Origin of the sequence: Nitrospira sp. T9 (assembly GCF_052156535.1) — a bacterium.
Lineage (GTDB): Bacteria > Nitrospirota > Nitrospiria > Nitrospirales > UBA8639 > Nitrospira_E.
In genome coordinates this window covers 230,528-288,198 of the sequence record NZ_JBQKUP010000042.1, presented here as the reverse complement: position 1 = coordinate 288,198, position 57,671 = coordinate 230,528, and the positions used below count along the sequence as shown (strand labels likewise).

The following is a 57,671-nucleotide window of genomic DNA, read 5'->3' as shown; positions in this document are numbered from 1 at the left end:
CAGACATAATCTGCGGCAAGCATATCACGCCCTCCAGCGGACGGAATAAACACATCGAGCGTTTCCGAACCAGCGAATTCGACCACACTGATTTCGTCGGCTCCCGGCATGAAGGGTTCAATCGGCCATTCATGCTTTTCCACACTAAACATCCCGTTTTGCTCGCTGCTGGCACCGAACACATGGATCCTCACAGGATCTCCTGCATGTGCGTGGATAATCGGAGTAACCGGATCTTGTGGATTATCCACCTCACAGGGTTGGAACATGCGTCCAAGTGTACAACCGGCCTCTTCTCTATGAAGATAGGGTTCAGAGCGATAATTGACCCCTGTCAACCCGGCCACATTCTGAACATACGGCATAAAGCTGGTACCGATAATGTTGTCTTCATCTTGAAAGAGTAAAGCTACATCACGATAATTTCGGCGGTGTTCTTGGCCAGGAATGGTCTGATCAACAATCACATCCGCTTCCCAGCTATTTTTAAGGGAAATATCCGCACCGGTCTTTGGATCCCGGTATTGCGACCCTTTCGGCCCGATGATGACTGCCCCGAACAAGCCGTTTCGCGGGTTTAACATCACATTTCCCCAATCCCATACCAGAGATGAAATCTCCCCGTTAAAAGGATCAGCATAATAGGTATACGTCTTTGATTCACCTGGGGCAATCGTTTGATCCCCTGGATTATTTCCGACGTTGGCCCCCAAAGAATCTTGCGGATTAAAGGCCAATGAAATGGCCGAGAACGAAGCCCGGCTCTCTTTCATTTTATTTTTGAGATTCACTTTGATGCAATCTCCCACGTTTGCCCGAATAGTCAATGGCATCGGATGGTAATCCCCTGCCACTTTAGTGACTTCATCTTCAAGAACGTAGATTTTGCCCTCAGGGTTTCTCAGCTCGATGGTTCTTTCAAAGTCGATCTCAATGGATTCCTCAGCATTAGGATTAAAACTCATCCCTGGGAAGTCCATCGCGACCACGTTAAATGACTTTACCGGAGCCTCTTCGGGACATACAGGAAGAGGCTTTGGAATCTCATTTCGACCTGAATACCCTGCTGGGAGCGGTTTCAGATCCGCAGTCTCCTTATCCAACACACGTAAGATTCCCCATGCCCCCTCTGAGAATTTTGAAGACCGTCCATTAAAATGGATATAGTCTCCAGGCTGCAGACGAGGACCGCCTGCCTTTGGAACCACTAAATCATATCGCTCGGCAATACCAATATGCATGGAATTTTTCCTATTGGCATCCCCGGCATATCGCTCACTCAAAAATGTGTGTCCTGAAATGGTCCAGGTCATCGTTTCATTCATGAGGGTATGCAATAGACGGAATACCACGGTATCTCCCAGGTACGCCCGCAATAATGGCGTATCGGGATCGCCGTGTTCAGCGCTGCTGAATATTTTTGAAGCATCGGGATTCACAGCCAAACGTTGGGCAATGGGTTCTGCCCTGAAATTGAGGCCGCTTCCCGTCGTATGCGTCCCTCCGTTGAGGAAGGGCATTGGGGTCATGAGAATTTTTTCAGGCATCATAAATGACACCGTTTTCCCCGCCTCTAAGGCTACCTCGACCGGCTGCCCAGGCGGATTCCCAGCGGTCACTATGTTGACCGTATGCGGAACTGTATCATGCACTTGGATAACCATTTCCCGGAAGCTATTATCTACACCATAGCCGACCGGCTCCACTGTATGGATGTCCGCAATAGGACCACTCCTGACCAGTTTCCCGGTCTTTGGATCATGATAAGTTGATCCCACCGGTTCCACCACTAATGTGCCAAATCCACCATGTGGCCATGTGGTGGCCCCAAAGGCATGGTCATGCCAAAACACCGTTCCCACATCCGCATCCGCCCACAGTCGTGACCGCACAAATTCTACCGTCACAATATCCCCCACGGGATGATCATGCTGCAGTGGTCGAACAAAAGTAATAGTATCGCCTTTTATTGATTTGATGCGACGAATCTCGTTGCCTTTGACATTATCGGCACCGACCAGCAATTCCGTATTGACATGATATTGCTTAGCGTTTTTAACCTTAATACTGGAATCACCTTTTTTGGCCTTAGCTGTGAACACGCTATTCATGGGCACAGGCAGGCCCTTTTTCGTTTTCTTCTCCAGCATGGTAAACGGACGGACCGACTGTTCGTAGGAAAAACCGGTAATCACTCCATCCGATGCCTGGTTATCGAATTGAAGGAAATGAGGATGAATGTTGATTTTAGAAGATTGAAAATTTGTAAAGTCGTCATCCAACCATTCGCTGGTCAGGGTATAGTCTACACAGTCATAAATATTGGCACGAAACACCAACGGCAATTTTTTGTCGTTATTTTTTCGTACTTCCTCTTCCTCTTCATGGAGGACGTAAATCAATCCGTAGGGGTCAATGACAGGAGCTTCCTTACCCTGGGCCCCGGCCATTTCAATAGGGGTATTAATGAAATGAATGTTGTAATATTTTCGTCCGGCATTCTCCGGACACAAACTCCACCGGCCATTTTCTCCAGGCTTAGCTGGCTCGGAGGTTCGTAGACCATTTTCATCCTGATGAATCATTTCCAACCATGGGGCTGGATTGTGATTGGGTGGGAACATGACCCGTTTACCGAAATGTGGAGTCAAATGCGGCCATGATACCTTCCCCGTCCTTGGCTCAAAAAGAATTGGGCGCCGTTTTCCTGGGGTGGACGAATGGTATTTCGGGTTCTCGATTGTGCTTTCTTTCTCAGACATGGCTTTATTACCATCCCAGGCCCAATCCAAAACCGTCGCATCATAAGAAATAATTTGGCCCTTTTCGTCATCTTTATGACCGGGTTTCCCTTGGGCCGGTAACTGAATTTCCACCCATTCTTTAATATTCACGACCGCCGGATTCGATTTCCAATTGGTCTTTCCCTTTTCCACGATGGTGAATGTTTTCCCAAACCAATCAACGGTTTTACCAATCAATTGATCGGAAGTGACACCCACCTGCATCCGCCCTTTTCTATCAGGCAATTCCCTGAGGTTTGGCATGACATCCGTACGGTTGTCGTCTGTCTGCATGGTGTTATATACCCGCCAATACCCCCACATTCCTGCAACGTAATGATGAGCGACATGGCAGTGAAACAAGAAGTCACCCGCCAGTTGTTGGCATAGGCCAGATCCACATTCCGTCTCCAAATCCAACGCTTCTGATGGCCCAATCACTTCTACATCAACCCGGTCGGTCTTTGTCCTGATAACCGGATATTTAACCGGGCCATTTTTCGCGGCATGCCACATGGGCATTTGATCAATCGCCCTCGGGCTTCTTGGCCATCGGATCGTCCCGCCATGTGGATGGTGGGAATGGAATACCTCAGACCCTCCATGAACCAACCTGAACTTCGCAGGATCCCCAAGATAGGATCGGGGAATTGTCGTCGGTGCATCACCAAAGGTGTAAGAACTATATCCCATAGATTCGTCTTCAAACCCGAAGTATTCGTGCTGCACATGCATGTTGTTGATACCAAATGGCTCACTCCGGTAATTAAGAGCTCGAGCCCCAGGCCGATAGGCATCGGTGAGAGGATCCCGTTGGGGTAAGAAGTCACCATGTTTGTTTACCGGACGAAACGCTTCGTCACCCACCTCATGATAAATCAACACGAACTCACGAAAATCAGGTCCCGTTCCATTTTTGATTATGGCTTGCCACCCACTGGCCATCGGGGTTGGGTCTCCGTTTCCCAACGGATTCAAATATTCGGAACCATGCGGTTCAACCACGAATGTCCCCATAAGACCCATGACCGTCAATTCCCGATCATTACTAAATGTATGAAATTGGCGACCGCCCTCCTGGGTGTCCGGATGAATGTACCATTCCATCTCTACGACTTCCCCCTCTTCAGCGACCGTGTCGCGATTGGTTGTCGTAGCAGGCTGCCCAGTCTTGCTGATAACCATATTCGAACCATGGATGTGAAGACTGGCCTCTTCACCAAACTCAAGTTGGTTTCGGAGGGTGAATTTCACACAATCTCCTTGATTTCCTCTGATCACCAGAGGTTGAATCCATTGATCCTGAAGACCGTTCGTGACCGCGCCCGGGTCACCATGGCCATCCACCTCTCTCGCTTCAGCATTCTTGGCTTCCTCCTCCCGCACCTTATCGATATTTTCGGTCAGCACATACATATAGCCAGGATAGTAATCAAGCCATTGATTGAGAGTAATCTCGGCATTAATGGCCGAAATATCATATTCCCTGACAGGGGCAGTTGAAGGACAATTTCCACCACTCGCTGCAACAGGCTCCACATTTCGATCAGATGCCAAAAGTAAATCCTGGCCTCCAGCCCCATATTGGTGCATATTGGTCATCGTGTTGTAAAAACCGGTAGCTGTATGGTCAGCATGTTGAGCGCCAGACTCGTTTTCCATTCTCAGCATGATCCGATCATGTTGGCGTTCCACCATGGCCGCTCGGTTCGGTCGGCCTTCCTTGGTGTCCTCCATAATGGTCTGGCCCTTCAAACGCTCCGCCCATTCAGGTGACTCTTGATGAACCATCCCCGTGCTATGAATAACTTTGTCCTGATTTTCTTCAGCCAGGAGGATTCCCCCTGACAAAAAACTGGACCCCCCGACTAACAATCCAATGGAAAGTGTGGTGATCGCTTTCCTAGATTTCATGTGAAACATGGACCGGCCTCCTTAAGGTGAAATAAGCTGACAAACCGAAGACTTATTCTACAAATCAAACAGTCAAAAATATTCCATGAAAATGTTGGGAAGCGCAAAAGGTAATCCAATCGATTGAGGCTGTCAAGTCTGAAAGATATGAGTTTGATTTCATTGCATTTATCACAACTACCATAAAAAATGACATCCCAGAAATGGATGTGGGAAATAGGCCAATTGTCACCAATTAACAGCTATTAATTCACTTTAGCCTTTTTGAAATTGATTTAAAAAAGCTACGGCAGAGTGAGCCCTGCAACATAGGAGGAAAACTCTTTTTGAAGATCAGTGGAAATGGGGCCTGGCCTTCCATCCTGTATGAGTTGTTCATTCACCTGAATAACAGGCAAAACCTCAATTGTTGTGCCTACGAGAAAGACTTCGTCAGATTGCAGGAACTCTGAAATAGGAATTGGTCGAAATTGGACGTCCAAGCCTTTTGCCTGAGCTAACGTTGCCACCTGTTGCTGTGTCACACCAGCCAGGACTAAATGATTCCTTTCCGGAGTAATAAGCACGCCATTTTTCACCACAAAGATATTACTCGTAGCCCCCTCAGTCACCTGTCCGTCTCTCACAAAAATCCCCTCAAAGGCCTTGGCCTCACGGGCCTGTTGCTTGGCCAGAACATTCGGAAGCAAATTAAGGCTTTTAATATCACAGCGGTGCCATCGAGTATCAGGCAGGGTAATAACACTTACCCCCTGCTGAAAGACTTCAGTTGGCAATCCAACCATTTGGCGAAATGCCAAAAAGACGGTTGGTTCTCCATTAGAAGGAAAAGTATGCTCACGCGGAGCGACACCTCTGGTTACCTGAATATAGATTTTTCCTTCCTGATACCCACTCTGCTGAAGACCGGAAAGAAGGAGGCGCAGAAATTGGGGTGGTTCTAAAAAAAATTGGATCTGGGTTTCTCGGGCACTCCTAACCAGCCTATTGAAATGCTCATTCCAAAAAGCAGGAACCCCATGATAGGCACGAATCACTTCATAGATGCCATCCCCAAATAAGAATCCACGATCATCCGGAGAGACCTTAATCTCCTCCAATGGAGAAAAGAGCCCATTGAAATACCCAATATCCGGCATGCCCTAACTTCATTCAGGAAGACAGAGGGGAGACTATGACCTTGTAAATCCGTCGATCTTCTGCGGTAAACTTCCATGCCATCCTTTTACTAAACTCCAAATGATGGGTTCCGGGCTCCAACGCCCGAAATTCAAATGATCGCCGACCGGAATCTACCGCATTATTACTGACCGTTCGAAGAAACTCATCCCCCACTAATCCCAGCACTTTGGGGTCATAACTTGGCACCCATTGTTCCCCACGGGTCCGATCTTCCCATAAATGCACCATAAATGTGTCCGCCTGGAAAACCTGAATTGCTTTCGCCTGAACTTGATCTATATTCATGCACTCACCTTGCCTAAAACTTGGCTCATGTTCCGTCTGTTAAGTCCACTATTCTCCTGTTAACCAATCACGTTTTTTTAAACAAACAAACACATTTCCCTTATCAATCACCACATCATAGTTGACCACACAATAGCCTCCGCCATCTGGACCAAATCCCGAGCGAATGTCAAATTGCTGATGGTGCCACGGACAGGAAACCAGAAAACCCTTCAATCGGCCCTTTCCCAACGAGGCTCCTTGGTGTGGACAGATATCATTAATAGCAAAGCAACGATCATCTACACGAAAAATAGCCACGCTTTTCCCGTCGACTTTGAATACACGCCCCTTTCCTTTTGGAATATCCTCCAGCTTCCCAACATAAACAAATCCCTCTTTTGGACTCTGTGGTTCACATACCCTGCAGTCCATACCACGCTCAAAATCTGGATCATTCATAGCCGGTTCATCTCTATCTCTAAGAGACTAGCAATGTAAAGGTGACCTGTGCCCCTACCTGAACTTTGGCTTGGTCCACAAACCCAGCATTGGCTTCCACAATGTAGCGTGCATCCTGAGGCGGGGGCCCATACCAGGGGCATTGCCGTTCATTGCAAGGAAGGGCCTTTTCGACTATATGCACGACAATCTTGCTCTCATCAACCCAAATCACATCAACAGGAAATTGAAACTCTTTTGTCCAGACCCTGTGGAGACCGGAATTTTCAAATATATAAATCATTCCCTCACCCGGAGGGAGAACATTTCTAAACGCTAATCCAAATAAAAGCTTTTCCGGTGTATCAGCAACCTCCGCTTTCAACACCCCGCCGCTGGGAAAATTAATGTTAATGACTTGCGTCTGTTCCGGCGCATTAAACAATAGGGCACCGGAAATCAGAAACAACGCCATTACCAGAAGAAAGAGAATTCGCTTTTTACTTGGCACCCCTTTACCTTGCAGAAAAGATAACATTGTTCTAAATATATCCTTATTTTTCTAAAAAACCTTTTTGCCTCAAGCCCTGAGCATTTGCCCTAGAAGCGCTTTTCATTTTTTTGGAGATTTGCTCAAATAACACACCCACGATAAGATATCATGTAGGTTGATATGATTTCAGCCAAAATGAAGGAAGGCAAAGAGCCTTCGCACCATCTCCCCCAAGGAAAAATCTTACCTCATACATGGAGGCCTCGTATGCGCTACCTCCCAAATTTATTGCTCACGCTTACTCTAGTCCTCTTTTCCTCTACCAGCACCTCTGCATACCCATCGATTTCTGCGGCCATCGACCGGTTTGTCTCTACCCTCTACCCCAAGGGCAGCCATTACTTCTGGGTGATTAATAACACCACAACCGAGTCTCCGGAAGAAATGATTGTCGATCTCAACACCAGTGTCAGAAATTTACCGGATGATGAACCGACGGAGAGTCGGTTTTTATTATTGGTTGTCGAAGGAGAACTGCTTGCGGCTCAGAAAATCCCATTAAACGCTAACGTGGATTGTCAGAGTGACGAGGAAGTGTAGTTAATAAACGAATTCAGATATAAAAAAGCCCCATCCTCTAGAATAGGATGGGGCTTTTTTATACAAAATTGCTTCCAAGCAATAGCTACTTGGTCAGAATCAATAACTGTCCACCCAAATGGGCTGCATGTAATTGACACTTGTAGTTCAATAAATTGTTCGAGGTCACATACGTGAGATCACTCATGGGAATACCGATATATTTGGTTTCCCCAGGTGCCAAAACAAGCTTAATATGCATTGACGTTGGAGCGGCAAAAGCTGAATCAGCGGAAAGCTCAAAACCATGTTCTTTGTCCATATTGTTGGTTACTTTGAACAAAATAGGTCTTCCTGCTCTCCCACCTGTCGCAGAGGCCACAAGACTCAAGATGGATGTCGCGGGATACCAGACTTTCTTTCCACCAATTTCCATGGCATTGAACTCAAGATCAACGTCCAATTTTGTAAACGGCTGGCCCACGACTGACCCTGTTTCAAGGTCACCAATTTCCACACCACCGGACTGTAACGCAAATGCGCCTGTACTACCGACCGCAACGAAAACCGCACTTAAAAGGACGGATAGAAGCACTCTGTGCATCGCCTACCTCCTCATGAGAAGCTGTTGATAATGAAGGTTTTACCTAAGAACGCAAGCCAATTTTCTGATTTACATGGTTTAAGTTTCAACAAGAGGGTTGGTTATAGCATATGGCATTCTTCGACGCAAGAAGGTTTTTATCATTAGCAATTCCTGACGGATAAAAACAAAAAATGCTTTCTATAATCCTTAAAATTAAAGATTACTCAACCATTTTTCAATAATTTCCTTGTGATTATAAGCCTTTTCTTCCATGGTGTCTGAGTTTTTGAGACAGAAGATACTTTTTTAGATCATTTCCCTCTTAATCTCAATTGACTTTTTGTCCTCACCCAGAATCCGGCGCATGACTTTGCGTGCACTTGTAATTCATTTTTCGAACAGTGGGAATTGTGGGAACGAAAGATAATTTCAATTACATCAAAAACAGAAGGCCACAATTTCCAGTCTTACAGCACAACAGGACTAAAACCGATTCTCAAATTTCTCCATTCACCTTTTACAGTTAATAGCCCAATATGGATGAATGTCCACTCTACAAGTAAGCCCCAAAAGAAGCATCAACAATACAAAGGGATGAATAGCGTCTCCTTGACTTTCTCCTGCGACAAACCCCACTACATCGGCACCGATTATCCATGCACAAACATATTATGTTCCCGCTCCCATCCAATGGATGATTCAGGCCCATGTCCGGGTATGACGAGTGTACTTTCTTTGAGGGTGTATAAGCGTTCTCGAATCGATCGCTCAATTACCTGGCCATCTCCACCCCACAGGTCGGTTCTGCCAATTCCACCACGAAACAAGGTGTCCCCGGAAAACACCAGATTTTGCCTTTCAAAGAAAAAACATACCGACCCGGGAGTATGGCCAGGAGTATGGATCACGGTTCCTGAATAGGCACCCACACGCACATCTGATTCATCTTTAATCCAGCGGTCCGGCGGAGGGGCAGGCACATATGGGATGCTGAACATTCGGCATTGAATTTCCAGCATATCCCAAAGATCTTGATCCTGGGAATGCAAACACAGAGGTGCCCCCGTCGCTTGCTTAATATGACCGGAGGCTAAGAAATGGTCGAAATGAGCATGCGTATGCAAAATTGACGTGACGGTGAACCCCAGGGCATCAATTTCCCCGAGTATGCGCTCAGGATTTCCGCCTGGGTCCACCACAATGGCCTGCTTAGTTTCTTTGTCACCGATAATCGAACAATTACATGAAAGTGGAGGGACGGGGAAAGTTATCCGAATGAGCTGATTCATTGCGATCTCCTTAAGCGACACTGAAAAGGCAGTGGATTAAACTTGAAGCACACCTACTTTAGTGCAGATTTACACAATTTCCCATTGGAATTACAGACAATTCCCGTTCTTTAAAATACTCCTCAATATGGAAGTTTGAAATAAGAACAGTTTAAGCCTAAAATACCTAATAAAAGGTACCCATTTGATCCAACCACAACACAATCTTCCTTACACGGATATGCTGAGCCGGTGAAAACTCAAGCATTCCAGCTCTGCCCAACATCCCAGCAGAGGCCAGATATTCTCCCCTGCCCAAGAAGCAAAGCCCTATTTTTTGGCGCAGGGATGCTCATCTTTATGCTGACGGGTTGTCCCCAAAATAACTCCGGGCTTGAAGAAGAAAATATCCAGCTCAAAAAGCAGGCCATCAAACTGGAGTCGGTTATTCATTCCCTCCAAGAGGGAAACAAAGTTATGCAACAACAAATCGACTTGCTGAATCAAGAATCTAGAAAAACCGCAGAATCCTATGAATCTCAGCTACGAGATGCAGAAGTCACCCACCAGGAACAACTTCGAGACGCGCAGGCTCAAATGGCTGAATTGGCGAATAGCCCCAAAAAAGATGGAGCCAGGATTAAAACATTGGAACAGGAACACCGAAAGTTGGAAGGAGAAAACAAATGGCTCAGGAGCCAACGGGACCAGATGAGGAAGACACTGACCCTTCATCAAATTGGCGGTCAAAGTCAGGAGTTGCAGTTTCCCTTTTCCTCGGCTTCAGAAATCATAGAAGGCGCACTCACAAAAAATGGCTATTCAATACTTGCCAGCATGCAAACAGATCAAAAGGCCGTCTATATTACTGATCGCAAAACGTCTCTTCCTCCTTCGCTGGAACTATCAGGTTTTCGCAACCAATACCTCCTCTCGATTGAGAAAGGTCCTTCCGATCATACCACTATCTGGGTCCGTGCCGAATTTGAAAAACTTTCCAAAAACGGGCAGATGTTCTCAGCCCAGCAATCTGAAATCACCGACATCGAATTGCGCCTCATTCAGGAAATCCATCAAGCCCTGTCTACCGGAGCGGCAGCCCAGGCCAAGAATTTTTAATTATCTGACAAACAGAAACCCTCAATCCAGCATTCAACCAATCTGCCCAAACTCCTTCTACCGACCAGATCACTGAAAAGACAAAACCAATTTTACGGGGAATAGTCATGGGTACGTCGATGGCACCTGAGACGCGAGGAGATAGCCTTGGGCAAGAAACTCGGCTTCCTGTTTGACCAGTGAACTCGCCCCAGGAAACACCTGACCAATAAATTCCACAAAAACATTAATTTTGAGCAGGAAAAAATCATATTCGGATTCAGATGTTCGAGGATGGGCAAACCAAAATTCAACGAATTGTTTCAAGGAAATCCCATATTGATCCAAAATAGCACACGCATTGGGAAACATTACCCTCACATCTCCACCCCATGAGAGAATCTCATATGGTAAATACTGCGTCGCATACACATGAAACCCCTTATGCATTTCGGCATCCCATTGGCTAGGTACATCCAGCCGGCCACTCAGGACCTCACTCACCAATGCCATGAATTCTCTATATTGGCGGGTTAATACCTCACGAGTTTCCCAAGAAGGCTCGACGTTTTCCACTGGACAGGTTGATACCTTCTGAAGATTTGCGGCGGGGGAAGGCACCCGGGCAGGCACATGCACAAAGGGCTCCATCATCTTCAATACCGTTTTCATTTCCCGACATATGAGCGGTATTTGCTTATTATCGACTTCTAAGGCGATGCCTTTCAGATTGAGTAGACGGGGTTCCCTTATCACCCGAGCCAAGAGCATAAGTAATTCGTCCGGAATGGGAGCTTCATGAGCGTCAATCCAATCCGGAGGATTCTCAAATAGTCCTGACCCCACTTCTGTAGGTATATGCGGATGGCAATCCAGACCTGCTACATGAATTTGGATCACTCTCTCCAGGGGAAATTTCTTAAGAAAATCTTCAAAAAATGATTCCAGGCACTGGTTCCGCCAAGCGCCCGAATATCGATAGACCGTCCAAACATGCCCGAGATCCAAGACCAACCCACAGGGCGCTTTGCCGGTAATGTTCGAGAAAAATTCTGCATACGGCAATTCACCCATCAAAAAATAGGTTAATGGGGGGCTCTCCAAAAGCAGCAATGGCGAGTTAGCCTGTAGCCCCCAGGCACATTCATCAAGCTGCAACTGAACGTTCCACGCCTGGTAAGCCGTAATGTCAGCAGAAGCTCTGGTAAAGACAGGAGGCAAATAGGTCCCAAATGAAAAACCGGCTATTTCTTTGGCCGCACATTCTTGATTGACCCAATGAGCCTGTAACATTCGAGAATTGCAGGCGATAGCCCTTACTCGCTCTTGAGAATTGTATGCGGTGTCCCAATCAGGTTGCGTGACCCATACCCCTTCGGCATGGTAAGCCAAAGGAGTGTCAGGAAGCCGAGCTCGAACCATCTCCAAAGCTTTAGAATCCGCATGAAAAATTTCAAGATAACCCATAGGGATTTGTTCACGTCGAAGTTCCTGATATAAGTCAAAGACATCAGGAGAATACACATCCACCGATAAGCCAACACCCAGAAATGGAATCCTGCCTGCGCGCCGAAGAAACTCATCATAGACAGCCTCTCGACTTGATGGGTCTGTTGAATAGGTCAAACGTTTCTTCATTCCAGCGACTTAAAAGGCTAGGAAGTAATAAATTCCGAGGGGGGCATTCAAAATATGCCCGTCTGGGAAGCTCAAAATTACAAGAACGAAGAGGTACAGGAAGGAGGCATAATCACAGCAGCGTGGCGAACGCGCTGGGGATGCCATTGCTCACTACTTTTTCTTTATTGTCTGTAGCAGAACGCTCACACCCATCACTGACATTTCACAAGAGCCTTCTAAATCCGAGGAAGGCGCAAAACATCCAGGAAGGAAATGAAATCAGGACGCTCGAAAGGATTGCCCGGTTTGGAGATACCGGTGAATGCCGGCCGCAGACTTTCTTCCTTCTGCAATTGCCCAGACAATCAGTGACGCACCCCGCTTCGTGTCTCCGGTAGCAAACACCCCATCCACATTAGTCATGAAGTGTTCATCAACGGCGACATTCCCTCGGGGATCATATTGTAGCCCAAAAGAATCCAGTAGGCCGTTCTTCACCGGCCCGGTAAACCCCATCGCCAACAACACCAGGTCAACATCCATCTTGATCTCGGCCCCCGGCACAGGAACCACCTTCCCATTCTCAAAATTCACACGAGTCGCATGCAAACGAGTCAGATGTCCCTTTTCCCCTGAAAATTTTGTGGTGGCAATACTCCATTCACGATCACACCCTTCCTCGTGGGCATGAGACGTTCGTAATTGCATCGGCCATAAGGGCCATGGTGTCGACACAGCCCGAGTCGGTGGCGGTTGGGGTAGTAACTCGAATTGATGGGCTTCCAGGCACCCTTGGCGATGAGCCGTTCCCAGACAATCTGATCCGGTATCACCACCACCAATAATGACCACCCGTTTGCCCTGAGCCGATATGTGCTCTCCAGGAACGGCATCCCCGGCCACTCGCTTATTCTGCTGGGTCAGATAGTCCATGGCGAGATGAACGCCTTTAAGGTCTCTTCCCGGAACCGGCAATTCTCTCGGTTGCTCAGCTCCCATGGCAAGTAACACGGCATCATAGTCATGACGGAGGTCCTGAACGGTGGCGTCCACACCCACACACACGCCAGTCTGAAACGTCACACCCTCCTTTCGCATTTGCTCCAAACGACGGTCTAATACCCACTTCTCCATTTTGAAATCAGGGATTCCATAGCGAAGCAAGCCTCCAATCCGATCAGCCTTCTCCAACACTGTCACTTCATGCCCCGTCCGGGCTAATTGTTGTGCCGCGGCCAATCCTGCTGGACCCGACCCGATAATCGCAACGCGCTTCCCGGAAGAGCCAACCGGCAACACCGGCTCGACCCAACCTTCCTCAAATCCTTTATCAATAATATTCCATTCAATGACACGAATGGAGACCGGATCGCTATTAATGCCCAACACACAGGCCGATTCGCATGGAGCCGGACATAGGCGCCCGGTGAACTCAGGAAAGTTGTTGGTCGCATGAAGCGCTTTGAGGGCATCTTTCCATCGCCCGCGATGCACGAGATCATTCCATTCGGGGATCAAATTCTCGACAGGACAGCCTGCGGGACTTTGGCAAAATGGCACCCCGCAGTCCATACAGCGGGCCCCTTGAACTTTTAACTTTTCGTCGGGAAATGGGTCATACAATTCTTTCCAATCTAGAACCCGCTGCGCAACCGGCCGTCGTTGAGGTCCTTCCCGTTTATATTTCAAAAACCCACGAGGATCAGCCACGACTCACCGCCTCACGTTTCCGTTGAGCATGCTCTTTGGCCAAAGCCGTTTTCCGTTCCTGCAGCACTCGCTTGTAATCACTCGGCATGACTTTGACAAATTTCGGCAACATCATATCCCACGATTCCAGCACCCGCCTGGCATTGTCACTTTGGGTGTACCGAAAATGGGCTTCAATCATCGCACGAAGGGTCTGTTGATCTTCGGATGACACGACAGGCTCTAATTCCACCATGCCCATATTGCAACGTGCAGGGAATTGCCCATCTTCATCTAAGACAAAAGCGTCCCCTCCGGACATCCCTGCAGCAAAATTTCGTCCCGTCTTCCCCAGAACCACCACCACCCCCCCGGTCATATATTCACACCCATGATCGCCGGTTCCATCGATAACAGCCCGTGCGCCACTATTCCGAACAGCAAACCGTTCTCCCGCAATGCCATAAAAATACCCTTCACCACCAGTCGCCCCATATAAGGACGTGTTCCCGATCAGAATCGTGTCTTCCGGCAAATACGTCACCCCTTTCGGGGGAACGACAATAATTGTCCCTCCAGAAAGACCCTTTCCCAAATAGTCATTTGACTCACCTTCCAGAGTCAGCGTAATACCCTTCGACAAAAATGCTCCAAAGGATTGTCCGGCCGATCCGGTAAATTTAATCCGAATCGTGTCGGGAGGAAGCCCTTCCGGCCCATACCGGCGTGCAATGTGGCTTGATAGAACAGTACCGGTGGTCCGATTCACATTTCGTATAGGCAGATCCAGCGAAACAGGTTCACCCCCGTCAATGGCAGATTGACACAATTCTACCAATTGATTATCTAAAATTTCTTTCAGACCGTGATCTTGTGCTTGTACACAGGAGGTGGCCACTTCAGGTCCGACATTCGGCTTCACCAATAACGGAGATAAATCCAATCCTTTGGCTTTCCAATGATCCACAGCTTTTTGCACTTTGAGCTTATCCACCCGTCCGATCATCTCGCGCATGGTCCTGAATCCGAGTTTGGCCATCAGGGAACGGATCTCTTCTGCCACAAACATAAAGAAGTTCACAACATGCTCTGGTTTTCCCGTAAATTGTTTTCGTAACTCCCCATCTTGGGTGGCCACTCCCACCGGACAGGTATTGAGGTGGCATTTCCTCATCATGATGCATCCCTCAACAATGAGGGGGGCTGTGGAAAAACCGAACTCTTCCGCTCCCAAAAGGGTTGCAATGACCACATCACGGCCAGTTTTCATTTGGCCGTCGGTTTCTACTCGAATTCGTCCACGCAGGTTATTGAGCACAAGCGTCTGATGGGTTTCCGCCAGACCTAATTCCCAGGGGACTCCCGCGTACTTAATGGACGATAAGGGAGACGCTCCGGTTCCTCCGGAATCTCCACTTATGAGAACCTTATCCGCATGAGCCTTTGCCACGCCTGCGGCCACGGTTCCAACCCCGACCTCGGCCACGAGTTTCACGGAAATCGCTGCTTCAGGATTGGAATTTTTAAGGTCGAAAATGAGTTGTTTCAGATCTTCGATAGAATAAATATCATGATGAGGGGGAGGAGAGATCAGTTGCACTCCCGGCGTGGAATAGCGAAGTTTGGCAATAAATTCATCGACTTTGTGTCCCGGTAATTGCCCGCCTTCGCCGGGCTTGGCACCCTGGGCCATTTTAATTTGCAACTCCTTGGCATTCACCAGGTAATGCGCCGTTACCCCAAAACGACCCGATGCCACTTGCTTAATATAAGAATTTTTGGAATCGCCGTTCGGCAAAGGTGTAAATCGCTCCGGATCCTCACCACCCTCGCCGGTATTACTTTTGGCGCCTATGCGATTCATGGCAATGGCCAACGTCTCATGCGCTTCTTTGCTGATTGCCCCAAACGACATGGCACCGGTAGTAAATCGCTTCACAATTTCGCTGGCAGGCTCCACGTCTTCAAGAGCGACCGGTTCGCCCGCCCAGTTAAACTCAAACAGTCCGCGAAGATTGGAGCGCCGTTCATCCTCTTTATTCACCAGGGCTGAAAAATCCGCATAGGCTTTGGCATCATTCGCACGCGAGGCATGCTGAAGTTTGTAAATGGTTTCAGGATTCCAATTATGGTGCTCTCCCTGAATCCGGTAATGAATCTCGCCACCAAAATCTAATTGCCGCATGGGGACCGGACGATAAGCCAGCGCATGTCGGCGCAAGGTCTCTTCCCCCACCTCACTGAGACCAATTCCTTCGATCCGTGAAGCCGTTCCGGTAAAGAACCGATCAATCAGTTTGCTATTCAGGCCAATGGCCTCAAAAATTTGAGCTCCACAATAGGACTGGACTGTGGAGATTCCCATCTTTGAAAATATCTTCAGTAATCCTTTATTGACGGCCTTAATGAACTTTGATTCGGCCGTTGCCGCATCCACGCTTTCAGGAAAATACCCTTCCCGTTCCATATCCACGAGGGACTCAAACACCAAATACGGATTGATGGCCCCGGCTCCATAACCGATAAGACAGGCGAAATGATGCACATCACGCGGTTCACCTGTTTCCAGAATCAGCCCGACCTCCGTCCGGGTTTCTTCTCGAACCAGATGATGATGCACAGCCGAAACACCTAATAGACTAGGAATGGGCGCCCACTCGGCATTGACGCCTCTATCGCTCAAAATGAGAAACTTTTCGCCATCCTTTATGGCTTTCGAGGCTTGCTGGCATAATTGATCAAGAGCGGCCGCCATGCCCTCAGGTCCTTCCGCAACTTTAAAAAGCAAGGACAGTGTCTTACTTTTAAAGTGAGGATCCCCAATCATGCGAATCTTTTGCAGATCAACATTGCTCAGGATCGGTTGCTGCAATTTGATCCTTCGGCATGCCTCTGGAATCTCTGCAATGACATTCGGTTTTGGCCCGATGTTGGTGACAAGAGACATCACCAGATGCTCACGGATCGGGTCGATAGGAGGATTCGTCACTTGCGCAAACAATTGTTTGAAGTATTTAAAAAGCAATTGCGGCCGTTCGGACAACACGGCTAATGGGGTATCCGTTCCCATTGAAGAAATAGGCTCTTCACCCGTGACTGCCATTGGGATCAACACCATTTTCAACTCTTCCACGGTGAACCCGAAGGCTTGTTGACGTTGGCGCAGCGTCGGGTGATCGGGTTGCGGCACATTGAGTGGCTCAGGCAGTTCATCTAAGGAAACCCGATATTGCGTGAGCCATTGTCGATAGGGCTTACGTTTGGTGATATCGGCTTTAATTTCCTCGTCGTCAAGAATACGTCCTTGGACGGTATCCACGACAAACATGCGACCCGGTTGCAGACGTCCCTTCATGCGAATGGTCTTAGGATCCGCCGGAAGCACTCCCGCCTCTGAAGCCAACACCACGACATCATCCTTGGTGATTTGATAACGACAGGGACGCAGACCATTCCGATCCAAGGTGGCACCCACGAGCTTTCCATCCGTAAAGCACACAGCCGCGGGTCCATCCCACGGTTCCATCACCGCCGCGTGATATTCATAAAACCCTCGCCGGTCAAAATCCATTTGGGGATTTCCCACCCACGGTTCCGGAATCAGCATCATCATGGCATGGGGCAAGGACCGGCCGGCCAATACCAAAAATTCTATGGCGTTATCCAAACAGGCCGAATCGCTTTGCGTGGAATCATCAATGATGGGAAATAACTTTTTGAGATCATCCCCGAACAGATCAGAGGCAAGCCTCCCCTGTCGGGCCCGCATCCAATTGACATTCCCTTTCAAAGTATTAATTTCGCCGTTATGGACGGAGTAGCGGTAGGGATGGGCTAAGGCCCAGGTCGGAAACGTATTGGTACTAAAGCGCGAATGCACCAGGGCCAACGCCGACGTAAATGTGGGATCCGCGAGATCGGGATAAAACAGTGCAACCTGTTCCGGCAACAGCATCCCCTTATAGACAATCGTGTTTCCGGACAAACTGGAAATATAGACCCATTCCTTCCCGGGGAGCGCGGATTCGCGAATGGCACGGGTTATTCGTTTACGAATGACATACAGTTTGCGTTCAAACTGCATGGGATTCAGTAATTCACGTGCCACAAAAAACTGTCGAATGACGGGCATCGTTTGTCGAGCCTGATCTCCTATTTGATCCTCTTTGGCCGGCACATCCCGCCACCCTAAAAAATGTTGCCCCTCTTCACGTACAATCGCTTCAAAGATGGCTTCGCACTGTTGCCTGGTCCTGGCATCCTGCGGCAGAAATACCATGCCGACCCCATAGGCTCCGGCTACAGGAAGGTCGACACCCGTTTCGGCCGCAACCCGATGAAAAAACTCGTGGGGTATCTGAGAGAGTATTCCTGCTCCATCACCGGTACATGGATCACACCCTTGTGCTCCCCGATGAGTGAGATTTTTGTTGACTTCCAGGCCCTTTTCTATGATGTCATGTGATTTTTGCCCCTTTATATGGGCCACAAACCCGATTCCACAGCCATCATGCTCATTTCCGGGATGGTAGAGGCCTTGAACTAAAGGCAATCCCGGGAGATTCCACACTGGTTGATTAGTCACCTGTTTCACGTTTCACCTAAAAATATTGTTGGCCATCATTAAAAAGGAGATTAAGGCACGCTACCCCTTAATAGAGTCTCTATGGGCCATGGTGTCGTTGTGTGGTCCCGGAGAGCGACGGAAGAAAAGGGAAGTCTAAATCAAAATTGTAAACGACAAGATTAATGGATGGTCAAAAAATCTGTCAAGACGATCCATTTTCCGGTACGCAATATTTCCCTCACATGCATGCGGGTTTTCAAAAAATGCTGATTGATTTCCAAGCTATGGTTCAGCTTGACAATCTACAGACGACCCCCTAGTATCGCCGCCATGCATCAGGAACCAGCCCTTAGAGACCTGGAGTCCATGGAGGATGTGTGGGAAGCCTTCCGGCCGGACCTCATTGAGGTTGAAAACCAAATTACCACACACCTTGAATCGCATGCCCCGCTCATCAATACCGTCGCTGGGCACATTTTTGCCAGCGGAGGGAAACGCATCCGCCCCCTGCTCCTTATTCTTTGTGCCCGCCTCTGTGGATTTCTTCAAAAAGATTTTTTGTTGCTGGGCAGTCTCGTCGAATTCATCCATACGGCCACGTTATTACATGACGATGTGTTAGACGAAGCCGATCTGAGACGGGGACAACCCACTGCGAGAAAAATCTGGGGCAATCAAGCCAGTATTCTAGTGGGGGATTATTTATATTCCCAGGCCATGGCCCTGATTGCCACCTTTCACAACCATGGTATCAACGAAGCCTTAGCGGATGCCTGCCGAAAGATGGCAGAAGGGGAGGTCCTTCAACTCTGCGCCAACAGTCAACCGCACCTGTCTGAGGCCGCCTATCTCAAAATTGTTGAATATAAAACGGCTGCCCTGGTCGCTGCCTCCTGTAAGGTCGGCGCGATCGTGGGAGGTGCCTCGATAGAAGAACAAGCCGCCCTCTATCGGTTTGGCTACCATCTTGGAATGGCATTCCAATTGGCTGACGATCGCTTGGATTATTCCGCAGACCGGGCAAAGCTCGGCAAAGCCCTTGGTCAGGATATTCGCCAGGGCATGATTACCATTCCCCTACTTCACCTTCTCCAGACTTGTTCCCCTCAAGACAACCAATGGATCACCGAAAAGATCTTGGCACATGCCATAGAGGATGAGGACGTCACGAAAATCATCCAATTAATGCAGAAACAAGGGTCTCTGTCCTATTCCACTGCTCGAGCGCGAGAATACGTGGAAGCCGCGGCCCTCGACCTTGAACCGTTCCCCGCCTGCATGGCCAAACGATCCCTCTCCATCACCGCCTGCTACATGGTCAACCGCGACCAATAATACCCTCCAAAAATTATTCGTAGTTGCATTTCGAAAGTATAAGAATAGGGCATTTCTCCTTCGACCTGACTCTATTGTACCAGCCGGTCATTCCCGAAGGTTTTAATCGGGAATCCATCTTGGCCTTTGTGAAAGCGCAACATCCGTTGATTTAGGTGGGACATGTCATGCTCATTGGCCAAGCGATTTTTGATGTTGCCGGGTTTCGCCCCGGCAAGCGAGGCCCTTTTGTTCCGGCAAAAGGACCCAAAACCATTGACGCCCAGTCCGACCTCATTGGATGGGACAGACCCGGGAAACAGGAGGGCGGTCCAACTCGCTCCGCTCAAACAAGGCCCGCCAAGCTAGAAGAGCGTCCGTCCCCCTGGTCGGGCAGCAGGCGTCGGAAACAAATGACCATCACACAATGGAAAAAGCGGCTTGCAGTCGTTGCATCAAAGTCACGGAGCAAATGGCGAGTCCATTTTATTCAAAGAGGTGGTCTCGAACACCCTTGATGCGTATAAGAAGTTACACACGGGCTTTCCATATCACCTCACTGATCGTCGTCACTGAAATCCGTCATGTCGATGAACTCAAGGATGTTCTCTGGAGGCACAGCCCTAGTAAGCATATATGCCCCGTCAAACCCAACAAAATTACCTTCAGGCCATTTGCGTCTTCGGATCAGATGTTCTACTACATTATTGCTGAACGATCCTATTACGGGAAATGTCGTTTGGTTTTCTAACCATTCTGTCGGGATAGCGCACTTGATCAAACTACGTCTTCCTGTCTGAGCGAACCGTAACTTGGCCTCCGGTCCGAGCCGATTGGCGATACTACGAATTAGCTCGCTCCCCCCTGTATATGTATTTCGATCATCTTTCGCGCGGATGCATGAAAAGAGCAGGCCCACTTTACCTTCGTTATAGCTTAAATACCATGGTGCAATGTCCTGAAGCGCTTCTTCAAAACCTGGAATGTCCCCAAACAATGAACGAGCCTTAGAAATGAGGGCACTTGGATTGGAAGGGAAAATTCCTCCTAGCCGATACTGGTTCTCGTCACTTACACGACAGCCATGGTAACTAACCACATGAGAATATCTGAGAAACAGAATTTCTCGTGCCCTGTGTCGGAGAAGCTTAGCAAGGTCGTCTCTTAGGCAGTCGGGGGCACACGTAATTTGGAGGAGGAATTCCTCACCTTGGGGCGGCGCTGCGTCTAGCTTCGCTTCTATTTTGAGCCAAATGTCCTGCTGGTAGACAAGAGCATGAAAATCTGAATGCCAGGTCTCCAACGAATCTAGGTCAAGAAGCTCCAATTCCATTTCTTCCCAATCCCTGAAGCGACATTATGCCCCATCATCTTAAAATTAGACTTAATGTTGAAATCTTTCGAAGTTAGGTTGCAACTTCCATGTAACAGAATTGCGTATTCGGTTTCATTTTCCGCATTTTTTCACCTCAAATATCCATCCGTTTGGCTAACTCCTAGGCTCCTCTGCTTTAGCTTTGAGCACTTCAATTCTTCCCTATGACCGCCCCCTACCGTCCGGCCCCATGGGTGGACGCTCAAAAAGATCGGTGGGCCTTGTCTGAGCCCTTCGCCCAGACTCAGGACAGACTTCCTATGAGGTTGTCAAGCCCCCTTCTTACGCCGTGGCTCTTAGGTATTGTCTGGTCATATTCGCCAAATGATATTGTTCGTCGTACGGCACCTGGTGTTGCCACATGCGGAAAATGATTTTCAACCATTTGGCCCCCAAAGCCCGGAGTGCCTGGTTGTGCCGATGCCCGCGGGCGCGACATTGCTGATAGTAACTCTTGGACCACTCACTGTGTCTCAACGACTGAAAGGCTACCTGCCAAATCGCCTGACGGAGGTGCTTGTTGCATGCGACCCGAAACCGCACCACACAACTTTTTCCACTCTGGCGCGTCAGCGGCACGGTCCCAGCCTGGGCTTGCAGGTGGCTCCACGAGGCCCAGCGACCCGGGGCATCGCCCAGCTCCGCCCACAACCGGGGAATCATCGTGCCACTGAGACCTCCCGGCAGCGTCTGCATCCACTTAGCTGCCGAGAGGCCTCCAAAAAAACGTTCAATCTCTGCCTGGTATTCCGTCACGGCGCGGTGGGTGACCAGCAGCTGCGCGATCAGCACCGCGACCAATCGGGCCTTAGCCCGCACGACATGCTCGGGCACGGGAACTTGAGGCGCTTTGAGTTGCGCCCACAACGCGATCGTTCGCGCCGGGCCCAGCCGATGCTGGCGCGCAAACCGCTGCCATGGGCGCAGCTGCAGCGTGGTGAGAGTGGCCGGGGTCGGATAGGTTTGCAGAAAATCCAACGCCAGCTGCGTCGTCAGGTCCCCAAAGAGGTCCAGCACGCGCGGATAGTATTCCTTCAGGGTGCTCGTGAGCTGATTGAGTGTCCGCGTCTGTTGGCGCCCGACCCGCGCGTGATCGCGAGTCAGGAGTTTGACTTCTTGGGCAGCGACCGAGCTGGGCCGTAGGGGCGAGAAGTGCGCGTGATCGGTGCGCAGAAAATCCGCCAGCACCCGGCCATCAAAGGTATCACTTTTCGAGGCACTCATACGAAACCGATCGCGGGCTCGATCGACGGCTTTGGGATTCACGGGGTAGACGACGACACCATGATCCAGCAGACAATCCACCACCCGCCCGTCGGGTTTCTCAATGGCGGCCCACAGCTCAATTCCTACGGCACGCCATTCATCAAGCTGCCGCCCCCAGACGCTCAGCCCCGTCGACGTGTGGGGCACCATCCGTTCCCACACGATGGCGCCCGTCTCCTCTCGCGCACACACGCCATGCTCCTCATCGCCCCAATCCACTCCCAAGTAATACCGTGCCATCAATCGCTCCTTTCTCGAAGCGTCCCACCGCGCCTGAACGACTCGTTGGCCTTATATCGGTCCTCATCGGGACGACTTCCTATAGAACGTTGCTCGCCGTTCCTTGCATGGGGGGGACGGTCTGTCCTGGCTCCTTTGGGAGGGAGTAGGCTTCGTCGGTCCTCGCCCCAGCAAGCGCCAGGGATGCATGAGCATGAATAAAGAACAGAACGTGATCACAAATGACTCCAGAGGATTATATAAGGCTCCGCAAGTTGGCCCGGCATCAATAAGGGACTCATTATTTCAGCTGTCCACTCTGGCCTGTTGGCGTGGCCGAGCAGTGCAGCCGACACCGGAAAAAAGGCGCGCATTGTTTGAGCCCTTAGAGAAGACTCAGGCCAAGCTCCGCGAGTTTGTGCGCCGCCGGGGTCGGCGAACCGCGCAGGGGACCCGAAGGGACACGCCACGGCCAAGATGGTTTTGGCCACTTTTGCCGAAACAAAAGTGGCTCGGCTGCCGGGCCGAAACCCATAGCTGTTAAGCTAAGCCTTGGCCTTATCCCCTGTGGAGTTTCGGATCGAAGCCCGCTTCGAGCATTTCCAGCGTGGTCATCCGTGAGCGTTGGCGATGTTTGCGACAGTGCCTGAGCAAGGTCTCAAGCTCATGGGACAGATAGCTTCTGGCTTGCGCCTCCGACCCCATCACCAATTGAGCGAGCAGGAAGGCTCGTTCCTGGAGCCGTTTGTATAACTTTGCCAGGCTGATTTCTTGGCGTGCGGTATTCCACAGCGCGGTGTTGGCGACGGCATGCAGGCGTTGCACCCACACTGCGGCGATCAATTTGCCGTAGAGCTCGCAGCGTAAGCGATGGACATTGCCAGTGGCGGACTGATGCACACGCAGAATGGATTTAAATTGTTTAAACAGCAACTCGATCTGCCAGCGGAGCGTATACAAGGCCCGCACCATGTCCAAGGGCACCCAGGGCTCCGGCACATTGGTGATCAAGAGTGTCCAATCGCACATGGCCACATGCCGGGGACTGCCGGTCCGGCCTTGCCGACGGGCGTGGGCCTTAAACCGTCGGCGTCGCGCTTGGGCCACCTGGGCGGTTACGCGCAGGCACACCAACCGACAGGCGCCCGTTTGATTTGAGCCCTGCCCCAGGCGCACCAGGCGTTCATCCCTCGGCCCCGGTGCGGCCCGTAAGACCTGGCCGAGGTCAAGCGGCTCACCCGTCTGGCCATCGTGCACCGTGGTGTCGAGGAACAAGCGCGTCAGAAAGAAGGCCCCTTTCGCCATGAGGGCGTTGACGGTCGCCAGCTTGAAGTAGCCCTGATCGAAGAGCAGCAGGTCGGTCTTGTTGACCAGAGCGGGCAGATGATCCGTGTAGCGATTATCTGGCACGGTGCCGGCGGTGTCCGCCAGAAAGGTCAGTTCGCCTTGTTTGTAGTCGTACGCCGTTTGCAGTTTGCAATTGGCTGGTGAGGCGTTGTCTCCTGAGCCGGGGAGGATGGCGCCCAGTTTCTCGCTGACATCCCAACTCGAGCTATCCACGAGCAGGACGCGGGCAAACGGCTGAAGCAGGTTCGTGCGGATCGGCACCGTCTGCAGTTTGTAGTGAAGCACCTTGTGCAGACAGTGGCGGAGAAAGGCGGCCGCCGAGGCCGTAAAGCGTTGATGTAAGGCTTCGCGACTGATGCGGGAGGAGAGCGCCGCGACCATCCCCCCCAACGACGGATGCGCCAGCCCCAGGTGGCCCAGGGTCAGGAGCACGAGAAAGTCATGAGGCGTGAGCCGCCCGTGGCGTTGCTGGAACCCCGTGTGTTTGGCCAGTCGAGTAATCTCGTTTTTTTTAACCCCGCCAACAACCTCGGCAGCCCCCTCATGCGGTCGCCCCCCTAAAGCCCTGGCTGCGAGCCAGGGCCAGACACGCCTGGACCCAGTCCGTGGTTAACGCCTTGAAGCGCTGATAGCGCTTGAGCCGCCGCCGCACCTCGCCCAGGTCCTCCTTCTGGACGAAGAGCGTGGAGCTCTTGCCCCCCACGGTAAAACTGAGCTGATAGTAGGGCCCATGCTTCTTGGGATTGGAGGGAGCTTTGCACCGACAGCCCGGTGTCCCGCACACATTCCACTGTTCGCTCAGACTCCCCGGTAAGACCGGGCCCAAGGTCGCCAGCTGCCGCTGAATCCGTTGCAGGGTCTGCTCGTCTCGCGTCATCGGTTCCTCCTCCCGTTATAGCCGATAGCCTTGATAAAGCTATCGGTAATATAACACAAAAAAAGCGCAAGGCAAGCGCAGGGACAAGGAACATCTTTGGTTAGCTTAACAGCTATGGGCCGAAACCCGGCATCTATCGAAAGGCCCCTTGGCGATAGAGACGCCAAAAGGTGGTGAGCCCGGCCCAAATGGGATGCCGCCGCTGGGCGGGAGTCAATTCGATTTTCACTCCGGAATGCCGCTCGATTTTCCAGATGAGGTAATCTGCCCCTCCTTGGAACGTAAAGGCGGCTTTCATAAGCCGCAAAATAGATAACACCTTCCCCTGCACTTTTCGAACAACCCAGGCTATGCGATTCTTGATATATTCCCACCTGGAATAATCCATCTCATAAATAGTTATGTCATCCCGCTGATTGACCCTGATCTTTGGGAAATGTCCTAGAAAGGTCGCATGGGCAACTTGTTCATAATAAGCGTGGTTACTGTCCCACAATGTTGCAATTCGCCCTTTTGATTCGGCACGCAATTCCGCGCCATAACTGAGGGCCAAACCAATACTCCATGCATCTTTGGCAGAAAATTGTTGGGGCATTCGCGGAACCACGTTCCCCAAAAATGTTAAAACCGCTCTGCCCAGCCCCAAGATAATCCGTTGACTCATCGCTTGGCTCGGACAGGCCATCACGGCCGTCGGCTGTGCGAAGCGCCCCCAAAAGTATGAATGAAACCACTTTGGCGTCACACTTCGCTCAAAATCCTCTAACGAGAGCACGGCATACTTCATACGAACGATTCGCCCTTCCAGGTTCACTTCTCCATAGAACACATTAGGTGGGAGCCAACGATTGAGGAGGGCTAACCAAATAGACGGGTAGACCGAGGCATACTGATCCACAATGACATAACAATCCACTAATCCGTCTTGATCCGTTCCCGCCCGCAAGCACGAGCCATACAATAAGATTCCTTGAACCGCCTGCCCGTATTTTTTAGCCAGAAAATTTCCCGCTGCTTGAATGGACGCAGGAATGGGTCGAGCGCTCGGTTGACTGACGATTTCGAGGACTGACAGAGGACCGTCCATCACAGTTATTCAGTCTTCAACCGGACAAATGACAGCTCGCCGGGAGAATCCAGGGTTAGAGGCTCTTCAGGCATGGAAGAGGCGTACACTTCGCCATCCAAGACAAATCCACTGTTAAACACCAAGCGAAGCTCGGAGAGGTTTTCACTGTCATAGCCATGTTCTGTCGTTGCTAAAGGATGCGTCATTCCACGAAACAAGGTTGGTAAGGCACGCCACAAATAGCGGTACGGCACTCGAAGACTCGTATAGTGTAAAGGCCAGGATTGCTTGCCCCAAAACGGCTTCATCCCTAAAAATAAGCGGTTCAAGGTGGTGACCAGCAAGACTAAATACTCATGCTGGAGAAATGCTGATTCTCCAGTTGCCACACCCACCGTGATCGGATTCAATCCTTTTCGGGACCCGGTGGCCAACGCCAATAAAAATTTCAACAGAATCAACCCTGCACCCCATTCCCCTAATCGGCCTATCGACTGTTTGGTTTCGAGACCCAGTTGGGTCCCATGATAAATCGCTCCGGCCCCGAAAAACATTCCATGCAGGGGTTCCCGGTTTTCTGGAAATCGAATACGAAGAACCGGTCGTGTTTCAAAAGATAATCTCGGAGTCATGGCTTCGGCCTGAACCAACAATTGGTCAAGCGTGGTTGATTCAAATTTCCCTAAACCCACATCCCCCGCAATCAGATTGGCCGTCCCTGCGGGCAACACAGCCAACCGGGGCATGACAGCAAACGGACGATGATGAAACAAAGCCCCCATGGTGGCTTGAATGGTCCCATCCCCTCCATTGACGACCACACAATCAACCTGACGGTCAGCAAACGTCTTCAGAGATTCTAGGATATCCGCAGGCGTGTTGACCTCAGCCCGCTGCATTTCCGGATATTTGGTGTAAATTTTTTGGAAAAGGTCCGGCTTCCGCCTATTACGACCACTCAACGAATTATGAATGATCCCCACATGCATCGTAGACCAGTCCAATCGACCTCAAGCGACGGCAAAGATGAAATAGGAATCATTGACATTGGGGAATACGGGCAAGACGAAAAGATATGTAAAGTCCGCATGAAAGATCATTTGATCGTGACCGGAGGATTGGTAAACATTCTGACTGCCAGGGAATTTCGATTCACTGGATCGATCTCAGCCAACCAGGAAGTGAGGGAACCCATCCTGGCTTTCCCCCAACCCGCCATAAGAAGTCTCGCGATAAGAATCAGGGTTGAGCCCACCGTCCAAATGGCCACAGCCTCCAAGCCCAAATCGGGACGTCCAAAAAGAAGACTGGCCGTTAAGAGGATGAGATTAGGATTCCGTCGAGCCGTGACAAGCCTGAAATAGGAATCCAACGGCTTCCAACAAAAGATGACAAATCCCCCCAACCACCATTGAAAAATTCCTTCAACCATCCGTCCCAACACATATCCGATCAAAATGATTCCAATGGTGGTTTCCACCGTCAACCAGGAGAGCAAAGGGGCAAATGCGGTGAGACCCACTCCCCAAGCTAAATACCAAAGTGGAGGGTGAATTAAATCAATGCCATGATCAAAAATATTCCCCCATTTACTGGAGGTCACCGTTACTCGAGCTAATTTTCCGTCCACCGTATCGAGAAACGTCATGACCCAACCCAGGACAAGTCCCCAGAAAAACTGCCCAAAAGTGAACAATACTCCCGCTGCAATAACAAGTACCAAGCTCAGCGAGGTTACCTGATTAGGCGAAATCCCCCAAAGCGCACAAAGCCGGGTGGCCCATTTAGCCGGAACAGGCCAAAGAAATTTCGTCACCAGATCAGTGACGCCTTTATACGATCCCGTAAATAAATGCTCTTCCAAAGTCACCCGGTTATTTTCGCGAATGGGGAACACATAGGGATGATCAGTTTTTCGCAATTCGTTGGAAAAGGACGTTGAAAGATCCTGCAATGTCACAGATTGTAGGTTTGCAACATTTCGTGTGTGTTCTCGTTGTATCCCATCACACGTTGCGGAGGCCAAAGAGGAATCCACATGAGCCACAACCGGGCATAACCCGGCTTGAGTCTCAACTTCCAGAACAACATTGGTTTGCTTCAAGAGAAAGGAGAATATTCGCGCATCAAATAAATAATCCCCTCTAATAATCAGAAGCGAATGATCGGATGGGAGTTCGTTGAGATTATTAAGAAAACTCCCAACCCCCAATCGACTTAACATGCGTTGATACCGGATACGGGAGGTCAAATTCCACAAACGGATATTCGGATCATTGATAATATATGCGGACACCGTCATTGAACTACCACGCCTTATTCCCCTTACAGATGAAAGAATAATAGAGTCGACCGACTCTCCCATAATAACTGACGGGAACAAATATGATTGCAACCATAATCCCGTCTATGACTGCAATCGGCATTCATTCCAACTAATCTCTCTGACATATGCTTGAATTGGTATGCAACATGGCTTTTACCTCATCAAAGGGATACTCATACATATCATCGACCATTACCACACACCCATAGAGAACGAAATAGCCGTTGATCATGCACGATCTCTATGCTGACTTTCCACTATTTTTCAATTGAGATAACGCCGCCACAACACAAACGTGACAAGAGACAACAGGAGGAATGGAGCGGCCGTGGTTAATAGAGGAGAGGCTCCGAACAGAATGCCAACATGCTTAGAAATTTCCGTCATCAAATAATACCCGAGACCGACCAGGGATCCAATGAATACCCTCTTTCCCGCTGCAGACGTTCGCAAGGGACCGAACACAAACGGGATGGCCACTAGGATCATAAGCCCGGTATTCAAGGGCATAAAAATTTTGTCCCAAAAGCTTAACTCATATCTCAGAAAATTTTGTTTTTTTCGTTTTAAGATTTCCATGTATTGGTAAAGCTCGGAAGGGGCCAATGCGGAAGAAGGAAGAGTCAATAACCGGACTTCATTCTGTTTAAGCGGAGAGTCCCATTCAAGGCTTTCAATCTGTTCCTGGGAAACACTATATCCGTGAATGACCTGCTTTTTAATATTTCTCAGAATCCATTTCTGAGAATTGAGTATTTCTGCCTCTTGAGCATGCATATAAAAATCCAATTGTCCGGCATCATTAAATTCAAAAATATCAAGGCCTTGTGGACTCTCTCCGTAGCGAATCTGATGAATTCTAATAAAGCGTCTTCCCTCACGAAACCAGAAACCCTGCTTTCCCTTATATGCCCCAGAATCCGACAATGCCATTGATCGCTTAAAATAGGCCTCCTGGTCCAAGGGGGGATTGACCACCTCTTCAAGAAAGCCCACGAGTAAAATAAAACATGCCCCAACCTGCATCACTGCCCCGGCTATTTGGTAGGGAGAAACTCCAGCGGCCTGAATCGCGATGAGTTCCCGGCCATTGGCAAGGCTCCCTAAGGCCATAATACTCCCTAACAACGCCACAAACGGGGCTAGAAACACCAACCGGGTTGGCAGGGTCAGCAATAAAAACTCACCAGCGCTCCAAAAGGTATAGCGCCCCTTACCCACGTCATCCAGCTCTTCAACAAATACGATTAAACTGAAGACCGCCAAAAATATGGCCAGCACAGGAAAATACCCTTTCAGTAAACTGACCGCCAGATACCGATTGAGAATTTTCATGAAATTATCGTAAAACCCGCCAGATATGCCATTTCCTACTTACGGCCTCTGTTCAGAAAATATCGTGTGAGAGTATGAAACCGTGATTTTTTAGGACATGCCTCGAGTGAATCGCGAGGGCGCCAACCAATATGCCAATAAGGCTCCCAAGACAATAACAATCGACCAAAGCCCCGGAATAATGGGGACTATGCCCTGCTCAACAAGATTTCTCACCATCAGCCCCGTAAAGTAATAGACTGAAAATATCACCGTCGCTGTGAAAATTTTGGCGTATTTGCCCTGCCTCGGTGAAGCGCGACTTAATGGCACTCCAAGCAGCCCCATGAGAATAGCCGAAAAAGGGGCTAAAAACCTCCATTGCAGTTCTGTGATATCCTTGCGAGAATCAGATTTTAGTAAATTTTTGGTGGATTCGGCCTTGCGTTTATATTCCGCCACAAGCTCCCGAGGATAAATCGCCATTCGTGAAAAACTAGAAATGTGCTTGATCTCCCCCTCCCTTGTCAGTTTATATTCGAATCCATCAAAGAGAACAGGAATCGAGATGCCACTTTGGGGATCAAGTTTCTCTTGAGCTGTCTTTGCTGAAAAGACTTGCAAGGTCTCTCCATGTTCACTTTGAACAAACACCTCATTTAATTTTTGGTGACGTTCATCAATTTCCTCTGCGAAAAAAACCAAGGATCCATTACGTCGTTCATAAAAATGCCCGGCATCCAAATTGCTCAAACGAAATCCAGCCTCTCCTTCATCTTTTAATCGATAGATTTCTTCATAGGCCAATGGACGCAGATATAAAGAAAAGATGCTGACAAGGACAGCCACCAAACAGGAAAGGGAAAAAACCGTAAAGAGGATCCGATATGGATTAACACCACACGCCATAAAGGCTTTCATTTCAGAGTCGGTGTATAATCGGCCAAACCCCAAAATAACGCCGAAATACAACGAAATGGGAATGAGGACTTCAAGCGCGATTCCCACTTTTAACGCAATTAACGTGAGAATCATATTTGCCGGCAACAGGGCATTGACGGCTTTGGCTAAAAATGTGACCCAACTATATCCAGCAAATAACGCCACTAAAAGTCCACAAACCACGGCTGATGGCTTCAGGACTTCGCGAATTAAATATTTGACTAACATCAAACGACCCTCAGCCCTACGGTAAAGATGGAATATCTCATATTAGGAGACTTGCAACGATGAAAGCCGTAATATTAAGTGCTGGACAGGGAAAACGGTTACTCCCGCACACAGCCGAAAAACCCAAATGTACCGTTCCTGTCAATGGACAACCCATTGTGAAACGGCAAATCCAAGCACTCCTTCGCGCGGGAATCGATTCCATTCACATTGTGGTCGGGTTTGGGGCTGAAAAGGTTGAAGCTCTTCTAACCGAAGAAATTGCCTCTGGCTCTGTCCGCACCATCTATAATCCATTTTTTGCGATGGCAGATAATTTGATGAGCTGTTGGGCGGCTCGGAACGACATGAGTCAGGATTTCCTATTATTAAATGGGGATACCCTATTTGAATCAGCCGTTCTTGATGGTCTGTTGCAGGCTCCCTCTACTCCCATCACCTTAGTGACCGATGTGAAAATTCGCTACGATGCTGACGACATGAAAGTCATCGTACGTGGCTCACAATTGGATCGAATTGGCAAAACCCTGCCCATCGAACAGGTGAACGGAGAGTCCATCGGCATGATACGATTTCAGGGCAATGGACCTAAAATCTTTCTTTCCACGTTAGACCAACGAATTCGCAAACCCGAGGCGCTCAAGCAATGGTATTTATCACTCATCGACGAATTAGCCCAAAAGGGTCATGTGTCGACCTTTTGCATCAAAGGGTTGAAGTGGGCTGAGATCGACAATCCTTCTGATTTAGAACAAGCGGAGCGTCTATTCAAAAATTAGCAATCGCGAAAAGCCTTTCATTGATTGCTCGCGCTAGCTGATTGTTGGAAGATTCTGATCTGCCAGCACCTGTGATGTACCACAACCATTCCCTGCTAGAGGGGTTTTTGTCGTTTCGCCAAGATTTCTTCCGCTAAGGAAAGATCTTCAGGAGTATCCACATCGATGGCCGCTTCAGGAAACGGAAGCAGAACTTCTTGCACATGAAGATTGAGCTTTTGCCCCAGCCGTCTTAGAGCTTCTGCAAGGGACAACCAACCAAGCACATAGCGGACTAGGGCCAGCCCCCCAAGCGTTCGAATCAGGCGAAGGGGATGCTTACGCTCACGCTCAACCCGGCTCCAAAACTCCACCATTCGCTTAGCCTTTGGTGTACAGAGAACAAACAAATTGCATCCACAGAACCCTCCGCCCGTCAGTCGAGTGACCGTTCGCTTGGATTGAGGATAGGACGCCACAACCAGGGAATACGGCACCAGACCTACGGCCACATCCATCTGCTTTTCCTGGGCTTCACGCAGAAAATAATTCACCATATCTGGTGTTAACAGGGCATGGTCCGCTGTCGTGACCAGGACAGGGAATTCCTGAGGATGTTCATTGAGAAACCTCGCAACGCTTAGACTCGGACCTTGGGCAGGCTCCACCCACTGTACCGCTCCTGACGCAATCAATGTCCCTAAAAACGAATTATCTTGCACCGTTTTCCAGGAAGGCCCGCATACAATTCTTTTTCCCACTCCGTCCGATTGGGCTAAGGTCTCTAATACACGGGAGATCATAGGTTTCCCACCAACCTGCGCCAGAACCTTATTGGCTACCCCTGCCATCCGGGCCACTGGGTCTCGACCGGTTCTGGCACCAGCCAATACCAGAGCCGTGACAGGTTGGTGTTCAGACCCCATATGTCCTCACGAAACAGATATCTGCGATGATTGAAGAGGCTTCTCATAAATTCTATAGGTCTTGTATGGTTCGGCTCCAAGGGATTCCAGAATGTGGCGCATGCGTTTATTCCCTTCCAAAATCCAGGAGGTTTCGATCTGCTGGATATTCTTACGAAGGCCAGCTTCCCTCACAGCTTCAATCAACCCATAGGCCATCGCCGCCCCCATGGGACTGGATTGGAATCGTTTACGCACTCCCATTAAGGCAACCCGGGCCGACCGGGGATAGGTGGCTTTCAACCGCCATAAGATTTTTAGCCACCCCCATGGGAACAGCTGCCCATTCAGATCTCGAATGACCTCATGTATATTGGGAAAGGCAACCAACATCGCCGCTGGCTCTCCATCGATTTCAGCGATCTGCACAAAATCATCTTCGACCAAAAGTTTAAGCTGCTGACCGATCTCGGCAAATTCGGCATCGGTAAATGGAAGAAACCCCCAATTGTCTGACCAGGCCTCTTCGAAAATATCCTTGATAATCGCCAAATCCTCTTTCAGATGCTTCCGCCGTAACGGACGAATGCGCATCGAGGTTTTCGCTTTTTTGAGAAACAGGGACACTCCAGGGGGAAAACTAAAATGTATTCCAATCCGATAGGCTAGAAGGTCTTGGGCCTTTTGATAGGCATTTCGTTCAACCAATTGCCCGTAGTAAGGTCTGGCATGGCCCATCATAATCATGGGCGGTGAATCAAATCCATCGACCAACAAACCACATTCCTGATTGATGGACAAATTAAACGGCCCCCGCACATTCGTCATCCCATGAGTCTGAAGCCAGGTTTCGGCAGTCTGGAACAGCGCCTGAAAGACACTGTTTTCCTCCTCTGCTTCAAGCAGGCCAAAAAACCCCGTCTGATCCTGATACTTGCCGAGATGCAGGTCGTCGATCTGGGCACAGATTCGACCAACAGGTTCCCGCCCGCGATAGGCTAGCCAACATTGCCAACGAGCATGCTGAAAATACGGATTTTTCGCGGAAAAAGTATGAAGCCGCTCAATCCATAGAGGTGGAACCCAATGAGAATCTGAGGCGTACAACTTCCAGGGAAGACGAATAAATTCTTTGAAGGCGGCGCGGTCGGTGACCGGTTCAACACGAATCAAAACGCCTTTCCCCACCCATCTTGGCACACTACTTGAGTCAAGGAAATCAGGATTCGTGAGGTGAAATAGGCGTCACTATTCTGAATGGGCATGCGTCTTTTATGGCTTTTGTTCGGATAGTTGGGCCACCCAGGGATAATGAGATCGTTCCTGATCCGCATAGCCCAAGTTGGAAACAGTCTGACTGAACGGCACGTCTTCGGCATTCCCATATTCACTTCCAAATATCCGATCACAGAACAGACTCGTGATGCCAAAGTTTCCTTTTTCATTATGAAAATGATGCAGTAAATGGTGTCGCTTGACCCGCCGTAAAAATTTACTCTTAGGACTCACGCGTAAATGCTGCATGCAATGGCAGAATTCATACACCATAAAACACGCCAATCCTGTCGCAAAAGAAAGAGCAGCCCCTACCCAGCCCCCAAGACTCATTCCAATGGGGAAAGTGGCCACAACAATCGTCGGTAGGGTGGTTGAGCCTGCTCCGAACAACACCCGCAAATCATTGGGATCTTGGTGATGATCAAAGTGAATCCGTTTCCACAAAGCTGCCGTCCAAGGCGACCGATAAAGATATCGCCCATGTAAAATAAACCGATGTACAGCATATTCCACGAATGGGTAAGCCAGCAGAGTCCCCACGATACTTCCTGCCACACGCAATGGAGAAACAGGGAAATAAGGGAAAACCACAAAGGCCCCGATAATACTACAAGCCAATAACACCGCATATATCTGAATACTCGGGTATAGAATGTACGCCCTCCTTAGATCGCGAAATGTCATGCGATCAAGGAGATACTTTTCACGATACCATTGACTGGTTAACACCCCGGAGCCTCCATCCCTTTTTGCATTTGTCCACTGCCATCAATCCACTATCACCTGACTTGCCAGGAAATTACTCATGCATCAATTATAGAAACCTTCAGAAGAAGCCACAAGAATACCCAATCCTGAAACGATACCTCCAATTGCAAGTGATCATGGGAAAAAGCCATAAGTTCTCTTATCAACACATAAATACCTGCCTCACTTCCCTTTGGGTTCAATGCCTAACCTTGCCACATGAAAATGTTGAAATCCGGTTCTGACACAAAAGCCTGGCTATATTCCGACGTGCCGCGCAGGATGACCACCTGGGCTTATGGGAACGGGGGGCTCCATTGCCTCATAGACACAAGGATAACTCTTTGGGTATAAGGGCGTGCTCATGAACACCACGATGAAAAAATTCGGGTATCCTAACGCCTGCCTCAAAGAGTTTTCCCATTGGGTGGTGCTCTTACGTCCCCAACAGGTAACTCTTGGCTCACTGGTCTTAATTTGTCGAGAGGAAGCTACCGCATTTTCCCAAATTAGTACGGAGGCATTTACAGAACTGCCAAAGATCATACGTGAGATTGAGGTAAGTGTCTCACGCACATTTGCCTATAGCAAAATAAATTACCTTATGTTGATGATGGTTGACCCAGAGGTTCATTTTCATGTCATTCCCCGATATGACACACCTCGATTATTTTCTCAACAGCAATTCCTTGACCACGGATGGCCTGGGCCACCACTTCTTAAAAATTCGAATGACATATCGGAAGAGGTATACCAAAACATTTTAAATCATCTCAAAAATAGCTGGATCCATGAGCTCGAAAACTAATTGTAAATACTTAAAAACAGAAAAAAACGTGTTGCAAAATAGACTCAATTTGCGGTTTTTTTGCTACAACTTAATGTGAATAAAAAAATTTATTTTCACTTTTCCTTCGTTCTTAGCAATTAACCGACAAAAAATAATGGCATTACAATTGCTTACTTAGTTAAATGCTTTTTAGCAAACCATTAGGAATAATGCTGCCTTTAATCCTTGAGATAGAATGAACGCTACACCGACTCATCACCAACTCAGACTAAAACATGGGAATTTCTCCACCCTTTCAGAAGCCCTTGACTATGCGGCTGCAGGAGAAACCGGCTGCAATTTCTATTCAGGAAGGGGCAAACTCACCCACGTCCTGACATATGCCGACCTGAAACAACAGGCGCAAAATCTTGCTAGAAGATTGAACGGATTGGAATTAACACGAGGGGCCCGTGTAGCTCTCATTGCTGATACCACCCCAGATTTCATTCGATTCTTTTTTGCCTGTCAGTATGCGGGACTGATTCCAGTTCCTCTCCCGATTTCATTGCACTTAGGGGGGCATCAGGCATACGTCACCCAACTTAGACGGCTGCTCGATAGCTGCCAAGCCTCTATTGCCATGGCACCTGAAGGCTTCTTGCCATTTTTGGAGGAAGCAGCAACCGGGATGAACCTGGTCATCATTGGAGGTCCGGAAACGTTTGCCTCGCTAGAAGAAATACAAGGTCCGCTCAGCCCACTCGAGCCTCAAGAATTAGCCTATATTCAATACACTTCCGGGAGCACCCGTTGGCCTAGAGGTGTCGAGGTCACTCAAGCGGCCGTGATGACCAATCTCTCCGGAATCATTCAGCATGGCTTACAAGTTCAACCTGGCGATCGTTGCGTCTCCTGGCTTCCCTTCTACCATGATATGGGACTGGTCGGATTCGTTCTTGGCCCAATCGCTTCCCAGCTTTCTGTTGATTATCTGAGCACACGCGATTTTGCCATGCGACCGCGTCAGTGGCTGGATTTAATGACAAAGAGTCGGGCGACAATTTCATTCAGCCCCTCTTTTGGATACGAGCTCTGCGTGCGAAGACTGGGCGAAGACTTTAATGAACACTATGATCTCAGTTCCTGGCGAATTGCCGGTGCTGGAGCAGAAACAATTCGTGCAGATAGCCTCTCACGTTTTGCTAAAACTCTGAAGACCAGCGGGTTTAAACCTGAAGCATTTCTGGCCTGCTATGGGATGGCTGAATGCTCTTTGGCAATTAGCTTTGCTCCCTTGGACAAAGGCCTCGAGGTCGACAGAGTTGACGCAAATCAGCTTTCCAATAACAGACTAGCCATGCCCTTTGTTCCAATCTCGACTGATGAGGAGCAGGCTCGATGCAGCAAATTTGTAAATTGCGGAGTTCCTCTCCCCGGATATGAAGTCGAAATTCGAAATATGACTGGAGAGGTGGTTAAAGAACGAGAAAGTGGAATCATTTTTGTTCGTGGGGCAAGCACCATGACGGGATACTTCAATGATCCCATCCTGACCCAGGAGGTTCTTTCCACCGATGGCTGGCTCAATACGGGCGACATCGGCTATTGGGTCGAAAACAGCCTCGTCATTATTGGTCGGTCCAAAGATATGATTATCATTAATGGACGAAATATCTGGCCTCAGGACCTAGAATTCATGGCAGAGCAACAGGCGGAAGTCCGACCTGGTGATTCATCTGCTTTTTCCGTTTCCACACCAGACGGCCATGAGATCGCTATTATGGTGGTTCAATGTCGTGAAATGGATAACAAAAAACGAGAAGACTTGGTTCAGCGGCTACGATCCTTAGTGCACAAAGAGTTGTCTATTCCATGCTATATTGAACTCATCCCACCGCGGACACTTCCGCGGACGTCATCTGGAAAACTATCTCGATCTCGTGCCAAAGCGGACTTCCTCACCCGCATTCAGTGGGAAGAGGTGACCACACACTTGTCTACCACCGCTAGGTCTGCCTAAGACCGGGCACCTTTCCATACACGTCCTCCACGGTCTATGCGCACTACCGTTGCCCTAACCGGGGCTTCCGGTTTCATTGGGGGAGTCATCGCACAACATTTAAGGAAAGGCGGATGGCACGTGCGTGGACTCGCGCGCTCTCCCCGCCAGGCTCAACAGCTCGAGGACCTGGGAATCACACCGGTCCAAGGCCAATTGGAAGATCCTGCCAGCCTGTTAACCCTAGTCAAAGACTCGATTGGTGTCATTCATTGCGCAGGAGCGATTCGAGGTGTGAGTCGAGAAGACTTCTATCCGACCAACGTGATGGGAGTTTCTAACCTGATTCAAGCCTGTCTTGCACAGTCCTCTCTTCCACGGTTTGTTCTTCTCTCATCCCTCGCCGCTCGTGAGCCATCACTCTCACACTATGCATGGAGTAAATATGAAGGTGAATCGGTTTTAATCCGTGAAGCGGGGTTATTGAAGTGGAGTATTTTTCGTCCACCTGCCGTCTATGGACCGAAGGACCGTGCGCTGCTCCCCCTCTTTACTTTGTTACGCAAAGGGATTGGGGTTCAACTCGGGCCCTCCCAGGCCAAATTCTCCTTAATTCATGTCGAGGATCTCGCCAACGCTATTCTTCATTGGCTAAAAACCGGAGACCCGCCCTTTCAGACATTTGAGATTGATGATGGCTTCCCTGGGGGATATTCCTGGGAGGATATTTTTCGCCTTTCCAACCCCCGCCTCCGCCTGTGCTTGCGCATTCCACCAAGCTTGTTACAACTAGGAGGGAAAAGTAATGAAATATGTTCCCGCCTCTTTGGATATACTCCCCTTTTCACCCGCGGGAAGGTTGCTGAACTCCTCCACCCAAATTGGGTCTGTAATAGTTCTCACGCGACGCAGACCCTTGGCTGGACGCCACAAATCAGCCTCAAAGAAGGCTTGCGTCGATTGTTCACATCGGATAGGCTCATGCCATTCCATAGGAATTAGCACAGGTCCGTTCTCTTCATCCATCAAGAAGGCTATTATATGATGAGTTATTCCGACATCCTTCCCCAACTGTTCGACACTCTCAAGCCTTTCACCAAACAGGGCTTTCGGTTAAAAGAATCAACCGAGCTGGTCGCCGAGCTGGGATTGGATTCCTTACAAGTCATGCAAGTCCTTTTAAAAATCGAAGATCATTTTGATATTTCCATCCCTCTGAACAATCTTCCCAATATCCGAACAGTCAAGGACCTTGGGGAAGAGATTGAGAAGTTGCTGAAAGGGTAATCATGTCACTATTTGACAAATTTCTTCCCATTCAAGAAGCCAGAAACGAATTACTGAAAAGTGGGGTCAACCCCTTTCACATCACCGTCGAAAAGATCATTTCTCCGACAGAAGCCATCATCAACGGCCGCAAGACCATTCTGGTTGGTACCAATAATTACTTAGGATTGACCTTTCACCCTGACTCCATTCTAGCCGGCCAACAGGCGCTTGCCCAGGAAGGAACAGGCACCACCGGGTCGAGGATGGCCAATGGATCTTTTGCGAGCCACAAGGCGCTGGAACACGCCATCGCGGATTTCTATGGTGCGCCCTATGCGATTGTCTTTTCTACAGGCTACCAGGCCAATCTTGGAGTACTTTCTGCTCTAGCAGGCCCAGGGGACACTATTTTGATAGATGGGGACTCCCATGCCAGTATTTATGATGGATGCCGACTTGGAGGCGCAGAGATTATCCGGTTTAAGCATAACGACGTGGCAGATTTGGAAAAACGGCTCCGTCGATTGGGGGACCGAAGTTTCCGGACCTTAATTGTCGTTGAGGGCATTTATAGCATGCTGGGAGATCGAGCTCCGTTGGCTGAAATTGTCGAAGTGAAGAAAAAATATGGGGCCACCCTGATCGTTGATGAAGCGCATTCATTGGGGGTACTCGGACAACATGGTCGTGGCCTAGCCGAAGAAACAGGAGTCGAACAGGACGTCGATTGTATTGTCGGGACATTCAGCAAAAGCCTGGGCTCGACGGGGGGGTTCGGCGTAAGCTTCCATCCCGAATTCGAATTAATCCGATACACCAGTCGACCCTATATTTTCACCGCTTCCCCATGCCCATCAGTTGTTGCTTCGACACGAGCAACCATTCGCATCATCCAGACTCACCCAGAGCTCCAGCAGCATCTGTGGACCAATTCCCGGCATTTGTATGAGGGGTTAACGAAGAGTGGGTACATGCTTGGGGCGGAGGTCGGACCGATTATTGCCGCAATGGTCCCCAATAAAGAATTGGCTCTCGGCATGTGGCAACAACTTTTGGAAAATGGGATTTATGTCAACCTCATGATTCCTCCTGCCACTCCAAATGGCGAATGCCTTTTGCGCTGCAGTGTGAGCGCCGCTCATACACATAACCAAATTGAAAAAATTATTTCGGCATTTGCTGATTTATCCCATGGAACTCAAACCCATATCAGCCCTGCTCACCTACAACCAGGTGCGACTCTCAATTAAAAAATGCTAGCGTTTGGATTACCTGTCAAAACAACGATTTTGATCATTCCCCAAATGTCCAATGTCACGTCACCGCTCTAGACCCAACGGCATCAGGGTAATTCCCGAAAAAATCATCTTAGAGGTCAGAGAAGGCATAGCTTCCTCTGGAAAAAGTCCCGTTCGAATTTTCGTTGGAAGCGAATCGGCCCAAGGCCGAGCCGAACGCATCCTCATCTGGTCGATTGAACAGGTTCGGGATCCGGCTCGAGTATACGAAATTTATCTCATGAAGGAATTAAAGGGATTTGACCGACGCAAATGGCTCACGGGGTTCACAAATTATCGTTTTGCGATCCCGGCATTTGCGGGCCAGGCAGGGCGAGCGATTTACAACGATGTCGATCAAATCTACCTGGCGGATCCTGGAACATTATTCGACCACGATTTGAACGATCATGGCTTTCTCTCCATTGCACGGAATGATACTTCGGTGATGGTCATGGATTGCCAAAAAATGGCCCCCGTTTGGTCCCTTGAGGCGGCAAAATTCGAGAAAAAAAACGCGATGGTGCAGCGCGCCTTGGAAGTGCCCAACCTCTGGGGTCCATTGGAACCTGAATGGAATGCCCGTGATGAAGAATATCGGGCAGAACAATCTAAAGTCCTCCATTATACGGCTCTCCATACGCAACCTTGGCAGCCCTTTCCTCAGGAATTTGTGTACCAAAAAAGTCTCGAGGGCGATGTTTGGTTTAATTTGGAGCACAGTGCCAATCAAAGGGGATTCCTGGTATTTTCTCGGAAACATCCCTCCTCCCTATTTACAGAATTTGCTAAACAGACGAGAGATCTCCGGAACATTGCCCCGACGAAACTATCTCCTTTCCAGGATGTCGAGACCATACACGAACTTCAAGAAGGGATGCGCACCCTCCAGGCCAAGTCGCTTCTGTATTGTCATTTTGGGCAACTGTTCGAAAATGTTCCCGAACACCTTCGGGCTACAGACCTTTCCTCATTAACCATGACCACAATGGATCTTTGCCAGGAAGACTCTGGCCCTCTGCCTTCCCGACAATTCGACCTGGTCCTGTCACCGGGAGGGCTTCATCTCGTCCCAGATGAAGATATCCCGTGGATTATCGAAGAAATGTTTAACCGTGCGCATGGCATGGTCTATATAGCGATAGAAATTACCAACTCCGACCAATCCTATTCTGCTGAAACTCCCCACGCCTGCTTGAAACAAACTATTAACCGGTGGATGAGTCACCTTGAATCAATTGGCGCCCGCTATCCGGCTATTCACTGGAGGCTGGCGTTCCACACAGAAACACCTAAGGGAATTCCGCAAAGATATATCCGTTGTGGAGGTCATTGGATCGGTTCTCCCCCGCGAACCTGGATACTCTCAGACGGCAAAGTTGGACATACCACTCAATCAGAAGTACTCGCGAAGTCGTTGGGGTGGCCTTATGAAATTAAACAGTTACGGTTTTACGGGTGGCATAAAATCCAAAAACTCGTGTGGGGTTTATTCCCTCCAAATATGATAGGCGTAGATAGAGTTCACTCTTCCCCTCTCTGCCCCCCATGGCCAGACCTCGTGATTTCTACCGGATGGCGACCGGCACCAATTGCCAGATGGATTCGCGAACAAAGCCAGGGGAAAACCCGTATCATTCAATTGGGGCGAAAAGGAGGATGCTCGGCTGACCTATTTGATGTGGTCATTACTCCATCCTATTACGGCTTCCCTCCACATCCACACCGCATCGAGACGGTGGCCCCCTTGAACGAATTAACTCAGGACAGTTTGGATAGGGTGAAGCAGCGATGGCCAAATCTTTTCGACAACGCTCCCCATCCTCGCATCGTCTTCGTCGTGGGAGGTGCCACGGCACGGTTCAAATTTACCCCGGATATGGCTCGCACGATTGGAGGCCAACTCAAACACCTTGCGCAAAAATGCCATGGGAAAATTTTTGCCGTCACGTCTCCCAGAACGGACAAAGACCTGAGTCACGCTTTTGAGTCAACATTGCTCCCTGATCATTGTGTGCATAAATGGAAGCCAAACCAGCCTGACAATCCTTATTTCGCCTATTTGGCCGGTGCCGATGTCATTATCGTCACAGGAGAAAGCGAATCCATGCTGGCGGAGGCAGCTTCTCTGGGCAAGCCGGTATATATTGTCCCACTTCCGGAAAATTCCCCAACATGGAAAGTACGGCTCAGTGAGAAGATTATTCAACGAGCCCAATCCCAGCCCTTGAATAAACGGGGAACGGCCCGTCCACAGCAGGGTTTGGAACGGCTTTGCGCTCGGTTGATACGTGCGGGTTTGGTGCAACCACGACGAAACCTCACCATGCTGCATGACTCCCTTATCAAGAATGGGATAGCCCGGCCGTTCGGAGAACCCATTACAAACGGAACACGCCCACAATTAAAGGAAACGGAAACGGTCGCCCGAAAAGTCAAAGCCACTCTTGGAATCTTTGATCACCGATAACTAAAGTCACCATCAGCACAACCGGAGCAAAACGCTCTCCGTGCTCGGATATGTATGAAATGACAAAACCGCGACGCCGTCTGACCATTCCCGTTGAAGTCTTTAATAGGGAATTTGACGCCAAAGTTTTGCTTTCCTGCTTCGCCGCAGAGCGTGGATTTACCGTCATTATTGGGGAAAAACACGAAATTCAACTCAATCTGGCCGCGTTACCCAAATCCATCTACCTGCCCACCAATCTTCATAACCGGAATGCCATCGTCTTCTCTCTTCTGGCGCAATTGGGGCACTCATTGGTAGGAACGGACGAGGAAGCCATTGTGTATTGTTCGCCAGAAGTGTATGTGAAAGAAAAATTGGGCTCGACAGAATTTTCCCGGCCAAACCTCTTTTTAGCATGGGGACCAGAAAATGCCAGAATCTGGAAATCACAGCCCACATATAATGGAATGCCTCTGCATATAACCGGAAATTCACGGGTAGACTTACTACGGCTGGAAATGCGCCAATATTGGACACCGCAAGTCGAAACAATCCATAAAAAATTTGGGAAGATCATCCTGATTAATACCAATTTTGGTAAATTGAACCACTTTAGGCCCAACAAGGGCGCTGAAAAGGAGGCGCTCGAACGAGCGGCAGTTTCACCATCGGACGTGGACGAATTTGATCTGGGAATGGCCAGGCACCGTCTGGCGCTATTCCATTATTTTCAGGAAATGGTCGGCCAAATGGCCGCAGCCTTTCCCGGTCATACCATCTTGATCCGTCCTCATCCCTCTGAAAACCACGAGACATGGAAACAGGCCGCCAACGGATATACAAACGTCCAGGTGCATATAGAAGGACATGTCATTCCTTGGCTATTGGCGGCCGATGCCATCATTCATAATAGTTGCACCACCGGCTTGGAAGGGTATGTTCTGAAACGTCCCGTTTTTTCTTATCAGCCGATCATCTCCGACCGTTTTGACAAACAACTCCCAAATGCCGTGAGCCGCCAAGCAACATCCTCCCGGGAATTAATTGAACTTATCAAAACAACCTTTTTAGGTGATCAGTCTCCACAGGAAAATGGCTCTGAAGTCAAAACACGGTTAATTGAACAATATCTTGCGGCCCTCCAAGGGCCGTTTGCCTCAGAAAACATCGTGAGTACTTTAGAAACATTCGACACCACCTATTCACCCTCGACCCCGAAATGGGGAACGGTATTCGCCGCAAAATCTCAGGCCCTCGGCAGAAAATTACGACGCCAATTCAATGCTCAATTTCGCATGGGGGATCAAAACCGATCACAACGCTACAATTATCTGAATCATATTTTCCCTGATATCACCCTAGCGCATATCGAAGAACGCATTGAGCGCTTGCAACACGCGTTAGGGAGATTTCACCACACACAAGTCAGGCCCTTGCACGACAATATTTTTGAAATATTTCGCAACTAACTTCTCCATCATGAAGAATGCCTATAGCCGCAATCATGCTGAACATGTATGGGCATCCATATACCGGATCTGGTGAACACTCTAAGGAGGATACATGTATAACGTAAAAATTTTTGGAGCCGGGTCTATCGGCAACCATTTGGCTCATGCATCCCGTTCCCTAGGTTGGAACGTCACGATATGCGATGTGGACCAAGCGGCGTTGGACCGAACCAAGCAGACCATTTATCCGACTCGTTATGGAAAATGGGACGAGGCCATCAAGCTTTCCCTGGTCAAGAACGCCCCGAGAGGAGGATTTGATCTCGTGGTTGTTGGAACTCCTCCAGACTCCCACCTCTCCCTGGCACTTGGGGCTCTTGAGGAAAAACCTAAAGCCATTCTTGTGGAAAAACCTCTCTGCCCCCCGAACTTGGAACAGGCCCAAGCATTACAGAAGATGGTGGTCGAATCTGGCACATTCGCCTTTGTGGGATATGACCACGTGGTGGGAAAGGCCGCGCATGAAACACTCCAAGCCGGTCGCCAATTATCCACCATTGAAACCATCGACGTGGAATTTCGTGAACATTGGGGCGGCATCTTCGCAGCTCACCCATGGTTACAGGGCCCACAGGACAGTTATTTAGGGTTTTGGAAACGGGGTGGAGGTGCCAGCGGGGAACATTCCCACGCGATCAACCTATGGCAATTTTTGAGTGGGGGCCTGGGGAAAGGCCGCATCACCGAAGTATCCGCGACACTGGATTATGTCCAGACAGATATGGTGGAGTATGACAAACTCTGCCTGCTTAGCCTGAGGACTGAAGCAGGTTTACTCGGAAGGGTGGTGCAGGACGTTATTACCTCCCCTTCCAGGAAGTGGGCAAGGATTCAAGGAAATGACGGTTTCGCAGAGCTCACCATCGGGCACCAACCAGGGGTCGACAGAGTCGATTGGAAAACCGGTGGCGATGACACCCAATTCCGTACCATTCAAAAATCGCGACCGGATGATTTCATCTGGGAATTACAGCACATCGAGGACGTCATGACAGGCAAGACTAAAGATTCCGTCCTTTCATTGGAGCGAGGCCTGGAAACCATGCTGGTGGTCGCCGCCGCGCATCTCTCGTCAGCCAAGAAACGCACTGTGCGCATAGATTACCGGAAAGGCTATACACCAGAGGCACTAGAATTGCTGTAGATCTGCCAGAGGAAGGGGAAACGCATGATAGACCAAGATTTTAATTTCCATGATTTATTCATATTGGATCTGGCCAATAACCACCAGGGAAGTGTAGAACACGGCCTGGGAATCATCCAATCAACGGCTGAGGTGATCAAACGGCACCAGGTCCGGGCAGCGATTAAATTCCAATTCCGCCAACTCGACACCTTCATTCATACAGATCATCAGTCAAACAGCGAGCTCAAATACATCCAACGATTTCAATCCACCCGATTGGACCAGACCCAGTTCCAAACATTGCTCAATGAAGTATGGGCCCAAGGGCTGCTAGCCATGTGCACCCCCTTCGATGAAGAGTCTGTCAATATTGCCGTCGACATGGGTTTTAATGTGTTGAAGGTCGCCAGTTGTTCAGCCAAGGATTGGCCGCTTCTTGAGGAAATTGCCGGCGCTGGGCCGCCGGTCGTGTGCTCAACCGGTGGTCTGACATTAGAGGATATCGACAATGTGGTGAGTTTCTTCCAACATCGGGCCGTACAATTCGCGCTCATGCACTGTGTGTCGGTGTATCCAACTCCTGACCCCTTGATGAACTTGAATCAAATTCAAATGTTACGCAACCGGTATCCTAATATTCCTATCGGCTGGTCCACACATGAAAACCCGGGTGATACCGTCCCTGTTCAAATTGCGGTCGCTCTTGGAGCCAGACTTTTTGAACGGCACATCGGATTGGAAACCGAATCCATCAAATTGAATGCCTACTCGTCCACCGCACAACAAGTAGACTCCTGGCTGGAAGCCTATCATCGGGCAAAAGTATTGTGTGGCCCAAAAACCCGTCCACCGGCCTCCGAAGTGGAACAGTCCTCCTTGGACGGCCTTCGTCGGGGGGTTTTTGCCAAACGATCCATTAAAAAAGGCCGGGAACTCACACGGGACCTTGTGTATTTTGCCATGCCCTACGTCGAAGGGCAGATGGAAAGCGGAGCATGGAAAGAAGGCTATACGGCCGTCCAGGACATAACGCCGGACCAACCGGTCATGCGGGACGCTGTCGAGATCACCCTCAATCAAGGTCTCGTGACTCTTAAACAGGCGATTCACGAAGTCAAAGCCTTACTCAACGAAGCCAACATTCAATTAGGCAGTGAGTTTAAAGTCGAATATTCGCACCACTACGGCCTTGAAAATTTCCGGCAAACCGGCGCGGTCCTTATCGAATGCATTAACCGGGAATATTGCAAAAAACTCGTCATTCAATTGCCCGGACAGCGACACCCCTCGCATTATCATGCGAGAAAGGAGGAAACATTTCAAATACTGTTTGGCATCCTCCACGTGAATATCGACGGATATCCCCGCATTTTGCATCCCGGTGAAACCATTCTCATACTACCCGGAGTATGGCATTCCTTTTGGACAGACACCGGGGTTGTCTTTGAAGAAGTGTCCACCACCCACTATAACAATGATTCCTTCTATGCCGACAAACGAATTAATAAGCTGCAACGATCTGAGCGGAAAACAATGGTCGATCATTGGGGTCGGTTTCAAATCGCCCAGCAGCCAGCAGCGGAGAAGGCTCCCGAAGTGCCATTGCCCGATCCTCAGGCGCAATGATTGCTTGCGTCACCTTCGATTTTGACGGAACGCTGGTTGATTCCAACCAGGTGAAGGTTCAATCCTTTTATAAGATTGTCGAGAATTATGATCCCAGCGGATACATCGTTACCGAAGTTCTTCAACGGTGTTCTCATAAGGATCGGTACGGAATAACCCTTGAGCTTGCCCGGGAATTCATGGCGAAAGGTCTTATTCCGCCCCACACAAGCCCGGAGGTCCTCGGCTCACAATGGGCCGAGACTTACACAACCATCTGCGAAACGGCCGTTGTCGGATGCCCGGAAGTCCCTGGAGCCTCAGGGATACTCTCATGGCTTTTGAATCAAGAAATTCCTCTATACCTCAACTCAAGAACGCCGGCCACCGCCCTCAATCACCTTGTGACCCTTCGAAACCTTACCCACTATTTCTCTGGAATATATGGAGCCCCCGCAAGTAAACTCGAAAATTTGCTGCACATCCAAGAGCTCACTCAGGCAAAACCGGAGGAAATACTCTTTGTCGGAGATAGTGAGGATGACCGGAAGGCTGCAGCTGAATTTGGCTGCCACTTTGCCGGAATCACTCTGGATGGTAACAGCCGATTCACACAGATACCACCACTCCATATGACAAATCTGGCTGAACTCAAAGCAATCGTGGAGAATCTTCAGGAGAACCGAAATGACCTTGCCCCAAACTATTGAACATCTAAACGCCGCCTTTCATTAGAGATTCTTTACACTTTTGTAACAGGAAGTTATGATTTGGACAAAACCGATGACGATATCATCAACGGCGTGTATCGCTAAAAAGCTCACATGATAGGTACTCAACGCATTCTGGCTGTATGCCCAGCCAGGGGCGGCAGCAAAGGAATTCCGCTCAAGAATCTGACTCCATTTCTTGGAATCCCGTTAGTTGCCAGAGTTGGCCAGTTGGTGAAAGAAATCCCCATCATCGATCGATCGGTGGTTTCGACCGATCATCCTGAAATTGCCGAGTGTGCGAAACAATCTGGGCTAGACGCCCCTTTCTTCCGGCCTCCGGACCTCTCAGGTGACCGAATATCGGACGCGCCGGTATTGATCCATGCGTTAGAAGAAATGGAGCGCCTGGATGCTGTGCGATATGACATTGTGATCATGCTCCAACCGACTTCCCCTCTTCGTCGACCAGAGCATGTCATACACGCCATTGAGATGCTGGTGAACGAACAGTGGGACGCCGTATGGACCCTGTCCGAAACTGATTCTAAGTCACACCCTCTCAAACAACTGACCCTGGACTCAGGCAGAATCGACTATTATGACCACGACGGGAGCCAAATCATTGCCCGACAACAACTAACTCCGGTTTATCACCGTAACGGAGTGGCCTATGTCATGACACGAAACTGCCTTCTGGAAGGAAGGAGCATCATGGGGAAACGGACTGGTGCGCTCCTTCTCGATGAGTATCTGGTCAGTATCGATACCATGTGGGATTTGGAGCTTGCCGAATACATTTATGCCAAAAATCAGGCATAAGATCTGAATCCAAACCAAGATGCGGATGAATCATCTGTGAATCAGGGGTCATCTCGTAGGTCGAATGGCTTCATTGCAATGCATATCCCTTATGTTCAGCCCCGAACAGACCAACCGAATCAGTTTCTCAAAATTTCACCTTTCCTCTTTAGGCAAGGAATGGTGTCTTGAGTAATTTCCTAGACCAACCCTTTCAGGCAATGGATCAAGATCGCGTCATAAAGGGAAACTGTGACCTCTGTGGTTCGACAGAAGCCTGTGTTGTTACAGAACCATCGGAACTGAATTGTCGAATTGTCATTTGTATTCGCTGTCAATTGATGTACGCGTTTCCACAAATTGAGCAGGAGGATTTGGACAGATTCTATGAGAGTAGTTTTGCCAACGACCCTGGCAGCCGCAGTAGGCCTGGGGAAGGAATCGAAGATGAAGATGACATTCAAAAACAGGATGCCGTCGCGGAGTGGGGTTTGAACATCATCAACCGTTTCATACAGGTTAAAGACAAACGAATTCTCGATCTGAGATGCCAAACCGGTGCACTCTCGGCACGGCTCAGGGCCGGGGGGGCGAGAGTATTCTGCGTAGAACCATTCCAAAAAAACAGATGGTATGCCAGCGAGCGACGCGGATTATCCGAAATCGTTCCCTTGCCATTTTCCCGGTTCTCCCAGTTGCCGATTCCCTTTCAGGGACCCTTCGATGCGGTTAATGTCCTGACACATCATGTCCTGGCCCATGTCCTGTCCCCCCGCCTGCTCCTGGAAAAAATTTTCAACATACTCACTCCAGGTGGCTATCTCTTTCTTGACGAAAAGGATGTGCTGAGGCCGGCCCGATACAAAACCGGATCGGTGTTTCAATCTGGTCCCGTCCATCAATATCATCTCACCGCACAGACCACAGCCCAATATCTCAAGGCATCCGGCTTTGTATTAATTGAATGCACGATTGACAACGGCCGGACAAGCGATTTTCATCACATCCGGGCCATAGCACAAAAGCCTGACCCTCAAAAATTTTCCGGGGTACCACCTCAAACCATTCGGTATGATTCATCCCTAGAAAGAATCAGAAGGCGATTATGGTGGCTCAAGCAGACATGGACACTTCGACAGCTCTCTTTCTTAGGAAAACGAAAAACAAATAAACTTCTGCGTCGGCTGCGACGACGGATCACCTCAAAATAACATTCAGAGCATTACTCCTTAACGAGAAAATTTAAATCGAGATAGCCAATGTTCAGAGATTAAAAATCTCATGCCATCAGTGACACTCCACCTAACAAGTGTGCTGACATTCTGGAATAAAAGGATGAGGGCAAAGGGTCAAGGGATGAAGGAAGTTGAGTTGCAATGACCGCTCTCCTCCAGGCAGGTGGGGCAGAAGTTTTACCTGTTGAACCCTTTCAGGCCAATCCAACTATGCCAGACAGGTTCTGGAATTTTCCACCGTTTACGATTTGTCGTTTTCCCGGTTCCATCTAATTCTTCAGCCAGAAAACGGGCAAGTTGATGTCGTGAATGTGCTTAACTATCATGCCTTGGCTCACATACTCCAGCCATGGATTCTTTTGGAACCGATCTTTACCGTACTTACTCCCGGAGGATATCTCTTTCTGGACAAAAATATGTCCTCCATCTAGTTCGACGCAAGAAACGGTCCGCACTTAATTCAGGGACTGCGCATAAACTCCAACTGACCATGTTTACAATCGCGCGCTACTTTCGCTTCACGTGGCTCAAGGTGTTGAGATACGAAATCGACAAACACCGAAGCTGCGTTTTCCCACGCAAACCCCCGGCAGAATGAGAAACCACCGAATTTATAACTCGCCAGATTGATGTAAAGGATGGGCACAGCCTCCAAGTTATTTACCAATTCTTGTGGTGGCTTGAATGCATCGGGGGTATATGCCTTCCCATGAAAGGGTCAAAAAAAAGACGCATCGAGTGTTCCGTCGGCCTGGATTTTAATACTCCTTAGGGTATGGTATGGAAAACGAGAAGCAAAAAACCAAGAATGCTGCGCCGGTCCGGGTACTCCATCTAATTGACAGATTGCACGGAGGCGGGGTCGAGAGTTTGCTCTGGGACATTGTGCGCTTAACCCAACCGGATAAGGTCAAACACTTGATCATCACATTTTCACCTGACAAGGGAAATTGGATCTATGCTGACCTTCTCCGCACAAAAGGTGCGTATCGCCAAGTTCCTAAGCAGGGTGTCTTGAAAATAGGTCGTAATCCTATCGCAAAGCTTCTCATACGTTACACTTCAACGCTGTGGCATGTGTTTAAATCAACAATCTGGTTTCGACCGGACATTATTCATGTGCATGGGAAATACATATACCCTATAGGTCTTCTTTCAAAGGTGGTCCTGAGGCGGCCGGTGATCCACTCGGTTCCGTGCCTGTTTTCCCAAATGGTGGAACAAGGGAAACCCTGGTTGCCAAAGCTTTACACCCGGTTCCATTCCTTGGTCGACTGTTTCTTCAGTTTTCTCCCTCAAGATGAATTGATTAAGTTAGGAATCCCCGTTTCAAAAGTTTATCCCATGCGTGGGTCTCTTGATCTTCAGAAGATTAATTGTGTAAGACAACAACAATCCCATCATCAAAAAGCCATTAGAGAATCATTACACTTACCTTCAGCTGCTTTGATTGCCCTCTCAGTTGGCCGATTGACCCCAATAAAAGGGCACCAATTTGCCCTGGAAGCCCTTCCTGCCTTGTTGCCGAAATTTCCTAATCTCCACTTGCTGGTAATTGGTGAAGGGAAACAACGAGCTGAGCTAGAGGAAGAGGCGAAAACCCTGGGCATTTCCCAGCATGTACATTTCCTTGGCTTTCAGAATGACCTTTTACCATTTTACGCAGCTGCTTCCGTGTATCTGCGTACAGCAGTTCTTGAGGCGGAAAATTTTTGCAGCCATCTGGCGATGGGAATGGGCCTTCCTATCGTAGGTTTCGATCCGGGTGTTAAAAACGAGCTAATCAAAAAGGTTGGTCATGGAATCTTGGTCCCCAATCAAAATGTAAAAGCCCTTTCGGACGCTGTGGCTCAAATTCTGAGGTTACCTGACCAAGGCAAAGAAATTGGTGCGCGTGGGACGGAATTTAGTCAAGCGAATATGGACATCCGACACGCAATTGAAGATATTGTTGCAGTCTATAAGAATCTTAGAGATGGAGGCGACATCAAAAAGATGCCAGAGTGCTAGGAACCTTTTGGATGTGCAATACCAAGCTCAAGCGGTCTTCCCCTATCTTAGGAGCACATTCCCAAAATGACACAACAGATCAGAAGGTGTGCCCTGCCACCGCCAAAGTGGTTCTGGCCCCAATTCAAACGGGCAGCGGGCAGATAATCTCGAGTCCTGTCCATCAAGCAAGTCGCAGCAAACCTCTGGATTCTGCCAATATGCTCACGGTGGTACCAGAAGCCCCCTCGTGATGGAATAAAGGCGTTTCTAGGCCAGAATTTGCCACAAGATGAGGACCTGGCCGTATAAAGGTAGAACGGGATTGAAAAAAAAAGCTCGGCGGAGTGTTTTGTTGCCATGAACATGATGCAAGATAAGCAAGATATCCCGCTACGACGAGCACTTATCGATTCGGATGATGGGTCGAATATTGGGTGTCCCGCCGAGGAGCAGTCCCGGCCCAAAGGCGGGGACCGTTACTTTCGGACGAGATGGCGGCATAACCATTCATTATGAGACATGGCAGTCCTGATAATACCAGAGATGCCTGCGATATGGTCACGGCTGATGGCTGTGCCTGTTGGTAATGACAGCACCCGGTTGCATATTTCCTCCGTCCGAGGTAGCAAAAGACCAGCATTCGGAAAGTGAGCTTTGTAGGGCTCCATGCGATGGCAACCTGGGTAAAAATATCGCCGCGCCATGACGTTTTCTGCCCATAAAATTTGCATTAAATCATCCCGTGTAATATGTGAATCCTCCCCATCTACTTCTATGACAATATATTGGTAATTACACTTTTCCGATTCATCATAAAGCATCAATGTGATTCCAGGTATGTCCTTTAATTCGCGTTCATATTCTTTGTAATTTCGATAATTGTGTTCAACGAAATCATCTATACATTCAAGGTTAGTTAAACCCATGGCGGCGGACATTTCGCTCATTTTTCCGTTTGTCCCTATATAAATAACTTTGTCATATCCCGAGAAACCAAAGTTTTTCATGAGGCGAACTTTTTGCGCTAATGCATCATCATTTGTGACGACCGCTCCGCCTTCAAAGGTATTCAAAAACTTCGTGGCGTGGAAGCTAAAGACTTCCGCATTGCCGAAGCCTCCAATCATTTTGGAGCCTTTGGAACAACCAAATGCATGTGAGGCATCGTAAAGAAGTCTTAGATTACGCCGGGCAGCAACTGCCGCGAGACCATCGACATCACAAGGATGGCCAAATAGGTGAACCCCGATAATTCCCGTGGTGGTTGGTGTGATAAGTTCCTCCACTCGTTTTGGGTCTAGGCAAAAAGTGTCGGTTTCAATATCACAAAAAATTGGAGTAATGCCTTGCCACCATAATGCATGAGCGGTGGCAATAAAGGTCATTGACGGAACAATAACCTGCCCTGAAAATCCGATTGCACGAATTGCTAACTCCAATGCTACTGTCCCATTGCAAGTGGCAATACAATGTTCATTACCCGTTATTGCAGATATCTTTCTCTCGAATTCCTGAACATAGCTTCCATTATTGGTGAACCACCTATTATCGAGAATTTGGTTGACCCGCTTCAGAAATTCTTCCCGTTTACCGACGTTCGGGGAGCCAACATGGAGTTGGTTGTGAAAAGCAGGTTTTCCGCCACAGATGGCAAGAGTATCAATTGTGGATTTCACTTCATAGTTCATATAGAACTGGTCGATTCCTGATGTATATGGGCGGGGAACTCGTAAGCCAATCTATCGCATAGTATATCTTTACTACCAAGAAACTGCCACCTATGATTGAGTGATACCCAACGTGGTATAGCATCTATAACGATTGAAAAGATTATAGGATTTTCAAACCTCAGAAACTTCGTTAGTAGAGGTAGGCTGACTGAGCTACATAAAAGTCAGAGAGGAAAAAGAAAAGGAGAACCCATGTTTGATCCAGGCTACTACACAAACACCGAACTTGAAAAAGCAGACTTTAAGTCTCTCGGTCATAATGTCTCAATCGCAAAAAACTGCACCATAATTGGCACAAAAAATATATCTATAGGTAATAATGTGCGTATTGATGGATTTTGCTCCATCATTGCCGCAGGAGAAGGCTTTGTAGAATTAGGCTCATATATTCACATTGGTTGCTACTGTTTGTTAATTGCTGGCGCTGGGATAGTCATGAAAGATTTTTCATGCATTTCTCATGGTGTCAAAATCTTTACCCGAACAGACGATTTTTCAGGCGAACATCTAACAAACCCCACGGTTCCTGAGAAGTATACAGGGGTCACTAAAGGGCAAGTGACTTTGGCGAAGCATGTACTTATCGGCTCCGGCACAGTGGTTCTTCCTAATATTACTATTGGGGAAGGTTCCTCTATCGGAGCTCAGTCCCTTGTAACCAAATCTCTTGATAGTTGGGGTGTGTATGTTGGGTCTCCGGTTAAACGAATAAAACCTCGTTCGAACCATTTACTTGAGCTAGAAAAACAACTTATGAAAGAAATTGCCCAACCTTTATTAGACTACCTCCCCCCTGTGTCAGGATAGATGTCGTGCCTGCTATGTTGAAGGCATCAACCCATGGGGGAAAGTGAGAGACGAATGCGACCGTACAAGGCAGACTTCAGAAAACAGACCGTGCGCAAGAAGATGACGGCGTCTGCGAGATCCGTGGGCAGTGAGCCGGGATAGGGGGCAACTCAGCAAAAACTTGTTTTTCGTCCCCGAAAATGTTGCTTTGTAAAGATTTGAAATAACCAGGTGCAACCCACCTCCTTGAAGCCGTCGGGGAACTAGATGATGCCAAGCCAAAAAATTCTCAGGTGTCTGTGACTGAATCGGACATCTTCAGAAATGAAAAGGGAGGGGGAGGAATCGAAGATGAAGATGACCTTCGAAAACAGGATGCCTTCGCGGAGTGGGGTTTGAACATCATCAATTGTTTCATTCAGGTTGAAGACAAACGAATTCTCGATCTGCGATGCCAAACCGGTGCACTCTCGGCACGGCTCCGATCCGCGGGGAGGTATTCTCCATGGAGCCGTTCGATGAACGAATGGTTCAAATGCGGAGGAAATTTCCTCACGTGACACACGAAAATTCAATGGTAAAGATGAGCCATAAGCCGTTGCCTCTTCGTTATTCTAAAATGAGATCTATCATTCTTACGAAATTGCTATCGCAAAAAAGTCATATCCATGAGAAAGCCGATTTGATTAATGGATACCTAAGGCCAGCCTCTGAACAAGGTCCGGCTTAAATCCCAGAAGATCGGGAGGCACATTAAAGGGAGCCGTTGGTCGGAATGCGGAATAGCAGTTGAGAAATTGGATGATCAGGACCACACGATCTCGTCGGTTACACCGGCTTCCATAGTGAAGACAGCGGGACGTGTCCAGGAACGCCCCTGAACCTGGCGGTCCGATCAACTTCACCTCATGGCTTCTTCCTCCTCCCTCATAAATTCGTTCGTCCTGCACACGACCAAGCACACGCCCGATCGCTCTCTGCACCTGATGGGATATATCCGCGGGAAGAAACGTCAGCGGCCCCTGGTCCTCCTTCGTCTCGAAGATATTAATAAATACTTTGACTTGCCTGAGATCTTCGTAATCGAAGTGAAAGAGCTGGCTGGATCGAGCCGTTTCATTTTCAGGCGACCAACAGAGCCGGGCTCCGGTTAACTTCGGTATCGTTCCCAGATAAACGGCTGCGGCATCAAGAATTGGGCGGGAAACCATAAGCCTGAGCAATTCCGGATGGCGGCAGAATTCGGCACCCTCCAGAATGGGAAACAGAAATTTCTTATGAGGATGTTTTTGGAAATATTCCGGGGGGAAGGCCTCTCGTGATTGCCGATACACTGCCTCACAAAACCTGACAATGCCATCGGTTCCTTCAATATCGTCAGGCCCAAAAAGCCGGTATCCGGCTCTGTCCGGAATGGTCATCCGGGGCTTCGTGATCGCAACAATTTCTCTGGCCAATCGCTTTCGCAGACGATATTGAGTGGGGCTACCGGTGATTTTCAGCGCGCGATAAAATGGCCGAACCACCCAGGGGGGAATTCTCAGATTTTTATGCAGTACCTTATAAAGCCGATTCTGACGAATCCGCTGCTTGACCATTTCCGAATTTTCAGAAGACAGAGGCATCTGAACGATCCCGTGCGGAAAATTGAAGAATTTGGCTGTATAGCTTAGGCTTCATTCATCTTCCATGGATGCCAATGAACGACCCCTGCCTATGGGCATCCAGGTAAAGCGTTTCATGATTCCTGAAAATTCGGGTTCTGTCAATCATTCACATTGAGCTCCCCGTGAAACAGAATACCCCATTTTGAAGATCCTTATTCATTCTCGAGAAAACCTATGGTATTCTGTGGATCGTGTCTGAGGATTGTATATAAAATACCTTTTGCCTGTAATTCTGCAAAGCGATTATCTGTCAATCGAAACATCAAGGCGCAAACTTTCCTTTTAACAAAATGGGAACACTCGTTCTTTTACGCCATGGAGAAAGCCTGTGGAACCGCGAAAAACGGTTTACAGGCTGGACCGATATCGGGTTAAGCCCAAAAGGTGTCATTGAAGCCCAGCAGGCAGCCCAAATTCTTAGGGGAAAAAGAATGATGTTTGACCTGTGTTTTTCCTCCGTTTTAAGCCGAGCGCATGAAACGGCAACCATTGTACTGAAAAACATGGATTTACCCTCTGTCCCGGTGCGGAGGAGTTGGCGGCTGAATGAACGTCATTACGGTGCTCTCCAAGGAATGACCTGGTGGGAAGCATCAACACAGTTTGGTGCGAAACAAGTCCTGATATGGCAGCGCCACTTTTCGGCGGTTCCACCTTCCCTTTCTCCTCAGGATCCTCGATTTCCAGGCCTGGATCCCTTATATGTAGATTTGAGTTCTCAGGACCTTCCTTTGGCAGAAAGCCTCCAGGACACCCAACACCGGCTCATTCCTTGCTGGGAGGAAGACATTGCTCCTCTGCTCAAAGAGGGAAAACGGATTCTGCTGGTTGCACACAACAATAGTATCCGAAGTTTGCTACAATTTCTCCTTCATCTCGATGAAGCCAGCATTAAACAAATCACGATTAGAACCGGAGAACCCTTGGTCTGTAAATTTGATCCCAACGGGAATCTTGTCAGCTACTCCTATATGCGGTGGAAGCCAAAGTTGAAGGATTGCACACAAAGGTTGTTGAAATACTGCCTTCCCTAAGTTCATTTTTGATTATTTATTTGTGGTTATGACCTATCTAAACTTTTCCGCCCTAGAAGCTATTTCGGCCCAATCCTTTCAGGAAGCCAAGCCCTATCCGTGGATGAATCCCCCGGATCTCCTGACGGAGGCAGGCTATCAAGGCCTGGTTGAGACCCTCCCGAATGTCTCCATGTTTCAAAAGCGTTTTGGGGTCAAGCGGGCTCATGGGCAGCAAAGCCATGATCGCTACACATTAGAGTATGGCCCGGGCTTACCTCTCTCTCCTCATTGGAATCAATTTCTAGCCGAGCTTCAGGGAAAGCCCTATTCGAATTTTTTAAAACGATTATTTGGGGTTAAGTCCCTTGAATTGAATTTTCATTGGCACTATACCCCCAATGGATGCTCTGTTTCTCCACATTGTGATGCCAAACATAAACTTGGATCTCACATTTTCTACTTTAACACGAAAGAGGATTGGGACCCCGCCTGGGGTGGCGAGACCGTTATTCTCGACGATCAAGGGCAGTTTAGCCGAAAAAGCGCTCCCAGCTTTGAAGATTTCCCACAATCGTTGGCTTCAACAGCCATTGGGAATTTCAGTCTGTTATTTCAACGATTGGATAAATCCTGGCATGGGGTCCGCCCCGTTCAATGCCCGGAAGGGCACATGCGAAAGGTGTTCATTGTCGTCATCAATCGGCTCTCGCTGGCTGACCGAATCCAGAGGGTCTTTGGAAAAAGCCCTAAGGGGTACTAATTTTCTCCATACGTTCCAACGCTCATTGCCGATACTCTTACAGTCCCCTATACCCTTCGAAATAGTCGGGCTTTATGGCTTTCCAATCTCGTTCAAAAAATGCCCGTTTCGTCCACTGGGCGAGAAAACACAATTTGATAAATCCAAAATAGGCTTGAATATCCGGCGCGCCCTTAGTCGCCAACAACCGGAGAAACTCGTTTTCGAAGGGATTCAGCCATCGCACCAAGGCTTTGGCAGCACCCATGCCTATGAGATGCTCGCTGACGAGGCCTTCCACATCGACAGCACACAGCAAATGGGTCTTGGGATTGAGGACAAAATTTTTCTTAACGGGGTCGGTATAATCGAACCCGATCCAACAGTGTGTAGGCTGCAGGACATCCACGAATTTTCTGAGCTCCCCCAACAATCCATTCGAAAGCATCCCAATCTGATTGAGAAAATGCAGATCCCGATCCAGGCGATCGGGGAACAGGGTCGTATTCGTTTCCACCAACCGTGGAGATTC

Annotated in this window: 45 protein-coding genes (2 of these 45 running past the window's edge); 20 read left to right on the top strand and 25 right to left on the bottom strand. The window is 49.0% G+C overall.

The window, feature by feature from the left end; translation table 11 throughout:
* The 5 genes from ACTRXD_RS20730 to ACTRXD_RS20710 all read right to left on the bottom strand — a co-directional run.
* Nucleotides 1–4,706, bottom strand: the 5' portion of a protein-coding gene (locus ACTRXD_RS20730) for a hypothetical protein (RefSeq protein ID WP_442433678.1). Its footprint begins 169 nt before the window's first position; 4,706 of the gene's 4,875 nt are visible here — the first part of the coding sequence; the start codon lies at nt 4,704–4,706; its stop codon lies off the left edge, out of view.
* A 275-nt stretch (nt 4,707–4,981) separates the two neighbouring features.
* Nucleotides 4,982–5,836, bottom strand: coding sequence for an aminotransferase class IV (locus ACTRXD_RS20725; protein WP_442433677.1), 855 nt, complete (start codon nt 5,834–5,836; stop codon nt 4,982–4,984).
* 13 nt (nt 5,837–5,849) lie between these two features.
* Nucleotides 5,850–6,164 (bottom strand): protease inhibitor I42 family protein, encoded by a 315-nt coding sequence (locus ACTRXD_RS20720; RefSeq protein ID WP_442433676.1) that lies wholly within the window; start codon nt 6,162–6,164, stop codon nt 5,850–5,852.
* 48 nt (nt 6,165–6,212) lie between these two features.
* Nucleotides 6,213–6,605, bottom strand: a complete 393-nt coding sequence (locus tag ACTRXD_RS20715) for a Rieske (2Fe-2S) protein (protein ID WP_442433675.1) — start codon at nt 6,603–6,605, stop codon at nt 6,213–6,215.
* A 19-nt stretch (nt 6,606–6,624) separates the two neighbouring features.
* The gene (locus ACTRXD_RS20710; RefSeq protein WP_442433674.1) at nt 6,625–7,122 is read right to left on the bottom strand and encodes a DUF192 domain-containing protein; all 498 of its coding nucleotides are present in this window, start codon (nt 7,120–7,122) and stop codon (nt 6,625–6,627) included.
* A 222-nt stretch (nt 7,123–7,344) separates the two neighbouring features.
* Here ACTRXD_RS20710 and ACTRXD_RS20705 point away from each other — a divergent pair, with 222 nt between their 5' ends.
* Complete coding sequence (locus ACTRXD_RS20705; RefSeq protein WP_442433673.1) at nt 7,345–7,677, top strand: hypothetical protein; 333 nt, start codon at nt 7,345–7,347, stop codon at nt 7,675–7,677.
* Between the two features lie 85 nt (nt 7,678–7,762).
* Here the strand turns inward: ACTRXD_RS20705 and ACTRXD_RS20700 are convergent, their stop codons facing one another.
* Nucleotides 7,763–8,260 (bottom strand): hypothetical protein, encoded by a 498-nt coding sequence (locus ACTRXD_RS20700; RefSeq protein WP_442433672.1) that lies wholly within the window; start codon nt 8,258–8,260, stop codon nt 7,763–7,765.
* Nucleotides 8,261–8,892: 632 nt separating this feature from the next.
* Nucleotides 8,893–9,531, bottom strand: a complete 639-nt coding sequence (locus tag ACTRXD_RS20695; RefSeq protein WP_442433671.1) for an MBL fold metallo-hydrolase — start codon at nt 9,529–9,531, stop codon at nt 8,893–8,895.
* Nucleotides 9,532–9,870: 339 nt separating this feature from the next.
* On the opposite strand from ACTRXD_RS20695, the gene ACTRXD_RS20690 reads away from it, so the two are divergent.
* A complete protein-coding gene (locus tag ACTRXD_RS20690; protein WP_442433670.1) occupies nt 9,871–10,629 on the top strand; it encodes a hypothetical protein in 759 nt (252 codons plus the stop codon).
* Nucleotides 10,630–10,734: 105 nt separating this feature from the next.
* On the opposite strand, the gene ACTRXD_RS20685 is transcribed toward ACTRXD_RS20690, so the two are convergent.
* The 3 genes from ACTRXD_RS20685 to gltB form a co-directional block, all read right to left on the bottom strand.
* Nucleotides 10,735–12,246, bottom strand: coding sequence for a multinuclear nonheme iron-dependent oxidase (locus ACTRXD_RS20685; RefSeq protein ID WP_442433669.1), 1,512 nt, complete (start codon nt 12,244–12,246; stop codon nt 10,735–10,737).
* Between the two features lie 261 nt (nt 12,247–12,507).
* Complete coding sequence (locus ACTRXD_RS20680) at nt 12,508–13,938, bottom strand: glutamate synthase subunit beta (protein WP_442433668.1); 1,431 nt, start codon at nt 13,936–13,938, stop codon at nt 12,508–12,510.
* Complete coding sequence (gene gltB / locus ACTRXD_RS20675) at nt 13,931–18,502, bottom strand: glutamate synthase large subunit (protein ID WP_442433667.1); 4,572 nt, start codon at nt 18,500–18,502, stop codon at nt 13,931–13,933. The genes ACTRXD_RS20680 and gltB overlap by 8 nt, the downstream gene beginning before the upstream one ends.
* 312 nt (nt 18,503–18,814) lie before the next feature.
* Between gltB and ACTRXD_RS20670 the strand changes: the two genes are divergently transcribed.
* Nucleotides 18,815–19,819 carry a polyprenyl synthetase family protein gene (locus ACTRXD_RS20670; RefSeq protein ID WP_442433666.1) on the top strand — a complete coding sequence of 335 codons (1,005 nt, stop codon included), beginning with the start codon at nt 18,815–18,817 and terminating at the stop codon, nt 19,817–19,819.
* A 535-nt stretch (nt 19,820–20,354) separates the two neighbouring features.
* On the opposite strand, the gene ACTRXD_RS20665 is transcribed toward ACTRXD_RS20670, so the two are convergent.
* The 9 genes from ACTRXD_RS20665 to lptF all read right to left on the bottom strand — a co-directional run bounded on the left by ACTRXD_RS20665 (nt 20,355) and on the right by lptF (nt 30,761).
* Nucleotides 20,355–21,131, bottom strand: a complete 777-nt coding sequence (locus tag ACTRXD_RS20665) for a hypothetical protein (protein ID WP_442433665.1) — start codon at nt 21,129–21,131, stop codon at nt 20,355–20,357.
* A 324-nt stretch (nt 21,132–21,455) separates the two neighbouring features.
* Nucleotides 21,456–22,679: an IS110 family transposase gene (locus ACTRXD_RS20660; protein ID WP_442433664.1), complete on the bottom strand. Its 1,224-nt coding sequence runs from the start codon at nt 22,677–22,679 to the stop codon at nt 21,456–21,458.
* Nucleotides 22,680–23,216: 537 nt separating this feature from the next.
* Nucleotides 23,217–24,506: an IS4 family transposase gene (locus ACTRXD_RS20655; RefSeq protein ID WP_442433728.1), complete on the bottom strand. Its 1,290-nt coding sequence runs from the start codon at nt 24,504–24,506 to the stop codon at nt 23,217–23,219.
* A gap of 40 nt (nt 24,507–24,546) precedes the next feature.
* A complete protein-coding gene (locus ACTRXD_RS20650) occupies nt 24,547–24,882 on the bottom strand; it encodes a DUF6788 family protein (RefSeq protein ID WP_442433663.1) in 336 nt (111 codons plus the stop codon).
* 133 nt (nt 24,883–25,015) lie between these two features.
* Nucleotides 25,016–25,969 (bottom strand): hypothetical protein, encoded by a 954-nt coding sequence (locus ACTRXD_RS20645; protein WP_442433662.1) that lies wholly within the window; start codon nt 25,967–25,969, stop codon nt 25,016–25,018.
* Nucleotides 25,970–25,974: 5 nt separating this feature from the next.
* Complete coding sequence (locus tag ACTRXD_RS20640) at nt 25,975–26,940, bottom strand: diacylglycerol/lipid kinase family protein (protein WP_442433661.1); 966 nt, start codon at nt 26,938–26,940, stop codon at nt 25,975–25,977.
* Nucleotides 26,941–27,047: 107 nt separating this feature from the next.
* Nucleotides 27,048–28,253 (bottom strand): CDP-alcohol phosphatidyltransferase family protein, encoded by a 1,206-nt coding sequence (locus ACTRXD_RS20635; RefSeq protein ID WP_442433660.1) that lies wholly within the window; start codon nt 28,251–28,253, stop codon nt 27,048–27,050.
* Between the two features lie 288 nt (nt 28,254–28,541).
* Nucleotides 28,542–29,612: an LPS export ABC transporter permease LptG gene (gene lptG / locus ACTRXD_RS20630; RefSeq protein WP_442433659.1), complete on the bottom strand. Its 1,071-nt coding sequence runs from the start codon at nt 29,610–29,612 to the stop codon at nt 28,542–28,544.
* 90 nt (nt 29,613–29,702) lie between these two features.
* The gene (gene lptF / locus ACTRXD_RS20625) at nt 29,703–30,761 is read right to left on the bottom strand and encodes an LPS export ABC transporter permease LptF (RefSeq protein WP_442433658.1); all 1,059 of its coding nucleotides are present in this window, start codon (nt 30,759–30,761) and stop codon (nt 29,703–29,705) included.
* A 59-nt stretch (nt 30,762–30,820) separates the two neighbouring features.
* Here lptF and ACTRXD_RS20620 point away from each other — a divergent pair, with 59 nt between their 5' ends.
* On the top strand, nt 30,821–31,540 hold the full coding sequence (locus ACTRXD_RS20620) for an NTP transferase domain-containing protein (protein ID WP_442433657.1): 720 nt from the start codon (nt 30,821–30,823) through the stop codon (nt 31,538–31,540).
* A 95-nt stretch (nt 31,541–31,635) separates the two neighbouring features.
* Here ACTRXD_RS20620 and ACTRXD_RS20615 read toward each other — a convergent pair whose 3' ends face one another.
* The 3 genes from ACTRXD_RS20615 to ACTRXD_RS20605 form a co-directional block, all read right to left on the bottom strand.
* Nucleotides 31,636–32,445, bottom strand: coding sequence for an NTP transferase domain-containing protein (locus ACTRXD_RS20615; protein ID WP_442433656.1), 810 nt, complete (start codon nt 32,443–32,445; stop codon nt 31,636–31,638).
* 6 nt (nt 32,446–32,451) lie between these two features.
* Nucleotides 32,452–33,597 carry a GNAT family N-acetyltransferase gene (locus ACTRXD_RS20610; RefSeq protein WP_442433655.1) on the bottom strand — a complete coding sequence of 382 codons (1,146 nt, stop codon included), beginning with the start codon at nt 33,595–33,597 and terminating at the stop codon, nt 32,452–32,454.
* A 99-nt stretch (nt 33,598–33,696) separates the two neighbouring features.
* Nucleotides 33,697–34,431 (bottom strand): sterol desaturase family protein, encoded by a 735-nt coding sequence (locus ACTRXD_RS20605; protein WP_442433654.1) that lies wholly within the window; start codon nt 34,429–34,431, stop codon nt 33,697–33,699.
* Nucleotides 34,432–34,813: 382 nt separating this feature from the next.
* Between ACTRXD_RS20605 and ACTRXD_RS20600 the strand changes: the two genes are divergently transcribed.
* The 13 genes from ACTRXD_RS20600 to ACTRXD_RS20540 all read left to right on the top strand — a co-directional run bounded on the left by ACTRXD_RS20600 (nt 34,814) and on the right by ACTRXD_RS20540 (nt 51,216).
* Nucleotides 34,814–35,257 carry an HIT family protein gene (locus tag ACTRXD_RS20600; protein ID WP_442433653.1) on the top strand — a complete coding sequence of 148 codons (444 nt, stop codon included), beginning with the start codon at nt 34,814–34,816 and terminating at the stop codon, nt 35,255–35,257.
* A gap of 217 nt (nt 35,258–35,474) precedes the next feature.
* The gene (locus ACTRXD_RS20595; protein ID WP_442433652.1) at nt 35,475–37,241 is read left to right on the top strand and encodes a fatty acyl-AMP ligase; all 1,767 of its coding nucleotides are present in this window, start codon (nt 35,475–35,477) and stop codon (nt 37,239–37,241) included.
* A 36-nt stretch (nt 37,242–37,277) separates the two neighbouring features.
* Nucleotides 37,278–38,222: an NAD-dependent epimerase/dehydratase family protein gene (locus tag ACTRXD_RS20590; RefSeq protein WP_442433651.1), complete on the top strand. Its 945-nt coding sequence runs from the start codon at nt 37,278–37,280 to the stop codon at nt 38,220–38,222.
* Between the two features lie 39 nt (nt 38,223–38,261).
* Nucleotides 38,262–38,507 carry an acyl carrier protein gene (locus ACTRXD_RS20585; protein ID WP_442433650.1) on the top strand — a complete coding sequence of 82 codons (246 nt, stop codon included), beginning with the start codon at nt 38,262–38,264 and terminating at the stop codon, nt 38,505–38,507.
* A gap of 2 nt (nt 38,508–38,509) precedes the next feature.
* Nucleotides 38,510–39,739, top strand: a complete 1,230-nt coding sequence (spt, locus tag ACTRXD_RS20580) for a serine palmitoyltransferase (protein ID WP_442433649.1) — start codon at nt 38,510–38,512, stop codon at nt 39,737–39,739.
* Nucleotides 39,740–39,800: 61 nt separating this feature from the next.
* The gene (locus ACTRXD_RS20575; RefSeq protein ID WP_442433648.1) at nt 39,801–42,236 is read left to right on the top strand and encodes an ELM1/GtrOC1 family putative glycosyltransferase; all 2,436 of its coding nucleotides are present in this window, start codon (nt 39,801–39,803) and stop codon (nt 42,234–42,236) included.
* 59 nt (nt 42,237–42,295) lie between these two features.
* On the top strand, nt 42,296–43,687 hold the full coding sequence (locus ACTRXD_RS20570) for a surface carbohydrate biosynthesis protein (RefSeq protein ID WP_442433647.1): 1,392 nt from the start codon (nt 42,296–42,298) through the stop codon (nt 43,685–43,687).
* Nucleotides 43,688–43,781: 94 nt separating this feature from the next.
* The gene (locus ACTRXD_RS20565) at nt 43,782–44,873 is read left to right on the top strand and encodes a Gfo/Idh/MocA family protein (RefSeq protein WP_442433646.1); all 1,092 of its coding nucleotides are present in this window, start codon (nt 43,782–43,784) and stop codon (nt 44,871–44,873) included.
* A gap of 24 nt (nt 44,874–44,897) precedes the next feature.
* Nucleotides 44,898–46,481, top strand: coding sequence for a D-lyxose/D-mannose family sugar isomerase (locus ACTRXD_RS20560; protein WP_442433645.1), 1,584 nt, complete (start codon nt 44,898–44,900; stop codon nt 46,479–46,481).
* A complete protein-coding gene (locus ACTRXD_RS20555) occupies nt 46,478–47,170 on the top strand; it encodes an HAD family hydrolase (RefSeq protein WP_442433644.1) in 693 nt (230 codons plus the stop codon). The genes ACTRXD_RS20560 and ACTRXD_RS20555 overlap by 4 nt, the downstream gene beginning before the upstream one ends.
* A 114-nt stretch (nt 47,171–47,284) precedes the next feature.
* Nucleotides 47,285–47,992 carry an acylneuraminate cytidylyltransferase family protein gene (locus ACTRXD_RS20550; RefSeq protein ID WP_442433643.1) on the top strand — a complete coding sequence of 236 codons (708 nt, stop codon included), beginning with the start codon at nt 47,285–47,287 and terminating at the stop codon, nt 47,990–47,992.
* Between the two features lie 167 nt (nt 47,993–48,159).
* The gene (locus tag ACTRXD_RS20545) at nt 48,160–49,182 is read left to right on the top strand and encodes a class I SAM-dependent methyltransferase (protein ID WP_442433642.1); all 1,023 of its coding nucleotides are present in this window, start codon (nt 48,160–48,162) and stop codon (nt 49,180–49,182) included.
* A 942-nt stretch (nt 49,183–50,124) separates the two neighbouring features.
* Entirely contained in the window at nt 50,125–51,216 is a 1,092-nt protein-coding gene (locus ACTRXD_RS20540) for a glycosyltransferase family 4 protein (protein ID WP_442433641.1), read from the top strand.
* 458 nt (nt 51,217–51,674) lie between these two features.
* Here the strand turns inward: ACTRXD_RS20540 and ACTRXD_RS20535 are convergent, their stop codons facing one another.
* Nucleotides 51,675–52,886 (bottom strand): DegT/DnrJ/EryC1/StrS family aminotransferase, encoded by a 1,212-nt coding sequence (locus ACTRXD_RS20535; protein ID WP_442433640.1) that lies wholly within the window; start codon nt 52,884–52,886, stop codon nt 51,675–51,677.
* Nucleotides 52,887–53,120: 234 nt separating this feature from the next.
* Here ACTRXD_RS20535 and ACTRXD_RS20530 point away from each other — a divergent pair, with 234 nt between their 5' ends.
* Entirely contained in the window at nt 53,121–53,735 is a 615-nt protein-coding gene (locus ACTRXD_RS20530; protein ID WP_442433639.1) for an acyltransferase, read from the top strand.
* A 668-nt stretch (nt 53,736–54,403) separates the two neighbouring features.
* Here ACTRXD_RS20530 and ACTRXD_RS20525 read toward each other — a convergent pair.
* On the bottom strand, nt 54,404–55,342 hold the full coding sequence (locus ACTRXD_RS20525) for a hypothetical protein (RefSeq protein WP_442433638.1): 939 nt from the start codon (nt 55,340–55,342) through the stop codon (nt 54,404–54,406).
* Nucleotides 55,343–55,674: 332 nt separating this feature from the next.
* Here ACTRXD_RS20525 and ACTRXD_RS20520 point away from each other — a divergent pair, with 332 nt between their 5' ends.
* Both ACTRXD_RS20520 and ACTRXD_RS20515 read left to right on the top strand, forming a co-directional pair.
* The gene (locus ACTRXD_RS20520; protein ID WP_442433637.1) at nt 55,675–56,418 is read left to right on the top strand and encodes a 2,3-bisphosphoglycerate-dependent phosphoglycerate mutase; all 744 of its coding nucleotides are present in this window, start codon (nt 55,675–55,677) and stop codon (nt 56,416–56,418) included.
* 28 nt (nt 56,419–56,446) lie between these two features.
* Nucleotides 56,447–57,160, top strand: a complete 714-nt coding sequence (locus tag ACTRXD_RS20515; protein ID WP_442433636.1) for a 2OG-Fe(II) oxygenase — start codon at nt 56,447–56,449, stop codon at nt 57,158–57,160.
* Between the two features lie 37 nt (nt 57,161–57,197).
* On the opposite strand, the gene ACTRXD_RS20510 is transcribed toward ACTRXD_RS20515, so the two are convergent.
* On the bottom strand, nt 57,198–57,671 hold the 3' portion of the coding sequence (locus tag ACTRXD_RS20510; protein ID WP_442433635.1) for a hypothetical protein. 342 nt of this gene lie beyond the right edge of the window; 474 of the gene's 816 nt are visible here — the last part of the coding sequence; the start codon falls outside the window, past its right edge; its stop codon occupies nt 57,198–57,200.

Excerpts from the sequence above, each read along its gene's own strand:
- ACTRXD_RS20725 (WP_442433677.1), bottom strand. The coding sequence starts at position 5,836 with ATGCCGGATATTGGGTATTTCAATGGGCTCTTTTCTCCATTGGAGGAG.
- ACTRXD_RS20720 (WP_442433676.1), bottom strand. The coding sequence starts at position 6,164 with ATGAATATAGATCAAGTTCAGGCGAAAGCAATTCAGGTTTTCCAGGCG.
- ACTRXD_RS20715 (WP_442433675.1), bottom strand. The coding sequence starts at position 6,605 with ATGAATGATCCAGATTTTGAGCGTGGTATGGACTGCAGGGTATGTGAA.
- ACTRXD_RS20710 (WP_442433674.1), bottom strand. The coding sequence starts at position 7,122 with ATGTTATCTTTTCTGCAAGGTAAAGGGGTGCCAAGTAAAAAGCGAATT.
- ACTRXD_RS20705 (WP_442433673.1), top strand. The coding sequence starts at position 7,345 with ATGCGCTACCTCCCAAATTTATTGCTCACGCTTACTCTAGTCCTCTTT.
- ACTRXD_RS20700 (WP_442433672.1), bottom strand. The coding sequence starts at position 8,260 with ATGCACAGAGTGCTTCTATCCGTCCTTTTAAGTGCGGTTTTCGTTGCG.
- ACTRXD_RS20695 (WP_442433671.1), bottom strand. The coding sequence starts at position 9,531 with ATGAATCAGCTCATTCGGATAACTTTCCCCGTCCCTCCACTTTCATGT.
- ACTRXD_RS20690 (WP_442433670.1), top strand. The coding sequence starts at position 9,871 with ATGCTGACGGGTTGTCCCCAAAATAACTCCGGGCTTGAAGAAGAAAAT.
- ACTRXD_RS20685 (WP_442433669.1), bottom strand. The coding sequence starts at position 12,246 with ATGAAGAAACGTTTGACCTATTCAACAGACCCATCAAGTCGAGAGGCT.
- ACTRXD_RS20670 (WP_442433666.1), top strand. The coding sequence starts at position 18,815 with ATGCATCAGGAACCAGCCCTTAGAGACCTGGAGTCCATGGAGGATGTG.
- ACTRXD_RS20665 (WP_442433665.1), bottom strand. The coding sequence starts at position 21,131 with ATGGAATTGGAGCTTCTTGACCTAGATTCGTTGGAGACCTGGCATTCA.
- ACTRXD_RS20660 (WP_442433664.1), bottom strand. The coding sequence starts at position 22,679 with ATGGCACGGTATTACTTGGGAGTGGATTGGGGCGATGAGGAGCATGGC.
- ACTRXD_RS20650 (WP_442433663.1), bottom strand. The coding sequence starts at position 24,882 with ATGACGCGAGACGAGCAGACCCTGCAACGGATTCAGCGGCAGCTGGCG.
- ACTRXD_RS20645 (WP_442433662.1), bottom strand. The coding sequence starts at position 25,969 with ATGGACGGTCCTCTGTCAGTCCTCGAAATCGTCAGTCAACCGAGCGCT.
- ACTRXD_RS20640 (WP_442433661.1), bottom strand. The coding sequence starts at position 26,940 with ATGCATGTGGGGATCATTCATAATTCGTTGAGTGGTCGTAATAGGCGG.
- ACTRXD_RS20635 (WP_442433660.1), bottom strand. The coding sequence starts at position 28,253 with ATGACGGTGTCCGCATATATTATCAATGATCCGAATATCCGTTTGTGG.
- lptG (WP_442433659.1), bottom strand. The coding sequence starts at position 29,612 with ATGAAAATTCTCAATCGGTATCTGGCGGTCAGTTTACTGAAAGGGTAT.
- lptF (WP_442433658.1), bottom strand. The coding sequence starts at position 30,761 with ATGTTAGTCAAATATTTAATTCGCGAAGTCCTGAAGCCATCAGCCGTG.
- ACTRXD_RS20620 (WP_442433657.1), top strand. The coding sequence starts at position 30,821 with ATGAAAGCCGTAATATTAAGTGCTGGACAGGGAAAACGGTTACTCCCG.
- ACTRXD_RS20615 (WP_442433656.1), bottom strand. The coding sequence starts at position 32,445 with ATGGGGTCTGAACACCAACCTGTCACGGCTCTGGTATTGGCTGGTGCC.
- ACTRXD_RS20600 (WP_442433653.1), top strand. The coding sequence starts at position 34,814 with ATGAACACCACGATGAAAAAATTCGGGTATCCTAACGCCTGCCTCAAA.
- ACTRXD_RS20595 (WP_442433652.1), top strand. The coding sequence starts at position 35,475 with ATGAACGCTACACCGACTCATCACCAACTCAGACTAAAACATGGGAAT.
- ACTRXD_RS20590 (WP_442433651.1), top strand. The coding sequence starts at position 37,278 with ATGCGCACTACCGTTGCCCTAACCGGGGCTTCCGGTTTCATTGGGGGA.
- ACTRXD_RS20585 (WP_442433650.1), top strand. The coding sequence starts at position 38,262 with ATGATGAGTTATTCCGACATCCTTCCCCAACTGTTCGACACTCTCAAG.
- spt (WP_442433649.1), top strand. The coding sequence starts at position 38,510 with ATGTCACTATTTGACAAATTTCTTCCCATTCAAGAAGCCAGAAACGAA.
- ACTRXD_RS20575 (WP_442433648.1), top strand. The coding sequence starts at position 39,801 with ATGTCACGTCACCGCTCTAGACCCAACGGCATCAGGGTAATTCCCGAA.
- ACTRXD_RS20570 (WP_442433647.1), top strand. The coding sequence starts at position 42,296 with ATGACAAAACCGCGACGCCGTCTGACCATTCCCGTTGAAGTCTTTAAT.
- ACTRXD_RS20565 (WP_442433646.1), top strand. The coding sequence starts at position 43,782 with ATGTATAACGTAAAAATTTTTGGAGCCGGGTCTATCGGCAACCATTTG.
- ACTRXD_RS20560 (WP_442433645.1), top strand. The coding sequence starts at position 44,898 with ATGATAGACCAAGATTTTAATTTCCATGATTTATTCATATTGGATCTG.
- ACTRXD_RS20555 (WP_442433644.1), top strand. The coding sequence starts at position 46,478 with ATGATTGCTTGCGTCACCTTCGATTTTGACGGAACGCTGGTTGATTCC.
- ACTRXD_RS20550 (WP_442433643.1), top strand. The coding sequence starts at position 47,285 with ATGATAGGTACTCAACGCATTCTGGCTGTATGCCCAGCCAGGGGCGGC.
- ACTRXD_RS20535 (WP_442433640.1), bottom strand. The coding sequence starts at position 52,886 with ATGAACTATGAAGTGAAATCCACAATTGATACTCTTGCCATCTGTGGC.
- ACTRXD_RS20530 (WP_442433639.1), top strand. The coding sequence starts at position 53,121 with ATGTTTGATCCAGGCTACTACACAAACACCGAACTTGAAAAAGCAGAC.
- ACTRXD_RS20525 (WP_442433638.1), bottom strand. The coding sequence starts at position 55,342 with ATGCCTCTGTCTTCTGAAAATTCGGAAATGGTCAAGCAGCGGATTCGT.
- ACTRXD_RS20520 (WP_442433637.1), top strand. The coding sequence starts at position 55,675 with ATGGGAACACTCGTTCTTTTACGCCATGGAGAAAGCCTGTGGAACCGC.
- ACTRXD_RS20515 (WP_442433636.1), top strand. The coding sequence starts at position 56,447 with ATGACCTATCTAAACTTTTCCGCCCTAGAAGCTATTTCGGCCCAATCC.